This window comes from Bacteroides sp. AR29, from assembly GCF_900217715.1.
Lineage (GTDB): Bacteria > Bacteroidota > Bacteroidia > Bacteroidales > Bacteroidaceae > Bacteroides > Bacteroides uniformis.
This window is the reverse complement of sequence record NZ_OBMS01000004.1, coordinates 1-57,671: the sequence shown is the minus strand read 5'-3', so window position 1 is coordinate 57,671 and position 57,671 is coordinate 1. Positions and strand designations below refer to the sequence as shown.

Genomic DNA, 57,671 nt, shown 5'->3' with positions numbered 1-57,671 from the left:
GCACGTTGGCACCAAAGTAGCAGACAAGATGGCCCATGAGGCCCATGAGGCCGCAGAGAAAGCTGACAATCTGAAAAACAAGGTTCACAATTTTGCCGATGCTAAGAAATAAAACAAGCACTTGGAAACTTCTGAAGGGGTGTGTCAAAATTCACCACAGATTACACGGATTAACACAGAATGAGCTTAATCTACTGATAATCAAAGATGCTTATCTGTGCAAATCTGTGTAATCTGTGGTGAATACCAGTTTCGACACACCCTCTTTGCATATCGCCCCATCAGTTCTGCAGACTGCGCCGATTCAAAATATCATTCATATGCTCCAATGCCCATCCTACCAAAGATTCAATATGCGGCATCAGGCTACATCCGGTTTCTGTAAGGTTATACTCCACACGGGGAGGAACTTCCGCATAGACTTTCCTGACAATCAGCCCGTCCGTCTCCAATGAGCGCAATGTAACCGTCAACATCCGCTGGGAAATATCCCCTATGGTTTTCTGTATATCGCAAAAGCGCATCGTTCCATTCGCTTTCAGTGTGACCAGCACAAGCATTGTCCATTTGTCTCCCAACCTGCTCAGTACATCCCGTACCGGACAAGCATCCATACGATGAAAATTTTCCATTCCTTTATTTTACCAATCAGTTCAACCTCAGCAATGGCGACTCTATGCTTAGTGTCCGGCATTGCACCACAAAAGTAATAAACTTACTCAAAATAACTATCGTTTCATACAATAATAAAAACATTCTTTATACTCATAAAAGCATCCGTCTCATCCGGATTATTTGTATGTTTGCAACATCATTTCCCATTCATATGTAACTGCAAGACTCTTATGAACGTAAAAATAGAAGAAAGCTGGAGAAAACGCCTGCAAGAGGAGTTTGACAAACCTTATTTTGAGAAGCTGGTAGCATTTGTAAAAAGTGAGTACGGGCATGCCAACGTGCTACCTCCCGGCCATCAGATTTTCCATGTCTTCAACTCTTGCCCGTTCGAAAAAGTGAAAGTCGTCATACTCGGACAAGACCCTTATCCTAATCCCGGTCAGTATTATGGAGTCTGCTTTTCCGTACCGAAAGGAGTAGCCATTCCCGGTTCTCTGACAAACATATTCAAGGAAATACATCAGGACCTGGGAAAGCCCATTCCGACTTCCGGAAATCTGGACCGTTGGGTAGCGCAAGGCGTGTTTCCTATGAATTCCGTCCTCACAGTACGTGCCCACGAAACCGGCTCGCACCGGAACATGGGATGGGAAACCTTCACAGACGCTGTTATCAAGAAACTGAGTGATGAACGGGAGAATCTTGTATTCATGCTTTGGGGAGCGTACGCCAAAGAAAAAGCCGCTTTAATCAATAGCAGCAGACACTTGATTCTGACTACCGTCCATCCGTCCCCACGTTCTGCCGAATACGGATTCTTCGGTTGCAGGCACTTCAGTAAAGCCAACGATTTCTTACGGAGCAGAGGGATACAAGAAATTGACTGGTAACACGCTACAATACTCCGCTGACTCCGCTTCCAAACAAAGCAAAGTCCCCCAGGCACGGGTCATCCGGAAAGGCCTCTGCCAGAGCTTCAGTAATCCGGCGGGCATTCTTCAAAGAAAATGTTTCTGTCTCGGTGAGTCCCAAAGCATAGGCCACACGGCAGACATGCGTGTCCAAAGGCACAATCAGGTCCCTGCAATCAAATCTCTCCCAAATACCAAAATCCACTTCCGGACCTTTCCTTATCATCCAGCGCAAAAACATGTTCAGTTTCTTTTGGGGGCTCTTTGCCGAGACTTCCAAAAATGCACATAACCTTTCCATCGGATTACCGGCATACGTACATAAGGCATCCTCCAGACTGTCAAAAGCAGAATAGGCAGCATGCAAACGCCTGAAATAGGAATGAAAGTCAGCATAAGAAAGCATTCGGTAAAAACTGCTTCTGTCCGTAGCAGGGAAGTCATTCTTCCATCGGCAGGACAACACGTATTGATGAGGTGATACCCCCATCAACCTATGCAACTCATCAGCCTTTTTCAATATCTGCTTACGGTTGCCGAAACTCATGATGGCAGTCAGCAGCCCACTGATTTCAATATCCTGCTTCCGTTCATAGCGATGTGGAAACTGTACGGGGTCGTTCTGAATGAAGCCGGCGCAATGATAGGCCGCCGCCCACTCCCAAAGTTGTCTTTTAATCTCCTCGGTCATCTGCAAGCATTTGTTTTTTCATCTGAAATGCAAAGATATTGCAAATCGAATGCAAAACTTTCATGCTTGCACGAAAAAGTTGTGCCGGGATATAGCTTATCTTATTTAAAGATATTGCATTTATAGCAACATCGGACAAGTAACCTATTTCTTTTCCTCCTATTTTTGCAACATGAAAAAGCCCAATAGAACCATGCAACAGAAAAAGACAACCCAGGAGGAATACCAAAAGTGCGTGAACGCAGTAGTGGATTATATAAATCTGCACCTCGGAGAAGAAATTGACCTGAAATCTTTGGCCAGGATTTCCCATTTCTCTCCCTTCTACTTCCACCGCATCATGAAAGCTTTCCTGGGTGAACCCGTCGGTACGTTCATTGTCCGGACGCGTACCGAAGCCGCTGCCCGGTTGCTTCGTTACTCGGACATGCCGATAGCGGACATAGCCTACCGTATAGGCTACTCTTCGCCCTCGTCACTGTCAAAAGTATTCAAGCAGTTCTATGGCATTTCACCATTAGAGTATCGTAACAATAAAAACTTTGTAATTATGAAACCAGCCATTATTCGTCCGGAACTGGAACTGAAACACGAAATCAAAGAAGTTCCTGCCCGAAATGTAATTTACCTCCGCCTCTTTGGCGACTATAAACTGAACGACTATTGCAGCGCATGGATGCGCCTTTGCCAGTTCATGCAGGAAGAAAAACTGCCTATGGGAGAAGTGATGCCCTACTATATCTATCACGATGACCCCAAAGTGACACCCGCTGAAAAGCTGCGTACCGATGTATGTATGGTCCTACCCTCATTTGCAACGGCCAAAGGAGACATAGGATTTAAACAGCTCGCGGCAGGCCGCTATGCCATATTCCTATACAAAGGTCCATACGAACATCTGCAGGCCGTATACGATACCATCTACGGGAAGTATATCCCCGAAATGGAATGTAGCTTACGGGATGAGTCCAGTGCGGAACGTTACCTGAACAACCCCGCAGATACGGCGCCGGAGGAACTGTTGACAGAGATTTATATTCCGGTAGAGTAGGCAAACCGTTCTGCCGGAGCTATCAGACTTTCTCCCCGGAAGAGTTTAGGAGCCGGACAGCGAACAAGTATTCGTTCCTCCATGGAGTAAAAATCGTTCCACCATGGTGGAACGATTTTTACTCCGCGGTGGAATGATTTTTACCTCATGATGGAACGAATAAATATCAGGCAAGCCGGTCGATACTATATTAGATACCCATATCTATACTGTATTGTAAAAAAGGGACACTCCCTTGTCTGTATGCTTGTTTTTATTCATTAATTTTGCACGACGCAATGCGAATCAAGCAATTGACGCAAACAGATAATTTTAAAATCTCCATTAAAATCAAGATAAAAAATGCAAAATGTTTCCATAAAAGGGTTTATATATGCGGCTCTCTCCTCTGCCACCTTCGGGCTGGCTCCTTTCTTCACCATTTCATTACTCCTTGCGGGCTTCTCCTCTTTCGAAGTATTGGCCTACCGATGGGGAATAGCTTCACTTACCTTGGTCGTTTTCGGCATTATGCTGGGCGAGACATTCCGCATCAGCAGGAAAGACTGGGGAACGGTGTTCATCCTCAGCCTGCTCCGGGCAGCTACCTCCTTCAGTCTGGTCATCGCCTATCAGAACATAGCCAGCGGAGTGGCATCCACCATTCATTTCATGTATCCGCTGGCCGTGGCACTGGCCATGATGGGCTTTTTCGGAGAAAAGAGGTCATTCGCCATTCTGTTTGCCGTGTTGGTGTCACTAAGCGGAGCTGGACTTTTGTCATCCGGCAAAATAGACTTTGAAGGAGGAAACACGACCATCGGGCTGATTGCTGCCGGCCTGTCCGTATTCTTTTATGGAGGATATATCGTAGGAGTAAGGAAGAGCCGTGCCGTGCAGATTCCCTCCACTGCATTGACATGCTACGTAATGGGGTTGGGAGCCTTGTTCTTTATTATAGGAGGATGTCTGACCGGAGGCATCCGGCTGGCCAATGATACCTACACATGGCTGAATATTCTCGGACTGGCGCTGCCGGCAACAGCTATATCCAACATCACCCTGGTAAAAGCCATTAAATACATAGGGCCTACACTGACTTCCATTTTCGGGGCCTTGGAACCTCTGACAGCCGTAGTTATCGGTTGCCTGATATTCAATGAAAGCTTCACACCGGCCAGCGCCATCGGCATGGCGCTGATAATAACGGCCGTTACAGTCGTGGTGGTACACGAAAAGAAAAAGGAGAGTGAGAGTTGATTGTCCTTATTTCGCCTTTTTATAATCCGTGATGAAACCCTCCATCATCCACTTGGCCAAGGCCTGGCGGTTCGAACTGATTACAAAACGGCGCTGGTCAAAAGTGTTCTGGATATTTCCCAATTCCACGAATACGGAAGCGGGAGAAGTATTGGCTAACACATAAAGATTGCGTGCGCTGACAGTTCCGGTAAACCCACGGTTGGGCTGGTGCTTGTCATATTTCGATTCGAAAGTTTTCTTCATGGTCTTAGCCAGACGCTTGCTGTCGGGCTTGCTTTTAGAGTGGTAAAAGAACACATCGGTCTGATGGCTCTTACTGCGACTGTCCACATGAAGAAAAATGGCACGGCAATATTTATAGTTCTTGCGGTCCTTCTTGTAAAACTCATTGATTTTGGCGCAACGTTGCCGGAGACGTGCCACTTGGTTCAAGGGTATGGGAGCTCCCATGCACGTCTCACGTTTGCTGTTGGAAAGGTACTTGTCATCACGGATTCCGTCTTTAGCATCCTGGATAATGATACGGACTTCCGCCCCCTCTTGCATCAAGTTACGGGCAAGGCGCAAAGCCACATCATACGCATACTCATCTTCATGCAGTTCTATTTTGCCGATTCTGCCGATAGCTCCGGGGTCGGGGCCTCCATGCCCGCTCACTACATAAAAACAAGCGCCCTGCAAACGGTTGGATGTCACTTTTACACTGGCAAGCGCTTTCCCGAACAAAGGTTCATTGATTGTCTTCTTCCCATTGCCAACCGGCTTTGATAATGGGGGCAGTACATACTTCACTCCCAGCCGCAATTCCTCCTTCCCTTTAAGAAGTTTCTTGTTCAGCTCCAAAAACTCCTTATAATAGGCTCTCCCCGGGCGCTTGTTACGTTCCAGGAAAACAGAGATTCCTTCTCCACGTCTCGGACTATCCCGCTCTTCCTGAGCCGAAGCATTAAAAGCAAACAAAGTACAAAAGAGGATGGTCAGTAAACAAAATATGCGTTTCATATTCCAATTATTCATCATTTATTCGGTTCGCTACAAATTTCCAGCCGCTAATTTATAGCATTTTACCATACTTAAGCACAAAATTATAATTTTTTCCCTACTTTTGCGACAACTTACGCGATAATAGATAAGAAACTTTTAAAACAGATAACATTATGGCAAAGCAATTCAAGCCGGAGACGCTGTGCGTACAAGCCGGATGGACTCCTAAAAAGGGCGAGCCCCGTGTACTCCCCATCTATCAAAGTACAACTTTCAAATATGATACCAGCGAACAGATGGCACGCTTGTTCGACCTTGAAGACAGCGGCTATTTCTATACCCGCCTGCAGAACCCTACGAACGATGCAGTAGCCGCCAAGATTGCCGCCCTCGAAGGTGGTGTGGCCGCTATGCTGACATCCAGCGGACAAGCAGCCAACTTCTATGCCATTTTCAATATCTGCCAGGCAGGAGACCATTTTGTTTGCTCCTCTACCATCTATGGCGGAACATTCAACCTCTTCGGAGTAACTTTGAAGAAATTGGGCATCGACGTCACTTTCGTCAACCCGGATGCCAGCGAGGAAGAAATTTCCGCTGCTTTCCGCCCCAATACCAAGGCCCTATTCGGCGAAACCATCTCCAACCCTACGCTCGAAGTGCTCGATATAGAGAAGTTTGCCCGCATTGCCCACAGCCACGGCGTGCCCTTGATTGTGGACAACACCTTCCCTACCCCCATCAACTGCCGTCCGTTTGAGTGGGGTGCCGACATCGTAGTACACTCTACCACCAAATACATGGACGGACATGCCACCAGCGTAGGTGGAGCCATTGTAGACAGCGGCAACTTCGATTGGGATGCACACGCCGACAAATTCCCCGGACTGTGCACCCCGGACGAGTCTTACCACGGACTGACTTATACGAAAGCCTTCGGCAAAATGGCTTACATCACCAAGGCTACAGCCCAACTGATGCGCGACCTGGGCAGCATCCAGTCTCCACAAAACGCATTCCTGCTGAACCTGGGTCTGGAAACACTGCACCTGCGTATGCCCCAACATTGCAAGAATGCACAAGCGGTAGCCGAGTATCTTGCCCAGAACGACAAAGTGGCTTGGGTGAATTATTGTGGTCTGCCGGGCGACAAATACTACGAGCAGGCACAGAAGTACATGCCGAACGGCTCTTGCGGCGTTGTCACCTTCGGCTTGAAGGGCGGACGGGAAGAGTCTATCAAGTTTATGGATTCACTGAAACTGGCGGCCATTGTGACTCATGTGGCCGATGCACGTACTTGCGTGCTACACCCAGCCAGCCATACACACCGCCAGTTGACAGACGAGCAACTGATGGAGGCAGGTGTACGCCCCGACCTGATTCGCTTCTCGGTAGGTATAGAGAATGCAGAGGATATTATTGCCGACATCGAACAAGCGCTGAACGCCTAAAGGAATAAACAAAAGGGAGTGCATTTTCGGACAATGCACTCCCTTTTCATTTCAATATTCTCTATTACTCAACATTCAATATAATCGTCAAACTTTCCTTGCCTTGGTAGAAGGTCTTTGCTTTCACTACCAGGGAACCACACTTCACCGGTTCTTTCCATAAGGTTGACTGGGCAGTAGGTTCCGAACCATCAGTTGTGTAACGTACTTCAGCACCATCAATGGCCACATTAGCATACAGATTTCCATCTTTTACCAATAATCCCGGCTGAGGCAAGCGGAAGTTAATCCCATTCTTTGCCCAATAAGGCATTTCACTCTTGCTGATTTTCTCATAATAAAGTGCCAAAGCCTGATTGAAAGCCTGCTCCTCCCGTATATCGGATAAATTTTCCCATGCCGGATGGGCATTCCAGCCACGTTCTGCCAGCCCTAATATTTTTGGGAAAAGAAGATATTCCACGCCATCAAAACTACGGATAGTTTCGGCGAACAATTGCCCTTGTACACCCATAATATGCTTCTTGCCTATCTCTGTCAAAGCAGTCTTCCCCTTTTCCGCATTATTCAAATCAATGGGATTGCCTGCCATATCCACACGCAGCGAACGATAAATGCTGAAAGGAAGCATAGAGAAAGAGACAGACTCATCCACATAACCTCCCCAATCGAGTCCACGCTCGTCCGGATGACCATTGTAAGCCATATCCATATAGAAATTGCCCACGTTGCAAAGGATGACCGGGTAACCGTTATTGGCTGTCTGATAAACCACTTCATCAGAGCCCGGTACAGTATTCCAGCAATACACACCGGCAGCCTGGCCCCTCAACTGTTGATGAGCCTCTTCGGTATGCCCCAAAGCAACTTCCTGCCAACCACTGAATTTCAGTCCGTTCTTCTGCATCACATCCGCCATTTGCGTAATGAAATACTCCGACAAATCATGAGCTTTCGTCATGCCTTTTTCCTTCATCAGTTCCTGGCATTTCGGAGAGCCCATCCACACGCCGCGAGGCACTTCGTCACCACCCAAATGCACTGTGTACAGTGAAAGACCGGCTTCCTGATACATCGCATTAAGTTCCTGAATCACCTTCTCCATAAAACGGTAAGTAGAAGGCAAGGCGACATTCATCACATTGTCCGTATAATATTGTACAGAAACATAACGTGAAGTATCTTCCGGTTCACTCAACATATATTCTGTAGCTTTCCCCGGATCAGTTTCAAAATATTTGTTATAGCGTGCCTTCATGGAGACAATGGCAGCGCGGGCATGCCCCGGAGATTCTATTTCCGGAACAATGCGGACATGTCTTTCGGCAGCATACTTCAGCAAATCAATAAATTCCTCGCGGCTATAATATCCATTGCCTACAGTCTTTGCATCAGGGTCATAGCCACCGTCATAACATGGGTAGAGGCACTGGCTTTCGTCAGTGGTATGCCCGCGACGGCTACCCACAGCAGTCAGTTCCTCCAAACCGGGAATCTCCAAACGCCAGGCTTCATCATCACAAAAATGGAAATGCAGGACATTCAATTTATAAGATGCAAAAATATCCACCAGTTTCTTCAAGTTCTCCGGAGCGGTGAAATTACGGGCAATATCTATCATTTGTCCACGATATGCCAAGTCCGGATAATCCCGGATGGAGACTGCCTCCAGCAAATAAGGTGTCTGCTTGTCCTTCAACATTGACAAAAGTGTCTGTGTACCATTAAAAATGCCATGAGGAGTGGCAGCACTGATTTTTATCAGGTTGTCACCTATATTGATAGTATAATATTCATCATTTACGGCCTCCTTCCTATCAAGCAGTTCTTCCAGCACAATCTTCACGGAAGCATTTCCGACAACTTCCAAACCATACAAACCAGTCAGTTTCTCTTTCAGCAACTTGGCTTCACCGGCAAAGTTCTCCGGAAATGCCAAAGCTACCTTACCTTCCAATACGACATTATCGCCTTCAATGGCTACCGCTTTCTTTACAGACGGAAGAATGTCTGACTGCACCAAAGCAGGAGCACCAGCCAAGCGAAGATTGGATTCATAAATCTTAGTCGCATCCGGATAGCCGCTCATTGACTCGGGAGAAGGAAGCGGCAGCGCCTTCAAAGCCACGGGCAACGGACTGCCCTCTTTACCATCCACAGTCTCCACCCAATAAGTTCCTTCCGGTACATGGGAGTTCCGGTCCAGCTTGTAAGTGCAAAGGAAAGTAATCCGCATGGAATCACCGGGAGCCAGCGAAGCAAATTCGTCTGTCGGATACATTTTGAAAAAATTACCGTTCACTACCTCTACCTTCACTTCAGAGGCTCCTTCCTGCTTCACCCCTCGGGGAAGCTGTGAATAGTAAATCGTCCAGTTCTTTTTTAGAGGTTTTTGAGAGATATTCTTGAGAATAAAGGTATTCTCATAATATCCGGGTTCGATGTCACTTGCACCCATTTCCCAGGTCAGAGCAACCGGTGCCTTAGGTTCATTACTCGTTTTACATCCAGCAAATAGTGCCATTACACAAAATAATAATCCTGCCAGAGGAAGTTTCAAAATTCTCATGCAACTCATGTGTTAAGTTAATAAATGAGGGTAATTTCTAAAATCTGATGCCAAAAATAAGCATTTTAAGCTAATTAACTGATAAAAGTAATAGATTTTATTGACAGCGAGCTACAATTTAGAACTTTTATACCTACATTTGCAGCCAAATTATAACCAATTTAACTATTCTACCATGGCTAAAATAACCAAAGAAGCAGCCTTGCTCTACCATTCGCAAGGCAAACCGGGTAAGATTGAAGTAGTACCCACCAAGCCTTACAGTACACAAACCGATCTTTCTCTCGCCTACTCTCCGGGCGTTGCAGAACCGTGCCTCGAAATTGAGAAAAACCCGCAAGATGCATATAAATATACAGCAAAAGGCAATCTGGTAGCTGTCATCTCCAACGGAACCGCCGTGCTCGGCCTGGGCGATATTGGCGCCCTCAGCGGCAAACCCGTCATGGAGGGTAAAGGTCTGTTGTTCAAAATTTATGCAGGTATCGACGTATTCGACATCGAAGTAAATGAAAAAGACCCCGACAAGTTCATCGAAGCTGTCAAGGCTATTGCCCCAACATTCGGAGGTATCAACTTGGAAGACATCAAAGCACCCGAATGTTTCGAAATAGAACGCCGCCTGAAAGAGGAATTGGACATCCCCGTGATGCACGACGACCAGCACGGCACCGCCATCATCTCCAGCGCAGGATTGCTGAACGCCCTGGAAGTGGCAGGCAAGAAGATAGAGGAAGTGAAAATCGTCGTAAACGGTGCCGGGGCTTCCGCCACCTCATGCACCAAACTGTATGAAGCGCTCGGCGCACGCCGTGAAAATATCCTAATGCTGGACAGTAAGGGAGTCATCACCAGCGACCGCGAGAATCTGACCGAGCAGAAACGTTACTTTGCCACCGACCGTCGCGATGTACATACTCTGGCAGAAGCCATCAAAGGCGCCGATGTATTCCTCGGACTGTCAAAAGGTAATGTGTTGACCCAGGACATGGTTCGCAGCATGGCAGACCATCCCATCGTGTTTGCCCTTGCCAACCCTACTCCGGAAATCTCTTACGAAGACGCCATGGCGGCACGTCCGGACGTACTGATGTCTACCGGTCGTTCCGACTATCCTAACCAGATTAATAATGTAATCGGTTTCCCCTACATCTTCCGCGGTGCCCTCGACACGCAGGCAAAAGCCATCAACGAAGCCATGAAAATTGCTGCCGTACACGCCATTGCCAACCTTGCCAAGCAGCCCGTGCCCGATGTTGTGAATGAAGCATACCATGTAAACAACTTCACCTTCGGTCCCGAATACTTCATCCCGAAACCGGTTGACCCGCGCCTCATCACCGAAGTGTCCTGCGCTGTGGCCAAAGCCGCCATGGAAAGCGGTGTAGCCCGCAAAGACATCGAAGACTGGGATGCCTACCGCCTGCAACTGCGCGAGCTGATGGGTTACGAAAGCAAACTGACCCGCCAACTCTACGACACCGCCCGCCGCAACCCGCAACGTGTGGTATTTGCCGAAGGCATCCACCCCAATATGCTGAAAGCTGCTGTGGAAGCCAAGGCTGAAGGTATCTGTCATCCTATTATATTGGGCAACGACGAAGCTATCGAGAAGCTGGCAAAAGAACTAGACCTTAGCCTTGAAGGTATTGAGATAGTAAATCTGCGTCATCCGGATGAAGCGCCGCGCCGTGAACGCTATGCCCGCATTCTATCCGAAAAACGTGCCCGCGAAGGCGTCACTTACGAAGAAGCCAATGACAAAATGTTCGAACGTAACTACTTTGGTATGATGATGGTGGAAACGGGTGAAGCAGACGCTTTCATCACAGGTCTTTACACCAAATACAGCAATACCATCAAGGTTGCCAAGGAAGTCATCGGCATCCGTCCGGAATACAAGCATTTCGGCACCATGCATATCCTGAACTCCAAAAAAGGTACATACTTCCTGGCCGATACGCTGATTAACCGTCATCCCAATGCCGAAACGCTAATCGATATTGCCAAGCTGTCGGAATATACCGTCCGCTTCTTCAATCATACACCGGTAATGGCCATGTTGAGTTACTCCAACTTCGGTGCGGATAAGGAAGGTAGCCCGGTAAGTGTACACGAAGCAGTGGATTATATGCAACAAAACTATCCTGACCTTGCCATTGACGGAGAAATGCAGGTGAATTTCGCCATGAACCGCGAAATGCGTGATGCCAAGTACCCGTTTACACGCCTGAAAGGAAAAGACGTAAACACACTGATTTTCCCGAACTTGAGTTCTGCAAACTCTGCTTACAAACTGTTGCAGGCCATGGATACAGATGCCGAACTGATTGGTCCTATCCAAATGGGATTGAACAAGCCTATCCACTTTACCGATTTTGAAAGCTCTGTGCGCGATATCGTTAACATCACTGCAGTAGCAGTTATCGATGCTATCGTAGACAAAAAGAAGGCAGTCAAATGAGACGACCGTTATCAAAATTCCAAATAGTTTGCATTGTGCTGCTTTGGGCAGCACTTTGCTACATTGTTTTGATATCTGTCGAACGAATTGACGGTCCAATTATCCTAACGCTTGCCATTTCGGCGGCTTTAGTGTTTATTCCCGTCATAAAGTCTCTAAAAAGAGGATAAATAATATCTTTTTATTCCATTTTGCGGTATAAAACAATAAAATTGTTGTTTTATACCGCATTTTCTTTATAAAATGTTTGCCCGTTTCATTTTTATGTGTACTTTTGCAACCGCAATGAGAGGAAAAGGAAACAAACCGAAAATCGAATTGTTTTAGGTAACATATAGTAGCAACCAATAAAAGAAATAGATTATGAATGCAGCTAAGGTATTAGAAGACCTGAAAAGACGGTTCCCCAACGAACCGGAGTATCATCAAGCAGTAGAAGAAGTTCTTTCTACGATTGAAGAAGAGTATAACAAGCATCCGGAGTTTGACAAAGCCAATCTGATTGAACGTCTTTGCATCCCCGATCGCGTTTACCAATTCCGTGTTACTTGGGTAGACGATAAAGGTAACGTACAAACCAACATGGGCTATCGTGTGCAGCACAACAACGCTATCGGCCCATATAAAGGCGGTGTTCGTTTCCACTCTTCTGTAAACCTGAGCATCCTGAAATTCCTTGCTTTCGAGCAGACATTTAAAAACTCATTGACAACTCTGCCTATGGGTGGCGGTAAAGGCGGTTCGGACTTCTCTCCGCGCGGCAAGTCGAATGCTGAGGTTATGCGTTTCGTTCAGGCTTTCATGCTGGAGTTGTGGCGTCATATCGGTCCTGAAACAGACGTACCTGCCGGTGATATCGGTGTAGGTGGTCGCGAAGTAGGTTTCATGTTCGGTATGTATAAGAAGCTGGCTCATGAATTTACGGGTACTTTCACCGGTAAGGGCCGTGAGTTCGGCGGTTCGCTGATTCGTCCGGAAGCTACCGGCTACGGTAACATCTACTTCTTGATGGAAATGTTGAAGACTAAGGGTACTGACCTGAAAGGCAAAACTTGTCTGATTTCCGGTTCCGGTAACGTAGCTCAATATACGGCCGAGAAAGTATTGGAATTGGGTGGCAAGGTATTGACCATGTCTGATTCTGACGGTTATGTATACGATCCGGACGGCATTGACCGCGAAAAGTTGGATTACATCATGGAGCTGAAAAACCTCTATCGTGGACGTATCCGCGAATATGCTGAACAATATCCGGGTGTGAAATATGTGGAAGGAGCCAAGCCTTGGGGCGAAAAGGCTGATATCGCTTTGCCTTCTGCCACTCAGAATGAATTGAATGGCGACCATGCCCGTCAGTTGATAGCTAATGGGGTAATGGCAGTATCCGAAGGCGCCAACATGCCCTCTACACCGGAAGCCATCAAGGTATTTCAGGATGCAAAGATTCTGTATGCTCCGGGTAAGGCAGCCAATGCTGGCGGTGTATCAGTATCTGGTCTCGAAATGACTCAGAACGCCATCAAGTTGAGCTGGAGTGCAGAGGAAGTGGACGAGAAACTGAAGAGCATCATGAAGAACATTCACGAAGCTTGCGTGCAATATGGTACAGAAGCCGACGGCTATGTAAATTACGTGAAGGGTGCCAATGTGGCCGGATTTATGAAGGTGGCGAAGGCTATGATGGCACAAGGAATTGTGTAAGGACTAAAGCCATAGTACAACTATAACAGAAGAAAGGTGAGAAGCTCAAAGCTTTTCACCTTTTTTCTGTTTAGATAATATAGAAGAAACAAAAATTTGTCTCTTTTCCAATCCATTGTCACATAAATCAGATACTTTTGCAGAAGTTAATGAAAGAAGACCATCATCATTGAATAAAATCAAACGATTATGAATACAATAGAAATCCCCGTACTGCTGTTGACCGGTTATCTGGGTAGTGGCAAAACGACGTTGGTAAATCACATTCTTTCTAATAAACGTGGCATTAAGTTTGCCGTTATCGTCAATGACATAGGCGAAGTGAACATTGATGCAGACCTTATACAGAAAGGTGGCGTGGTGGGAAAGAAAGACGACAGCCTGGTAGCTCTGCAGAATGGCTGTATCTGCTGTACGCTGAAGACAGACTTGATAGAGCAGATGTTCGAAATCATGAAGATGCAACGCTTCGACTACATCGTGATTGAAGCGAGTGGCATCTGTGAACCGGAGCCTATTGCCCAAACACTCTGCTCCATTCCTCATATGGGAGGAGCGTATACTAAATACGGTATTTGCCGCTTAGACTGCATTACCACCGTGGTGGACGCCTTACGTCTGCAAAGTGAATTTTCTTGCGGAGATGATTTGACACGCAAAGGCATTGATGAGGAAGATATAGAAAACCTCATCATTCAGCAGATTGAGTTCTGCAATATTATCCTGCTGAACAAAGCAGCAGAAGTACAGCCCGAGGAATTAAAACGTATCAGGCAGATTATCCACACCTTGCAACCCGGTGCCCAAATTATAGAGTGCAACTATGCAGATGTAGACCTGGATAAGATTATCCATACCCACCTCTTTAACTTTGAACGTGCCGCAACTTCCGCCGGATGGATTCGTGGCATAGAGCAACAAGTAAGCGAAGAGGAGGAAAAAGAGGCGCATTACCATCATGAAGAGGGTCATCATCACCACCATCATGAAGGAGGTGAAGTAGAAGAATACGGTATTGGCACATTTGTCTACTACCGCCGTCCTGCATTCGACATTCATAAGTTCGACCACTATGTCGCTACCAAATGGCCCCGCAGCGTTATCCGCGCCAAGGGTGTCTGCTACTTCAGCCACAACCGCGACATGTCCTTCCTCTTTGAACAAGCAGGTATACAGAAGAAAATAACTGAAGCCGGACAATGGTATGCCACCGCCCCCGAAGAAGACATGATAGAACTGATGCGCCAAGAACCGGGATTGCTAAGAGACTGGGACGAGCAATACGGCGACCGCATGCTGAAGATAGTATTCATCGGACAAAATATGGATAAAGAGCAAATCATCCGCGACTTGGACAAATGCCTTGAATAACTTCCTAAAAAAGTGCTCCCCGTCATTCCGATCTTAAGAACAACGGGGAGCATCGTCCCACGCGCGTAACTCTATTTTAAGAATCAGGAACCATATCAATTCTCCGTAAAACGGAACATTTTGAAATACACCTTCTGCTCTGTGTCGGATACATTCACCAACCTCATCTTCGCAACACTCAACTCCTTGAGAGATGCCTTCACCTGCGTTCTGTATCCCGGCTTCAAATCCACCGCCTGCCAGTTTGTGCCATCCGAAGTTACTTCCAATTTAAACTTCGAATCAGTAACCTCCGCATCTCCCAAATCGATAAGCACCGAACTCAACTGGCGGGCATAATCCATCGAAATGGTCAGCACACCGCCTGCCTGCCAGTTGATGACTTCATTGGACGGAATAATTGTATTCACCTTTCCCTTCTGCTGAATAGGAAGCGAAGCCAACTGATTCACGTCGCTCTTCAACGTGTAGGGAGAATAAACAGCCTTTGTATCAAGCCCGGCATGGAACGCTGCATTATAGCCCGTTGTCGCCGCTTCGAACAAAGCATTGAAAGTAGGCATCAGATGCAGGCTGCCGCTCTTTATGCCCGCTTTATATTGGGCATCCGTCTCACCCATCAGCACCAGCAGGGCGCGGGCGTGTTCGTAGCTACCTATAAATGCATCCTTCTGCTGGCGCAGGCGTATCATGTTCAGCACCTCCGCACCATACTCTCCCACTTGTTTGAACTGAATGAGCCAAGGCCTTATTTCAGTTATCAATGGACGATTCTCATTTCCCGACGCAAGCAATCCATCAGCGGCAACGATTATCTTCCGGCATTCCTCAGCTACCTGCCGATAGGCATCTTCATCTATCTCGTTTTTCTCTTGATAGGCTTTCAACAAGGCAGAGAGAGCAGGCTGAATGGCAACGGACTCTTCACGACGGAAGCGATGTCCATTCTGTCCCGGGTCGGAATTATGAGCAGCGAAGATTTCCAAATATTCGGCATGAAGTGGCATAAGGTCTCTGACTGCATGTTTCCAAGAAGTTTCACTATCATAATTCTCCATATTCCAAGTATAATCAGCTACACTGTACAGAGAGATTTTGGAAGCCTCGGCATGTTCCATCGGATTGGAAACAAAAGCAGACATATCATCTTTTATATCAAGCCCGTTTCCATAAACCGGCCCTAGCAGCAAATGGTCTTGTACATAATCCGAAACGGGGAAATTCCACCAAATGTACGCCTTACGTTTCAGCAGCGGATTGACGAAGTCCAGCGTAGACTTATCTATAGTAGCAACTACCATATCACCGGTCCACATCACCTTGATACCCTCGTTCAACTTATCACCAAGCGTAGTGAGATAGCCCCCCTCCACATCAGTCCATGACTTGTTATACTCCGTGGGACACAGTATCAACGGCGCAACATCCCGCTTGACTTTTACAAAATGGTCATCAATATAGTTCAACAGTTCAGCCTGCTTGTCCGCCTTTGTCCCTTCACCCGAAATATCATCAAAGAAAACGGCAAAACCACGCACACCCAACTGGTACATGCTTTCGAACTTCTGCAACAATAACGAGCGGTCTTCTTCATTCCAGCGAATATCCTGACCCGGATGAATGGCCCAATAGAAAATAACATTGTTCTCCTTCGCCCTATTCACCAATACTTTCAACTCTTCTCCTTCTCGAGCAGGATAAGGCTTGCGCCAGTTGGGAGTCCGGTGATAAGGATCGTCTTTCGGTCCATAGATATAGACATTCATTTTGTTCCGACCATAAAAATCAAGCTGGCGTATACGCGCCTCCTGACTCCAAGGAGCACCGTAAAACCCTTCCACCACACCCCGATAGGGAACATCGGGATAGTCCGTCACTTCAGCCAAAGGCAGCTTGTCTAAAGCAAGCAACTGCGCAAGAGTCTGTACACCATAGTACGCTCCCCGTTCGTCAGCACCGGCTATGACGATGCAGTCTTTTTCTATTTTCAGGAAATAACCTTCGGATTTGCGTGGAATCCGATGTTGGTATTTCTTAATAATCTTATCTCCTTTCACTCCTATATATACACGGAAAGAAGCGCCAAGCACCTCTTCCGGCATCAATGAACGGAGTAAAGGCAACGCAGGTCCGTCCTGCACGGAATTGCCGGAAAGGATCTGGTATTGTCGGGGAATATCAACAGAATCTTTTTGCGTAATATATTCTTGGGGAGTAGGTTGCAAATGAAACTCTTGCGCACAAAGCGTCGCTGTCGTCAGCATACCGAATGCTCCCAGTAACAGTAGTTCTTTTCTCATAAGCGGATTATTAAATTAAGGAATATCTATGTATTAAGAAAACTCTTCCATGCATTCAAGGTTGATACGTTCAAAAATAAGAAATAAATATGAAAACACGTACAAATACAGACATTTATTTCAGTTTAAAGATTCATTCTGCATCCGTTTGAGTTCATCGCACACTGCCGGATGCAGGAAGTAGCGTACGTCTTTCCCCTCCTCCATGGCCCGACGGATAAAAGTGGAGCTGATTTCAAATATCGGAGAAGAAACTGTCCGCACATTTTGAGGTAAAGAGGCGGCCTCTACCGGATAGCCGGGGCGAGGATAGACCAGAAGATGATTTTCGGCAAGAATACGTTCCGACTTGTACCAACGGTGGAACAGCCTCCAGTTGTCCGAACCAATGACAAGATGGAAAGTGTGTTGAGGATAAGTTCGTTTCAGCGCATCCAACGTATGAACTGTATAAGAAGGCCGAGGCAGATGGAATTCAAAATCGGAAGCGCGAAATTTGGGATAACCCTCAGTGGCTAGCTGCACCAGCTTCAAACGTAACTTGTCATCCATCAGTTCGTTTTCTTCCTTCAGCGGATTGTGGGGGGTGACCATAAACCACACTTCGTCCAGGTCCCCGTATTCGCAAAGATAGTTGGCGAGGGCCAAATGTCCGATGTGTATCGGGTTGAACGAGCCGCTGAAGATTCCTATATTCATTTATTCTTATTCATATACAACCTTACAAAGGACGTCTTTGCAACGCACGCCAGGCAGCCCAAGCATTGAAAATCGTCACTACAGAGATAAGAAACATTGAAATACTGGAACGAGGCTCGCCATGCTGTATATACAATACACCCACAACAAGGGAGCAGACGAACAAAACGCTATTAATAATCAACAAAGCCTTGTTCAGCTTCGGGCTGTTCTTCCTCCTCGGTGCCAACTGGTTGTACACTCCTCCACGTTGTTTCATTCGTTCAAGAATTGAGAGATTACTTTCAATGCTTCCGCTTTGGCTGTCTCCAGGTCATCGTTCACAATCACGGTATCGAACTTCGGTGCAAAGCCCAGTTCGTATTCGGCTTTCGCCACGCGGCTCTCTATCACTTCGGGAGCATCTGTTCCGCGCCCCACCAAGCGTTTGCGCAATTCCTCCACTGAAGGTGGCTGAATGAAAACAGACAAAGCACGCTCACCATAGAATTTCTTGATATTGCAACCACCCACTACATCCACATCGAACACTACATTCTGTCCGGCAGCCAATTGCTTTTCCACCTGCTCCTTCAGTGTTCCGTAAAAACGGTCCTGATATACCTCTTCATACTCCAGGAATTCATCATTGGCTATGCGACGACGGAACTCGTCAGGAGTCAGAAAGAAGTACTCCACTCCATCTTTCTCCGTTCCGCGGGGCGGACGGCTGGTCGCTGAGATGGAAAATGCCAAGTTCAGATTTTGAGTCAGCAGATAGTTGATAATCGTTGACTTGCCGGAGCCCGAAGGGGCTGAAAATATGATAAGTTTTGCCATCGAATTATTTACGATTTGACGATTTACTATTTGATACTACATGACGTTCAATACTTGTTCCTTGATTTGCTCCAATTCATCTTTCATCTGAACGACAATCTTCTGCATCTCCGCATGATTGGACTTACTGCCCAAGGTATTGATTTCGCGTCCCATCTCCTGGGCGATGAACCCTAACTTCTTGCCTTGTCCGGTTCCGGTTTCCAGCGTATTGATAAAATATTTCAGATGATTGCCAAGACGCTGTTTCTCTTCGTTCACATCCAGTTTTTCGATGTAGTAGATGAGTTCCTGCTCCAGACGGTTCTTGTCATAATCCACGCTCAAGGTCTTTTCCAGTGCATCGGTAATACGCTCCTTCACTTTGGCCACACGCTCTTTCTCGTAGGGAGCGATAGTCTCCAACAAATGGGAGATATTGGCGATCTTCTCACGGAACTTCTTTTCAAGGGCAGCTCCTTCCTGCTTACGGAAGTCCACCAGCGCACCGACAGCCTTTTCCACAGCCGAATAGACCACAGTCCATTCCTCCTCACTCAGTTCCTGCGTATCATTCTTCGTCATCACATCCGGCATACGGAGTAACGTGGCAAACCAGTCCGTCGCATCCGGCACAGGTATTCCTAGATTTTCTGATATAGCACAAATCTGCTTGTAATATCCCTCAACCAATGTCTGGTTGATGGGAGTGGCGCTTTCCGCACTCTCTTTCTTTTCTATCCAAAGGCTGAAATCCACCTTTCCGCGCTCCAGTTTCCGTGATATTTCATTACGGATTTCCATCTCCTTCTCACGATAAAGCGGAGCAATGCGGGCAGATAGGTCCATTGCCTTACTATTGAGCGACTTTATTTCAACGTTGATTTTCTTATCAGGCAGTTCGACGGTTGCTTTGCCGTAGCCTGTCATAGATTGTATCATAATGTTATAGTTTTGCGCAAAATTACACGATTATTTTAATTAGTGAAAATAATCACGTAAATTTGCCACAATAAAATCAAGAATAAAAGTTATGTCATGTATCTTGCATATTGAAACGTCCACTTCTGCCTGCTCCGTAGCCGTGAGCGAGGATGGACAGAACGTTTTCAAGAAAGAGGACCTGAATGGCCCTTCACACGCCGTTTCATTGGGAATCTTTGTGGACGAGGCGCTATCCTTTGCCGATAGCCATGCCATGCCGTTGGATGCAGTCGCCGTGAGCTGCGGCCCTGGTTCGTATACCGGGTTGCGTATCGGCGTGTCGATGGCAAAAGGTGTCTGCTATGGACGTAACCTGCCACTTATCGGGCTGGAAACCCTGAAAGTCCAGTGTGTACCGGTATTGCTCTACCACGATGAGTTACCCGACGACGCATTACTCTGCCCGATGATTGACGCCCGCCGTATGGAAGTCTATGCTGCCATCTACGACCGTGCCTTGAAATCGGTGCGCGACATTGCAGCCGATATTGTGGACGAAAACTCCTACCTGGAATTTTTAGAGCAACATCCCGTCTATTTCTTCGGTGACGGTGCAGCCAAATGCAAAGAGAAAATCACGCATCCCAATGCACACTTCATCGACGGCATCCGCCCGCTTGCCGGCATGATGTTCCCGTTGGCAGAAAAGGCAATAGCCGAACAAGATTTCAAGGATGTGGCCTATTTCGAACCCTTCTATTTGAAGGAATTCGTAGCCGGCACGCCAAAGAAACTTATTTAGGGTTTAGCGATTAGGGATTAGGGATGAATACCATGCGGTATCACTACGTAGCCCATTAATCACTAATCACTAACCACTAATCGCTAAACCCTAATCACTAATCGTTGAACATTAATCACTAATTAAAGATGCAATATAACACTCAACAAAAACGGATGCCCCTACCCGAATATGGTCGTAGCATCCAGAATATGGTAGACCACGCGCTGACAATCGAAGACCGTGCAGAACGCCAGCGTTGCGCAAACACAATCATCAACATCATGGGAAACATGTTTCCCCATCTGCGCGATGTGCCCGACTTCAAACATAAGCTATGGGACCACCTTGCCATCATGGCCAACTTCCAATTGGATATAGATTATCCGTACGAAATTATCCGCAAGGACAATCTGAATACCAAGCCGGAGAGCATCCCCTACCCCAGTACCAAAATCCGCTACCGCCACTATGGCCGTACACTGGAAGTACTGATAAAGAAAGCCATCGAATTTCCGGAAGGAGAAGAGAAGCAGAACTTGATAGCGCTCATTTGTAACCACATGAAGAAAGACTACATGGCATGGAACAAAGATACCGTCGATGACCGTAAGATTTCAGATGACCTCACCGAACTCTCTGACGGAAAACTGCAAATGACAGACAGTATCGTCCGTCTCATGGCCGAACGTATTGACCAGAACTACCGTCCGAAAGTGAACAACCAGAATAACCGGAACAACAACCGGAACAATAAACGGAAATACTAAAATTGAATGATTAGTGGTTAGTGATTAATGCCATGCGGCATCACCATGCAGACCACTAATCACCAACCCCTAATCACTAATTTCATGGCATCATTTGTAATCGAAGGAGGACACAGACTTTCCGGTGACATTTACCCCCAAGGAGCAAAAAACGAGGTGTTGCAAATTATCTGCGCCACATTGCTCACTGCCGAAGAGGTGACTGTGCACAATATCCCGGACATACTGGACGTCAACAACCTTATCCAATTGATGCGGGATATGGGAGTCAGCGTATCTAAAAAAGGCATTGACACTTACAGCTTTCAAGCTGCCAACATTGATTTCGCCTATCTGGAAAGTGACGCGTTCCTGAAAAAATGTTCCAGCCTGCGCGGTTCCGTCATGCTGGTGGGGCCGATGGTGGCACGTTTCGGCAAGGCCATGATTTCCAAGCCGGGCGGAGACAAGATAGGACGCCGCCGTCTGGATACACACTTTATCGGTATCCAGAATTTAGGAGCCGACTTTGTCTATAATGAGGAGCGTGGCATCTACGAAATCTCAGCCAAACAACTGCATGGCAGTTATATGCTACTCGACGAGGCATCTGTTACGGGAACTGCCAATATCGTAATGGCAGCCGTCCTTGCCAAAGGCAAGACCACCATCTACAACGCCGCCTGCGAACCCTACGTGCAGCAACTTTGCAGAATGCTGAACCGGATGGGAGCTAAGATAGAAGGCATCGCCTCCAACCTCCTGACTATCGAAGGAGTAGACGAGCTGCACGGAACCGAGCATACCATCCTCCCCGACATGATTGAAGTGGGCAGTTTCATTGGCATGGCAGCCATGACCCGTAGCGAACTGACCATCAAGAATGTCTCCTACGAGAACTTGGGAATTATCCCCGACAGTTTCCGTCGACTCGGCATCAAGATGGAGCAGTGGGAAGACGACATTTACGTGCCCGCACAAGAGACGTACCAGATAGAGTCCTTTATCGACGGCTCCATCATGACCATTGCCGACGCACCCTGGCCCGGACTGACACCAGACTTGCTCAGTGTGCTGCTGGTGGTTGCCACCCAGGCAAAAGGTAGTGTACTCATTCATCAGAAAATGTTCGAAAGCCGTTTGTTCTTTGTGGACAAGCTGATAGATATGGGAGCGCAAATTATCCTCTGCGACCCGCACCGCGCCGTTGTCATCGGTCACGACCACGGCTTTAAACTACGTGGCGGCAACATGACCTCGCCCGATATCCGTGCGGGCATCGCCCTGCTGATAGCTGCCATGAGTGCGGACGGCATCAGCCGCATCCACAACATAGAGCAGATAGACCGTGGGTATCAGAACATCGAAGGGCGACTGAATGCGCTCGGAGCAAGAATAACAAGAATAGAATAAGATGATAAAGAGAGAAGAAGTATATAAGATAGGTATATTCAACAAGCCCCACGGCATTCACGGAGAACTATCGTTCACTTTTACGGATGACATCTTCGACCGGGTGGAAGCCGAATACCTAATCTGCCTGCTGGATGGTATACTGGTGCCTTTCTTCTTGGAAGAATACCGTTTCCGCTCCGACACCACCGCCCTTGTCAAACTGGAAGGCGTGGACACAGCAGAACGCGCCCGCATGTTCACTAATATTGAGGTCTACTTCCCCGTAAAACATGCAGAAGAGGCAGGACCAGGTGAACTGAGTTGGGACTTCTTCGTCGGTTTTCGTATGGAGGAAGTACATCACGGCACGCTGGGAGAAGTGACGGACGTGGACACATCGACCATCAACACACTGTTTGTGGTAGATTATCAGGGAGAAGAACTGCTGGTGCCGGCACAAGAAGAGTTTATCATAGACATTGACCAGAAGCACAAGGTCATCACCGTAGACCTGCCGGAAGGTTTGATAGCTTTGGACAAAACAGAAGAGGTATGAAAAAGAAACGAAGAAAAGCATTTTGGAGTAACATCAAGTTCAAGTACAGACTGACGATTACGAACGAGAATACCCTTGAGGATATCATCACGTTGCGCGTATCCAAGCTGAACGGACTGTCCGTATTGCTCTCCGTGCTGTTCGTATTGTTTCTCATCGCCTCCCTGATCGTAGCCTTCACCCCGCTGCGCAACTACCTGCCGGGATATATGAACAGTGAAATCCGTGCCCAGGTAGTGGAGAATGCCTTGCGCGTAGATTCCCTCCAGCAACTGGTGAACAGACAGAACCTCTATATCATGAATATCCAGGACATCTTCCAGGGCAAGATAAAGGCAGATACCATACATTCCATCGACTCGTTGACCCACCTGCGCGAAGATTCGCTCATGGAACGTACACAACGGGAAGCCGAATTCCGCAAACAGTACGAGGAGACAGAAAAGTACAACCTGACGAGCATCACCGCTCGCCCCGAAATAGACGGACTGATTTTCTACCGCCCCACACGCGGCATGATTTCATCTCCCTTCAATGCCGAAACAAAACACTTCGGCACGGACATTGCCGCCAATCCGGGCGAAAGCGTATTGGCCACCTTAGACGGTACCGTCATACTGAGTACCTACACTGCCGAGACGGGTTATCTGATAGAAATACAGCACAACCAGGACTTCGTGTCAGTCTACAAGCATTGCGGCTCTCTGCTGAAACGGGAAGGCGATGCGGTGAAAGGGGGTGAAGCCATCGCACTGGTAGGAAACACCGGCGAGCTGTCCACCGGTCCCCACCTTCACTTCGAGCTGTGGCATAAGGGCAGGGCCGTAAATCCCGAGCTTTACATCGTATTTTAGTCTCCAAATAGTAAATTGTAAATAGCATAATAGTAAATGAAACAGATTGCCATACTCGGTTCTACCGGTTCCATCGGTACACAAGCGTTGCAGGTCATCGAAGAACATCCCGACCAGTACGAAGCATACGTATTGACCGCCAATAACCGCGTAGAGGAACTCATAGCCCAGGCACGCAGATTCAAGCCTGAGGCAGTGGTAATAGCCAACGAATCGAAATACACGCAACTGAAAGAAGCGCTTGCCGACCTACCTATCAAGGTATATGCCGGCGCAGATGCCCTCTGCCAGATTGTGACCGAAAATCCCATTGATATGGTATTGACCGCCATGGTGGGATATGCAGGGCTGAAGCCCACCATGAATGCCATCCGAGCCCGTAAGCCGATAGCCCTTGCCAACAAAGAGACGCTGGTGGTGGCGGGAGAGCTCATCAATGACCTGGCACGCTTCAGCGGTGTCCCCATCCTACCCGTCGACTCCGAGCACTCCGCCGTTTTCCAGTGCCTGGCCGGTGAGATAGGCAACCAAATAGAAAAAGTGATACTGACTGCCTCCGGAGGTCCGTTCCGCACCTGCACTATGGAGCAACTAACAACCGTCACCAAAGCGCAAGCACTGAAACACCCCAACTGGGACATGGGCGCCAAAATCACGATAGACTCTGCTTCCATGATGAACAAAGGGTTCGAGGTAATCGAAGCCAAATGGCTGTTCGGTGTACGTCCCGACCAGATAGAAGTCGTGGTACACCCGCAATCCGTCATCCACTCCATGGTACAGTTTGAGGACGGTGCCGTGAAAGCACAACTGGGAATGCCGGACATGCGCCTGCCCATCCAATATGCCTTCTCCTATCCCGACCGGTTGAAAGCCTCTTTCCCGCGCCTGGACTTCAAGCTGTGTACGGAACTGACGTTCGAGCAACCGGACACCACCCGTTTCCGTAACCTCGCCCTGGCCTACGAAGCGCTGCATCATGCAGGCAATATGCCTTGCATTGTCAATGCCGCCAATGAAGTGGTGGTAGCCGCCTTCCTGCAGGACAAAATTTCGTTCCTTGGCATGAGTGAAGTAATAGAAAAGACCATGTCGCGTGTATCCTACTTACAGAAGCCCACCTATGAAGACTATGTGGCTACAGATGCCGAAGCCCGGCGGATAGCAGAAGAGCTGATTTGATAGATACACCGGAATGAAAAGAATTATAAAAAACATCTACTCATTTGATACGTTAAATAAGAAAACGTACCTTTGCGAAAATTATAAAAATCGTAAAACAGCAAATAATTAGATGGAAACATTCTTGATTCGTGCCCTGCAACTCATTATGAGCCTCTCGTTGCTCGTTATTGTTCATGAGGGGGGGCACTTCCTTTTTGCGCGTCTGTTCAAGACGCGGGTAGAAAAGTTCTGCTTATTCTTTGACCCTTGGTTCACATTATTCAAGTTCAAGCCCAGACACAGTGACACGGAATATGGTATCGGGTGGCTACCCTTAGGTGGTTATGTAAAAATAGCAGGTATGATAGACGAATCTATGGATACCGAACAGATGAAGCAACCCATGCAGCCATGGGAGTTCCGTGCCAAGCCGGCATGGCAGCGCCTGCTAATTATGGTAGGCGGTGTATTGTTCAACTTCCTGCTCGCATTGTTCATCTATTCCATGATACTTTTTACTTGGGGCGACGAATATATACCAGTACAAAAAGCCCCATTGGGTATGGATTTTAACGAAACAGCCAAAGCCATAGGCTTCCGCGACGGCGATATCCTAATATCTGCCGACGGGGTACCGTTCGAACGCTATGATGGCGACCTGCTGACCAGTATTGTCGATGCTCGCCAAGTAAGCGTATTGCGTGATGGGGAAGCTGCTTCAGTCTACATCCCCGAAGACATGATGAACCGCTTGCTGGCAGACAGCGTGCGTTTCGCCAGTTTCCGTTTCCCTTATGTAGTCGACAGCCTGATTGTAGGATACCCTGCCGCTTCCGCCGGTCTGCAAGTAGGTGACAGCATCACCCACTTGGATGGAAAGTCAATAGCCTACTACGACTTCAAAGAAGAGATGCTGAAGCGCAAGAAAGCCAATGCATCCCATGAGGTAACCTTGACATACGTCCGTAACGGTGTGACAGACACCTTGAGCATGATGACCAATGCCGACTATGAAATAGGCGTAGCAGCACGTACGGCAACCGACAAGCTGCTGCCCGTTGTCCGTAAGGAATACAGTTTCCTTTCCTCTTTCCCTGCCGGCGTATCTTTGGGGGTAAAGACTCTGAAAGGCTACGTAGGCCAGATGAAATATCTCTTCTCCAAGGAAGGAGCCAAGCAACTCGGAGGTTTCGGAACCATCGGCAGTATTTTCCCCGCCACGTGGGACTGGCACCAGTTCTGGTACATGACGGCATTCCTCTCCATCATCCTTGCCTTTATGAATATTCTGCCCATCCCCGCACTGGACGGCGGACACGTGTTATTCCTCATTTACGAAATCATTGCACGCCGCAAGCCCAGCGACAAGTTTATGGAACGTGCGCAGATGGTGGGCATGTTCCTCTTGTTCGGTTTGCTGATTTGGGCAAACTTCAATGATATACTGAGGTATTTCTTTTAAAGAACAAGACATAAAAAAACGCATCATCCATTCGCGGTAGAACGGATGATGCGTTTGCATCAAACAGATGATGTATTCGGGGCAAGCAGACGATGCGTTTGAACCAAACACATCATCTGTTTTTTCTGTGTCTTATACCAAATGGCCGATCCACTCTTCGCGGTCGCCCGGAAGCAGGTCTATTACCGGAACTTCAACCATTGTATAGCAACCAGGCTGCTGACGCATAGCGGCACGCGCCACACATACCAGCACTTGTGCCGTGAGGGCAGGATTGTTGATACGCATGTTGAACTCAAATAGCTGGTTCTGCGTCTTGCCAGACACACCTTTACGGGTCAGGTTTACCCCATGACCCATATCGAGCAGTGCATCCACACTCGGAACCAATTTTACATGTGTTTCGTCATTCACAAAGTACGGGTCGGCTTTGATGGCTGCAGTCACCTTGTCAAATTCGTAGCCATCCTTCAACTCGATGTACACCATACGACGGTGAATGCCGGTTCCTGTAGGAATAGTCATGGAAAGGGCGGCTTTCACACCTTCGATGGCCTTTACAGCCACGGTATGTCCCATGCTCATGCCCGGACCAAAATTAGTATAGGTAATGCCTTTCGGAGCAATGGCTTCCAGCATGGTGCGGACAATGGAGTCACTACCCGGGTCCCAGCCGGCAGAAATGATGGATACCGTATTATGCTTTTTAGCCTCTGCATCCAGTGTGCGGCGCAAGGCAGTGATACCCGTATGGATATCGAAACTGTCCACAGTATGAATGCCTAAAGCAAGGATCTCCTTTGCATACTCTTCCACTTTGCGGGTAGGCGTACAAAGGATAGCAACATCCACGCCTTTCAGTTCCTTGATATTCTTCACAACGGGATATGCACTCAGTTCCGCAGGACAGTTTTCAGCTCCGGCACGGCGTACTACACCGGCAATTTCGAAATCGGGAGCTGCTTGCAGGGCTTCGAGCACATAATGCCCGATATTACCATAGCCAACGATGGCTGCTCTTACTTTTTTCATTCTTTTTATGAATTTATTTATCAGTTTTCTACTTTATCGGCACAAAAGTAAGCATTTTAATTTATTATATCGGCAGAACTCCCTGCTGTTTCACACAGTTTTTCTTTTTTTAGTGAGTGAAAGTCCAATAATAATTCATACATTCGCAGATGATATGTACGCAAGGCGCATTTTGGGCCGACAAGTAAAAGAATTATGATAGAATACATCAGAGGCGGAATTGCCGAACTAAGTCCGGCAACCGCAATAATAGACTGCAACGGACTGGGATACGGCGTCAATATTTCATTGAACACGTATGCCGCCATCCAGGGCAAGAAAGAATGCAAACTATATATATACGAAGCTATCCGTGAAGACGCCTATGTCCTCTACGGGTTCGCTGACAAGCAGGAACGCGAACTATTCCTGTTGCTCATCTCCGTTTCAGGCATCGGCGGAAATACAGCTCGCATGATTCTCTCGGCACTCTCGCCATCCGAACTGATAAATGTCATCAGCACGGAAAACGCCACTCTACTGAAAACAGTCAAGGGTATCGGGCTGAAAACAGCCCAACGGATAATTGTGGATTTAAAAGACAAAATCAAGACCGGCAGCGTTGTAGCCGGCAACGCAGGGACCATAGGTACACTGGTATCGGCAGCCAACGCACAAGTACAAGAAGAAGCCGTAGCCGCCCTTACCATGCTGGGCTTTGCACAAGCCCCCTCACAAAAAGTAGTGCTTGCCATTTTGAAGGAAGAACCAAGCGCACCGGTGGAACAAGTCATCAAATTGGCATTAAAAAGACTATAATATTTATCTAAAACAAACAAATCATGACAACAATCAACATGCAATATTGGTTGGGGGCCAATGAACGCACCCACGTACTGCCAACGGACAAATGGTACCTCGACTTTGCCACAAGCATCCTGCCCCTCGTCAAGACCTCTCCCTTGTTCAACAAGGAAGACCTGCGTACCCAAATTGACGCAGCCATCTCCCTCGGCATGTACTTTCAAGATGCCATTGCCCAAAGCGGAGGCTGGAAACTTTTCTCCGAAGCCTTTCAAGGAGTATACGGAACTTACCTGCCGTTCTATCCACTGGGTGACGATTATACGCCCGATGAAATAAATCAGGAAGACATTGCATTCGTACTGTGGACATTGAAATCACAATTCAGTATTTTTGACAAGGAATACACCTTGTTCAGTCCTTATGACAAAGACCTGCTTGCATTAAGCCAAAGCGCCTATGAACTGATGGATGCACGTTTCGAAGAAGCTCCCATCAGCGAGGGAGAATCTTCCTTCCTTTGGGTAATGGGACTTGATTTACTGGATATGCCCATTACTCCGCTGCCGGAAGTCACTCCGGAAACCAAACTGAGTAAAGATGCCGCCCGCTGTCTGGAATACAGCCAGGGGAAACCGCTGCTATACTTCACCGATTACAAGGAGCTTTGCACTTTCTTTGTCGATGTCTTGGGATGGGAAAACAAACGGTCCGCACTATTGCCCGACCTGGAATACCAAAAAGAGTTCGTGATTTATGCCAACGCCAAAGGTATGCTCGTAGCCCACAACGTGGCCGCCTATTTCTGTGAAGAACATAACCCGATGTACGATGCCAAACGCGCTGCTGCAGAGGGTTACAAGATGTTCTGCCAACCCGGAGAGTGTCCGTTCGACCTGCTGAAATACGGAATGACCAAAGGAATTCTACCCGATGTGGAACTTCCCTTCCTGAAAGGAAAAGAAACACTGCATCAATATTGGGACTTTATAGCCCGCTACTACTTATGTGAATATTATGAAGGCGAGTAACCATTCCGGCATAAAGCCCAAACGAAGCAACAAGGCCAAGCCAACCGGAAAACGGATTGGTAAATCCAAACCTTCGAAAGCGAATAATCAGCTTAACAGAAGGGTGAAATAATGGAAAATGGATAATGGAAAAACAAACAGTGCAGCGTATTTATTGAAACCGCATGGCAATTTTCCATTATCCATTATCCATTATCAATTTTCAAAGTTCCACAATCTCTTCCTTACACAACGTCAGTTTCTCCACTCCTTCCGCTGTTACAACCCAAGAGTTTTCGATACCAACGGGACCAATGCCCGGCAAAACAATTTTCGGCTCCAATGCAAAGACCATACCCGGCTCCAACTCCTGCTTCATACGCGGAGCCAATACCGGCATTTCATTGATTTCCAAACCGATGCCATGACCGATAAACTTGGCCTTTTGAGTGGCTCCCATAAAGTTGTCGGCAAAGCCTGCTTTGGTGACAATATCGATAGCGAGATTGTAAAGGTCCTCACAAACAGCACCCGGTTTCGCTTTTTCTACAACAGCCTCTTGTATGTCCAGGCAAACTTGATGGGCAACATATGCCTTTTCCGGCAGCTTTCCGATAGAGAATACACGGCTCATGTCTCCCATATAGCCATAGAAGTTACCCCCCATATCAACCATAAAGCTCTGACCGGGCTGCAACAGTGCACCGTTCACACTGATAGGCAGTGACGGGTCAAGTCCCTCGCCTCCCAAAGCAAAATCATAGGGGGCAGGCGCAGTGGCATTGTCTCCTGCCAGCAGACTTCCCATAAAAATCTCCATACTTTGTCCGAAGGTACGAAAAATACCCAGACAACCTTCCAGACGCATCAGGCGCTCTATTTCGATGGATAACTGGCGGTCTGTCATTCCTGGTCTATAAACCGAGGGTATTTGTTCGTAAGCTTTAGCATGTGCAATGCCGGAACGACGGAACATCTCAATCTCTATTTCAGTCTTGACACTTCGGGCCTTCCGGATAAGTGCCGTACCACAAGGAAGCACCTCCGTTTCAGGGAAACACGCAGCCAAACGGTTATATTCCGTAAAAGACAACTCATCCCCCTCCAGCATCAACCTCGCAGGTATGGGCAAACCACATTCCTTTAGTAAGTCAGGCAGTTGTTCCGGTTTACGGATAGGATGAATATGTTCCCCTTCAATATTGTTAGGACGTTTGATGAATAAACGGGCGGGAGCATTCAACGGCAGATACAAGTAACCGCTGACGACACGTCCGTACGTATAGATTAAGTTTACATTGCAAGCGATAAGAGCGGCATCAATCTCTTGTTGAGCCATGAGAGAGCGTATTTTATCACGTCTCAGTTTCAATTCAGGTAGTAACATCTCTTTGTCATTTATGGTTTCTCGGATACAAAGATACAACTTTTTTAATTGAGAATAAAAAAAGTACTGCCCGATACCTTCACAGGCGTAGGGCAGCACAAACCACAAATACAAATACAACTAAACAAAGTTTCTCTCTTAGATAATTCCCTGACCCATCATGGCATGAGCCACCTTCATGAAACCGGCGATATTCGCTCCCTTCACGTAGTTGATGTAGCCATCGGGTTCTGTCCCATATTTTACGCATTGAGCATGAATTCCGTGCATGATGGCGTGGAGTTTTTCATCCACTTCGGCTGCACTCCAGCTGAGGTGCATGGCGTTCTGCGACATTTCCAGTCCGCTGGTAGCCACACCACCTGCATTGACAGCCTTGCCCGGTGCATACATAATCTTATTTTCAATGAAAAGATCGATAGCTTCGGGCGTACATCCCATATTGGAGATTTCTCCTACACATGTCACCTTGTTGTCAATGAGATGTTGTGCATCTTCGCCGTTCAGCTCGTTCTGGGTAGCGCAAGGCAGAGCGATGTCCGCTTTCACTTCCCACGGGCGTTTGCCTGCCACGAAAGTAGAGCCGGGGAATTCGTCGGCATACGGTGCTACGATATCGTTGCCCGATGACCGGAGTTCCAGCATATAATCTATCTTTTCGCCACTGATACCGTTCGGGTCGTAAATGTAACCGTCGGGACCGGAGATGGTAACCACCTTGGCACCCAATTCGGTAGCCTTGGTAGCAGCACCCCAAGCCACATTTCCAAAACCGGAGATAGCCACGGTCTTGCCCTTGATGTCAATGCCTTTTGTCTGTAACATTTGGTTTACGAAATACAAGCCACCAAATCCTGTTGCTTCAGGACGAATCAGCGAACCGCCAAATTCCAATCCTTTACCGGTAAATGTGCCCGTAAATTCGCGAGTCAACTTCTTATACATACCGAACATATAGCCCACTTCGCGACCGCCTACACCGATATCACCGGCAGGAACATCCATATCCGGACCGAGGTGACGCCACAATTCCAGCATGAAGGCCTGACAGAAACGCATGATTTCAGCATCGCTCTTTCCGCGCGGAGAGAAGTCGGAACCACCCTTACCGCCACCCATAGGCAATGTAGTCAAGGCATTCTTGAAAGTCTGCTCAAATCCCAGGAATTTGAGGATAGAAAGATTTACGGAAGCATGGAAACGAATACCGCCTTTGTACGGGCCAATGGCATTGTTGAACTGCACACGATAACCGAGGTTCGTCTGAACTTCACCTTTATCATCCACCCACGTTACGCGGAAAGTAAAGATACGGTCAGGTTCAACCAGACGTTCTATAATTTTCGCTTTCTCGAACTCGGGATGTTGGTTATAGATATCTTCGATGGAAAGAAGAACTTCCTTTACGGCTTGAAGATACTCAGACTCGCCGGGGTGCTTTGCCTCTAAAGAGGTCATGATACGTTCGATATTCATAATATTACGTTTTAAAGGTTATTACCTTGTTGACTTTACGCTATTCAAACAAAATGTCAATGAATAACACCGCAAATATAGGAAAACTTTTCAAAACAGCTAAATTTTACGGTTATATTTTGATTAAAGAATGATAAAATGTCAAATCTCCGGCATTCTCTATTCATACCTAAATGGTCTATTCTTTTCCTATTCTGTCAACAATTCGCCATAACGGCATAAATATAGAAAAATTATAATAAAGAAAATAAGAAATGACGAATAATTTACGAAAAAAGACACAATCCTCACGGACTATGCCTTTCCAATTGCTAACTTTAATTCTTAAATGCTTGTATTAAATCCGCAACATAATAATTACTATGTACGGACAAGCTTCATAATTTCTTCAATCCTTTTACCTCTTCTTTTGTTGCTTCTCGAACACTGATAGCCACCCCTCCACTACTTGCCAAAGGTTGACGCAGCACACTCTTTGACGTTACTATGCCACGACGGATGTCATAGCTCTGCGGATTATCTTTCCAGTCTGCATCCCGACCATCTGCATAAACGGTAACAATATATTTCCTTCCTTCGGGTAAGAAAGAGAAAGGAATAGTTGCCGTACGAGGATGTTCGTCGGTAATAGCACCTACATACCACTCTTGTTTTCCTTTGGCTTGACGAGCCACTGTGATATAATCACCCGGTTCGGCTTCCAAATACCAAGAATTGCTCCAATCCACCGCTACATCCTTAATAAATTGAAACGCATCGGGAAAACGGCGATAATTATCCGGCAGGTCTGCTGCCATCTGTAACGGAGAGGGCATCGTTACATATAGAGCCAATTGTTTTACCAATGTAGTACCCGCCTGACCTTTAGGTTTCGAACTATTATAATACGAAAGTTTTGTCTGGAAAATACCAGGAGTGTAATCCATCGGACCACCCTTCAACCGAGTAAACGGCAAGATACAAGTATGATCCGGATCATTGCCCCCCATAGATTCAAACTCACCACCACGGGCAGATTCTTGCGCTACCCAGTTGGGCCAGGTCCGACACAAGCCGGTGGGACGAACAGCCTCGTGACTATCTACCATAATCTTATAATCAGCAGCACGCTTCACCACATGTATATAATGATTGTTCATCCATTGTGAGGAATGATATTCACTACGGGGAATGATTGAGCCCACATATCCTGTCTTTACAGAATTATAGCCATTATCTACCATAAATTGAAAGGCTACATCCAGCTGCCGCTCATAATCGGCAGCATTAGCAGCCGTCTCATGATGCATGATAATCTTTACCCCCTTTGATTTGGCATAGGCATGTAGTACCGCAACATCAAAGTCCGGATAAGGTTTGTCAAAAAGGAACTGACGATCCTTACGATAGGATGCCCAATCTTCCCAACCTTCATTCCAACCCTCAACCAATACCGCATCAATACCATTCTCCGCCGCAAAGTCTATGTACTCTTTCACATGTTCAGTATTGGCCGGATGATGTCCATTAGGAGTTAACTTTGAATAGTCGGTTATGCCGGGTTTAGCCTTATAATAGTCGCTATATGCCCATGTACCTCCTCCACCAGTAAACATCTCCCACCAGACACCGATAAATTTCTGTGGCTTAATCCAAGAAGTATCTTCCAGCTTACAAGGTTCATTCAGATTAAGAATCAACTGAGAAGCAAGGATGCTACGTGCATCGTCACTAACCATAATTGTACGCCACGGGGTATGCAACGGTAATTGCAGATATCCTTTCTTTCCTAATTTATCGGGAGTAAGATGAGCAGAAAAGTTAAACTCTTTATCATCCACATTCAGCAACATGGCAGAATAATCTACCAAGGCAGCTTCATGAATATTGATATAAAGTCCTTCGGTAGTCTTTATCATAAGGGGTGTTTGTACTGTGAATGAAGTCGCTTTAGCTTCATATCCTTTTTTACGTAGATTACGTTCCATAGCTTCGCGCACTTCGGAAATGGCCGCAGTAGTATAGGCAAACTCATTCGTATCATAATCACCGGGAATGCAATAGAGTGTATGATTACCGGTCAGATTGAATTCCGTCAGTTCGTCTTTTACCGTCAGATAATTCATGGTTTTCTGCTCCGGCAACTCATAACGGAATCCGAGTCCATCGTCAAACAATCGAAAACGTACAATCATCGTACGGTCGTGCTTTGCCGGTTGTGAGAAAGTGACAGTAAGTTCATTGTAATGGTTACGGACTTTTTCATACTCTCCCCATACAGGCATCCAAGTTTCATCAAAAGTAGAATTTGTTGCATCAAGAATCCGGAAGCCATTTGACAAATCCGCTTCTTCCATAAGTATTCCCAAGGCAGAAGGTTCTACAACCGGCTCTCCTTTGTAATATAAGCTATAGACCGGCCCCCCCTCGGAATCAAGCACAACATTGAGTTTCAGATTCCCATTGGGAGATAACAATTCGTGTGCCATCGCCACACAAGCAATTCCCAGAAATACAACTGTTAATAATACATGTTTCATATACATCCGTTATTGTTGATATATAAAATATTGATAAGGCTCCATCGTCATTACTGTAGGCAACTCCACATCCACACCGGCAATCACATCGGTCATGGTCTTGCCAGCATGCTCCATAGGTACTTTCACTTGTACAGACTCATTGGCGGTATTCACCATGACCAACATGCCATGACTGCCTGCTGCCCGATAAAATGAAGCGACATCTCCGGTAGTATAAACTTCCAGTTCACCACCACGTACACTGCTCGTAGCTTTATAGGCTCTGATGATTTCTGCCATCTCTTGCGCAAAGACTTCATTGGACTTCAAGTCTATAACTCCGTAATTGAAAAAGTTAAGTGACCGCGGATAGGCTACTTCCTGCGAACTATAAATAAGAGGTATCCCCTCGAGCATAGTCGTTAATACAAAAGCAGACATGGCACCACGCTCACCGCCATAACATTCTATCGGTGATGCCTCACTTGCCTGGTCATGATTAGTAGAATAGCGTAACCGTAACGTACCCTTCGGCATTCCCTCCAATTCGGAAGTATTCATAGCATAAAGGTCAGTAAGTGAGCATTTACCGGCATAATAGTCTTTCAGTTTACTATGGAAGTTCCAGCCGTAGAGCAGATTGAAACCATTGTTCATTAAAGACGTTTTTCCGCCTTCGGCAAGCATCAGCAAATTATTGTCAAGTGTACGGAGCTCGGCGATTGCTTTCTTCCAGAAAGCATCTGGTACCCCCTCGGCATAATCACAACGGTATCCATCAATACCAATTTCTGTTACCCAATACTTCATGGCATCAATCATGGTTTGCTGCATGGTTTCGTTGTCAAAATTCAAGTCAGCAACATCCGCCCAAGGCTGTTCTTGAGGTTGTACCACATTGCCATTTGCATCCTGTGTATACCAATCCGGATGCTCAGTCACCCAAGCATTGTCCCACGAAGTATGGTTGGCAACCCAGTCAAGAATCACTTTCATTCCTTTGGCATGGGCAGCATCTACCAGTTCTTTCAAGTCTTTTTTTGTTCCGTAACGTGTATTCAGCTTTTTATAATCCTTTATACAATAAGGTGAATTCACACTTTTCAGTACTCCCGGCTCATTTACAGGCATCAGCCAAAGCACGGTAGTCCCCAGGCTTTGAATACGGTCAAGCTCTGCTTTGATGGCAGAGAACGCATTTTCTTCGGCAAAAATGCGGGGATTTGCCTCATAAATCACCATATCCGAAGCCATGTATTCTTCCTGTGGGACGGGAATCGGTTCCATGTCACTCTGACTATCACTACACCCCATACAAGAATGTAGCATCGTAAAGAGCAGTGTCGCAATTATTACTTTTTTCATATTTCTACTTTTTATCTATACTTATACTCATTGGCGGAACTGATATCTGCAAAAGGAGCATCCAAACTCTCCAGTAATGGGCATTGGCAGAAAAGATACTAAGCCTTAATACTAAAAATCCCGGAAGCCAATACTAAAAAACAAAAGAGCTAAGAGATAACTTCTTCCCAAGGCTTGGTTTTTCTATCCCAAGACTTGGGATAGAAAAACCAAGCCTTGGGACATATATCCGCAAGATTGAAAAGAGATATCCTATCCCCAATCTCATTCCACCAATAGGTCATTTAACATCTTCATTACTATACAAAACTCATTTCAAGAAATTATTCTGATTAGAAACAAAAGCCGCTTCAGATTCCGGTTCAGAGTCTCCGTCCGGATTGTTAGGGTCAATCTCCTCACCAGCTATGTCCGTAATACGGAAATAATAATCTCGATCAAGCGTCACTGCTGCGAGGTCAAATTGTGAGCCTCCATTGTTATTATTCATTATCAGATTGTAAGTCAATCCCTTATTTGCTTCACCTGTATCGTAATAATTATACGTGACACCTTTTATCTCAACACTACCGGTTGGTAATATTCCTGGCCAACTGCCAAAGAGTTCCGGTATATCATTTCCCCACGCATATATGGTTGTTTCTGCCCATCCGGACTGGTCTTCAATAAAAATGGTATAACCATCATGGATGACCACTGCATCCGGATCTATTTCCGTCCAACCGCTTTCTGTGATTTCCAAATATATGTCACGGTCAAGAGTAAAGTTCTGTGGTCCATCAAATTGTGAACCTACTCCATTATCGTTAAATATCAAATTGTAAACCAATCCCTTATTTGCTTCACCTGTATCGAAGTATTTATAGGTAATTCCTTTTATCTCAACGCTACCAGTAGGTGAAATACCGGGCCAACCTCCAAAAAGTTCCGGCAAATCATTTCCCCACGCATAAAGTGTCAGTGCATCCCAACCTGTATTGTCCATCACGAACACAGCATAACCGTCGTGGGTCACTTCACTTGGGTCTTCCGGCTCCTCAAAATAAGCATTCCAGCGGGTTACCGTTATATCAGTGCGAGTACCTACCTTAGCCGAAATTTGATGTAAAGCATCCCCATTCTGCAAAGTACGCTCTATACCTTGTGTCTTAGAAACGAAATAAAAGCCATCGGCAAGTGTCTTTCCATTAACAAAATCTTCCGGATAGAGGTATATGCCCCATTTAACATCATTGTTTGCAGCTTTCTCCATCTGCCACTTAAGGTCTCCGGAAGCAGCATCCTGACCTCCATTGAAATCGCCTGCAATATAAATTATTTCATCGGCACCAGTTCCTTGGGGCATAATCACCTCCAGCAAGATAGCATCGCTACGAAGTTCAAATTGCGGCAACTCATGGTCAAACACAATTTCCTCCTTGTCACAACTACTGATGAAAGCTACAAAAAGCAACAAAAGCCATAGCGGATTACATATATATTTTTTCATTGTTACTATTATTATAGGATGATTAATAATTAGGATTCTGTACCAGTCCCGGATTTACCATAAGGGCAGACTGGGGCAAGGGATACCACTCGTATTTGCGGTCACGTTTAGCCGGATAGCTTAAACCGTCGTCCGTGGCACGGCCAAAGAACCACCATTGCCCTTGCGTAAACTTATCGAAACGACGCAAGTCTGTACGACGACGACGCCCCTCTCCCAAGAATTCAAGTCCCCATTCACTCAACATCCAATCCATATCAAAGGATGTAAAACCAGGACCGGGCTGTTCGAGAGCCGATTTATCTGTAAAATAGCGTGTTTTAACTCTATATACCAGTTCTTTAGCACCTTCCGTATCACCTGCACGCATTTTACATTCAGCAAGAGTATAGACCACTTCACTCAAACGGAATTCCACCTCATCGATGTTTTGGAAATCAATGCCTGCACTCTCCGGATAAACCGGATATCTTACCAAACGGACACCTGAATTCGTTTCACCCCAGCGAGGTGACATGACAGTCTCCAGATTACGTCCTAAATTAAGGAATGTACCCACCTGATCCACATAAACCAAATCCTGACCGTCACGGTCGGCATCTGCTTTCAAAGCCGCACCCTTACCATAGTTGGCTTTAATAGCCCCTTTCAAAAAAATGCCTTGATAGTTTCCTGTTGTTTCATTATACACATAGTTCTGCTTACGGATATCTTTATCGTGGAAACGTTCATAAACTGCTCCTAACTTATCACCGTAGTCGGTAAGAAAGCTCTTAGGATTGTCAGTACCACCATACGGCTGTACATTTCCAGAATTATCCCATGAAGGTGCCAAGCATACACAATTCCATCCGCTCTGGCTGTATGTACCTCCAAAGTAATCCCAACAATTGTAAGGCATGAAAGGCATGTTACGCATCCAACCGGTATTGACCTGACCGACTTCCATCGCCAATGCCATTACAACTTCCGGACATTCTACATTGTTTATCGAATAAATATCGCGATAGTCATCGGTAATGCTGTAAGTACCATAATCGCCATTCAGAATTTTTTGGCAAAGAGTGGCACACTCATTATAACTGTTTTGTTTGATAAACACCTCAGAATTCAGCAACAAGCGCATCTTAATCATACGATTGGCAGCTTGGTTCATGCGGTTGCGAGTCTTTCCAGAACCATCTTCTTTCATAAGATCTGTAACTGACTCATCTAATTCCTGACTGATAAAATCGTAGATAATCTTGCACCCCTTATCAAAATCAGTATCTGCAGAACCAGGGATTTCCGCACCCGAAGAAATGTTCAAGGGAAGTGCTCCACCCCAAATCTCAAAGATATTGTAGTATGCCCAAGCACGCAGGGTACGTACTTCGGCAATATAACTATTCAAAGCATCCTCAGTCATGCGTATAGATGCGGGGCTGATTGCCTGCAAATCTGTAATAAGCGTATTGCAAAGCCCAATAGTGGTCCACGCATTCTCCCAAGTTTGGCGAATAATGGTTGATTCTGACGTCCAGGTATGTGAAGACAAAGCAAACTTCAATGCCTCATCCCATCCCCAAAGTCCACCGTTCCAACTGCGCCATGCCACCTGGTCGGCAGAAAACTCCTGCAAATACCAGAAGTATTCCAAATAACTATATGCAGCTTTCGAATAGATGGCTGCCACTGCCCCCTGAACACTCGTCTCATCTTGATAATAAATTCCGGCATCCACACGATCGAACACTTCCTCGTCCAAATTAGTACAAGAGAAAAGTGAACATGACATAATCATCGCCAATAACCAACGACATTTTATATATTTCATATCTTTCATATTTTTAATAATTTGTTTCTCATTTATTTGAAGCGAAGAGTCACACCTAAACTCAATTGAGTTGCTGTAGGATAAGCACTATTACTATCTACTCCCGGCTGGATACCATTCACGTCTATAATTGAAGGGTCATTACCAGAATATCCGGTCAAGGTAAACAGATTCTTGGCAGACAGATATATGCGCATATTATCCAGTAACTTACGGTTCTTAGGAGTAAAATTATATCCCAAGGTTACATTTACCAGTTTTATGAAGCTACCATCCTCCAGGAAATAGGAAGATATTACTCCACCACCGGTACGGATATTCTTATCTTCCAGATACGCAGAGCGAAGAACATTATCTGTACCACATCCCTGAAGCCCCATACCATATTTACGCATATTGAATACATCAAAACCGAATGTACCGCGGAAGAATACACTCAAATCAAAATTTCTCCAAGTCAGGTTGTTACTCCAAGACAAGAAGTGCTTGGGAGCACCATTGCCAATATAACGTTTATACTTGGCATCAGCCTGAGAAATCGGTATTTGCTCATCTTTATCATTCAAAATAAGCATATTGCCATTTTCGTCAACACCTGCATATTCATAACCGTAGAACTGCCCTATCTCTCCCCCTTCCTGCACACGGAAGAAATATTCGCTGGAACCAGTTCCCGGTTTTAAGTAAAGGTCGAGATAAGATGCCTTGTAAATATCGTTAGAAAGTTTGGTCAACTTAGTCTTTCCATAAGAATAATTGATTCCGCTCGTCCACTTCACTGCTGTTTTAGTAAGGATGTCACCATCCAAAGATACTTCTATACCGGTATTTTTCGTTGTTCCAACGTTAACCAAAATAGTGGAATAGACAAAAGGCGGTTGAGGTGCCGTGTACGTATAAAGCAAGTCTTTAGAACTACGGTCAAAATACTCCACTGAACCACGTAAACGATTCCATAGAACAAAATCAACACCCAGATTAATCGCAACGCTCTTTTCCCAAGCCAAATCCGGATTAGCATTACTAGAGGGAGCATAGCCCGTTACCCAACGCCCGTCAAAGAGATAACTACCATTGGTATTGTAAGTAGAAAGTGATTTATAAGCATCAAAATCCGAACGACCGGTAATTCCGAAAGAAACACGCGGTTTCAAACTGGTCAACACTTTCCGGGTATTCTTCATAAAGCCCATCTCCATCATTTCCCAAGCCAAAGAAGCTGCTGGGAAGTACCCCCACTTTTGGTTAGCACCAAATTTGGAAGAGCCTTCATAGCGCAACGAAGCCGATGCAAAAAGCATATCCTTCCAATTATAGTTCAACCGACCAAAGAAGCCAATAAGTGTCGATTCAGAGCGACCGCTATATAAACTTGCCAAACCATCCTTCAGATAAGAGCCACTGCCCAAATCCCAATATTTCGTATTATCAAAAGAGAAGTCGTTGTTACTACCACCAATCTGTTCCCAGATAGACTTCTCATAAGTATAGCCCACTACAGCCTTAATATTGTGGTCGCCCAAGTTCAGTGCATAATTTCCCAACCACTCCAATCGATTGGTGTACCATTTCTGATACTTCATTTCCGCACGTCCTTTATAACCATTCCAATAGGACTCCGAACCGGCAGACGAAGCATAATATTGTTGCTTCATGTCATTGTAATGCAATGAGTAACTTAATGTTGTATTCAACAAATGCTTTTCTGTCTGCAAAATATTCAGTTTAGCCTCAGCCGTACCCAACAAATACATACGCTGGCCGTTGTTATCTCTCAAAGCAAGCTCCGCAACCGGATTGGTTGCACCCGTAGGAGAAGTAGGCTGATAATACGAACCGTCTGCATTATATACCGGCATTGTAGGATTCATTGTGAGTGCCCTATCGAAGAAACCATCATTTCCCCAGGTTTCATTTACACGACGTGCACTCAACGAACCGTTGAATTGTAAGCGATTCTCCAGTACACGCTGTTCCATAGAAAAACGACCTCCAAATTCTTCACGACCACTCACGATGTCAAGTCCATTGGCACTTTTGTAATTGAAGGAAGCACCATAGAAACCATTCTTTGTGCTACCATCAATAGATATATATTGGTTTGTGTCGTATGCTACATCACGAGTAATCAGTCCATACCAGTCAGTGTCGGCTCCATAGTCTGTACCTCGTCTCGAACGACGGAATTCATCAGCCGACAGAATATCCGGAGAGGGCTTGGCTACATTAAAAGCGATGTAACTGTCATATGTGACTACCGTTTTTCCAGCTTCACCCGAGCCACGTTTCGTTGTAACTAAAATCACACCATTAGCACCTCGCGTTCCGTAAATAGCAGCTGAACCCGCATCTTTCAATACCGTAATAGATTCAATATCCTGTGCAGCGATGTTACGGATATCGCCACCTGCCACACCATCTATGACAATCAAAGGACTATTACTTGCAGAAACAGATGTTGCACCACGTACTTGTAATGAAGAACTGGAGTTAGGATTGGCAGCTGCCTGCGTATTGACATTCAAGCCCGCGACTTTTCCCGATACCATTTCCATCGGGTTATTCATAGCCCCCAAATTAAAATTTTTCTTATCCACTTGTACAATGGAACTGGAAACTTCTTTTTTACTCAATGAACCGTAACCCACTACTACAACTTCTTCCAACACCTGCTGGTCATCATGCAAGACAACATCAATCTTGTTTCTACCGGATACGTTCAGTTCCTGCGTTTGGTAACCTACATAAGAAAAAATAAGTATTGCATCAGGATTGACATTCAATAACACATAGTTACCGTCAATGTCAGTTATCACCCCCGAAGTTGTACCCTTTACCAATACACTTGCACCGATAAGACCTTCACCCGTTGCATCGGTCACCTTTCCTTGTACCTGAAGTTGTTGCGCAACAGCAACACCAGTCATCATAAGAAAACCCAGTAAAAGGATCATGCGCTTTTTAAGGCATCTCTTTAGACTTTTCTTTTTCATCTTATTAGAAATTAGTTAAACAATAAATAGATTGATGCAAATGTATTATCAAAACAAACGCACGATTTGGGCTGAGATAAAAATCTAAAGTCCTGCAACAGGCAATCAACTATAATACAACGCATTACAAAAATGCTATTGCTACTAATTTCTAAATCATTTCTAAACTTTTTAAGGCAGAAGAAAGCCTCAAAAGGAGGATAAAATCAAAAAGAAGTTATTTTCATCACTCGTTCTTCAAAGTCCTCTTTACAAAGAGACTTGTTTTTTAGCTTGGAACGATAAGTATAGATGGTAGTTATGGAATAACGCAAAAATTCTGCAATACGCGCACTGTCTGTAATACCTAAACGAATCAGTGCAAATATGCGCAGTTCGGTAACAAGCAATTCTTCATTTTTAGGATGCAATTGTTCTTCAACTGGCAACAAACGATTAAATTCTTCTACAAAGTTAGGGAATATCTTAAGAAAAGATACATCGAAATTGTGATAGAACTCTTTCAACTCTTGATTTATGAAACGGTCGGACTTCAATGTACGATATAACTCCTCAAGTTTACCGGCAGCAGCCTGCTTGTTCAATATGCGGCGATATTCTTCCATTTTACTTATATAAGAGGAACTTAAACTGAGGAAACGTCCCAAATACTCTTCCTTAATATGATTGGCTTCCGTAAGAGTCTGATTAGTATGCAATAATCGTTCATTAGCCTCATGTTGAGACTTGTTCAGCTTCTTCAATTCACTATTCAATATACTCAATTGGGAATTGGCAGCAACAACTTTTTTACGGGCATAAGACAATTTTTTCATTTGCCATAGCACACACAGTACTGTCAATAGAAGGAAAACAGAAAGGATACATATGCCTGTAATAAACATTCTCTGCCGCTGTTGCTGTATTTCCTTTTCTTGCTGATAAGCACGATCTATGAGCGGAAGCATCTTGGAATTCTGCGAACTACGCAACCGAGTAGTATAATAATTAGCATCTTCCATACTAATCTTGATATAGTGATTAGCACGTTCCAAATCGCCCATTCCATAAAGTAATTCCGCTAATGCGCACAAAGAATAATTTTCTTTCACCACTGCCCTAATGTCAGCAATGGCACTGCTAATACGTGCTTCCATTTCTTTCTGCTTGTTCCCCACGACATGATAAGCAAAAGCCAGAATTGAAGTAGCTACTGCATACTCACGCGTATTGGATTTCAACCGAGGTAAAAAATTCTTCAATAAACATATAGCCTCCTGACTTTTTCCCTGGTCAATGAGCTGAGGTGCATGCACGACTACATATCTATAAGTATCTTCCGGTACTAGGCTGATTATAGAATCCCTATACAAATTTGCTATCCGAAGATAATTGTTCACGTAGTTCCGATCAGTGGCGTACTCTGCCTGATAGAGATATAGGTTTTCAAAACATACATAATAGTCCACTATATTTTCACCCTCCAACGTGTTACGAGGAAGCGATTTCAGCAATTCCATTGCTTCAACAAAAAAGCCCGAAGTATTTAGAATATGTACTTTATTTAATATAGAACTATTTATCCATTGCCTATTATTTAGCCGTGTGGCAATAAGAATATTTTCATTTATATAATGTAATGCAGAATCACTAATATAAGAATTATATTCGGCAAAAAGACGATTTTGTATCAGATAACGCTCCATGTCAGTAAGCCTCCCTTGCTTCAACTCATCCTTTATCAAAGAAATATACCGTTCTTTTTCTTCCTCGTATTGTCTACGCATCACGATAGTCTTATCCAGAACAGACAAAAGGCTATCTATTGCAGATGCATACATACCAAGCGAACATGGCAACAGCATTATTATTAAAATCAAGATACGCATCATAGGTTAACATTGTGACATAACTTCGCAAAGTTACAATTTTCTTCTGTTATGAAAATACGATTTTAGTATTTTCTTTGGCATTATAAGTCGTACATCATAGGGATTATACATCTACCGAAATTCATATTTCCTCTACTTCGGATAGCTTTTAAAGCTTTTATGGCAGTTTTCAAACCTCCTTCTGCCTAATAATGGCTAACATTGCAACCGAAACCAAAGGTTGACGTCAACATGAGAAAGACATTATTATTTTTATACCTTTTATCTCTCGGCAGTATTGCCGCATACGGTCAGACACGTCTGACCCAAGACCCCAAACTGGAACGACAACTCCACGAAAGCGGACTGATACATCAACCCCTCCCCCTGGATATTGAAAACTCTTTCGAAACCAACGGATGGAAAAAGGAGGTCTTGCAAAGCGCTCCTCTCACCCGCTCGGCAGGTACAGAGGGATGGAGTCATTCCGGCGCAGGAAGCATGTCCTTCAGTACGGAAAAGACCGTTTCCGGCAAAGGCAGCATCAAACTGCAATTCCCCACATTCACCGGGAAAAGGGCGACCGGCTCTCCTTCCGACCCAGACTATGCCACCTACGGAAACAGCAGTGTTACCTATCATCTAGACGGCGCCAATCTGGAGAAGTACAACCGCATCGTATTCTCCATCTATCCCGATTGCGACGGCGCGCGCATCGTCAACATGAACCTCACGTTTCGCAATGCAGATACTCCTGCCAAGAAAGGATATAATCAGCCTTCGGGTTCACACCTCATTAACCTTATTAATAAGGAGTGGAACCAATGCTTCCTCGAAATAGACGAGTATCAGCGCGACAAGGTGATATCCATCACCTTCAGCACAGCCCTCAAAGGCAAAGACCGGACTACAGGAGATTCAGCTATCTACTACCTGGACAATCTACAACTGCAAACGGTGAAAGCCCCTGAGAAAGTCAGCGGATGGATACCTGCCGATGGAAAAATCTCCTACTCGACAACCGGCTATGCCGTCAACCACCCCAAAACCGCCCTCATCAACACAAACCTCACCATAGACGCCGGAAAGCGCTTCCAACTGCTTACCCCAACCGGAGAAATAGCTTACGAAGGAGACATCCGAAAAGAGAAAACCACTCTCGGAGAATTTGGCCTTATTGATTTCACCTCCTTCAATAATCCCGGAGAGTATCAGCTGAAGGTCGGAACATCGCTAACTCCCACCTTCCGGATTGGAGAAAGACTTTGGGAAGATTCACAATGGAAAGTGCTGAACTTCATCTTCTGCCAGCGCTGTGGACATCCGGTTCCCGGCAAGCATTCCACCTGCCACGTAGACCTCATGTCCCGACATGACGGACGCAGCATCTCCTACTCCGGCGGATGGCACGATGCAGGAGACTTGTCCCAGCAAACCTTGCAGACGGGAGACGTGACCTTTGCTCTGCTCGAAGCCTATAATAAACAAAGAAATATCAACCCAGCCCTCGCCGCCCGCCTGCGTGAAGAGGCGGAATGGGGAGTAGAGTTCATCCTAAAGAACCGCTACGGCGATGGTTACCGCGCCAGCAGCATGGGATTGCTTATCTGGCAAGACGGTGTGTTCAATACATTGGACGACATATCTTCCGTACGTGTACAGAACATGGCATTTGACAACTTTCTCTATGCCGGATACGAAGCTTACGCCTCCATGACGCTGGACAACGACCCGATGCTGCAGGAATACCTATTGCGCGTGGCCGAAGAAGATTTCGCTTTTGCTATGGAGAAGTTCAAAAAAGATGGCTTCGACCAGTTCGTCCAGCCTTACGAACACAGTTACAACACTTCGAAAAGTCAGTATATGGCTACCATCTCCTGGTCGGCAAGCCAATTATACAAGCTGACCGGAAAACCTTCTTATGCGGACATCGCCGCCGAATACATCCGCTACACCCTCGACTGCCAGCGCACGGAACCGCTGAAAGACAAAGACGGGACACGCGGATTCTTCTACCGGGACAAATCCCGCAAATCCATCGTACATTACATACACCAGTCGCGCGAGCAGGTCTATATGCAGGCCATGGTGATGCTTTGCGAAACCCAGAAGGAGCACCCCGATTATCCTAAATGGGTGAATTCCATACAACTATATGGAGAGTATCTGAAAGGAATGATGAAGTATACCCATCCCTACGGTATGATTCCAAGCGGTGTTTACCATGCAGAGGAATATAAGGATACCACCAACTTCTACGCCCTCCATCTGTTTCCCCCTGCCAATGCCAAGGAACTGTACACGGAACAGATTAAACGAGGAGTACAACTGGACAAAGAGCACTACATGAAACGTTTCCCCGTGTGGTTCAACATTTTCAACGGCAATACCGCCATCCATCTTTCCAACGGAAAGTCCGCCGCCATCTGCGGAAACTTCCTGAAGGACAAGGAACTGCTCAACATCGGTCTGGAACAGTTGTACTGGACCGTAGGCAAGAATCCTTTCGGACAATCCTTGATTTATGGAGAAGGACACAACTATCCGCAACTGAATACCTTCTCTTCGGGAGAAATGACAGGAGAGATGCCCGTTGGTATCCGTACCCTGGGTAACGACGATGTCCCCTATTGGCCGCAAACCAACAATGCCTGTTATAAAGAGGTATGGATTACCTCGGCAGGCAAATGGCTGTCTCTGATTGCGGAATATTAGATAATGGAGAATTAATAACTTATAAATTATAAATTACAAATTATGAAACATCTGTTTATTTTATTGTTTACGGCTTGCACCCTGCTGACGTACGCACAAGTCCCCGAAGGTTATCCGGCAAACTATGCCAAAGCTCCTCGCTTCAAGGCCTTGGTTTATTACACCCAACATGCGGAAGAAGCACACGTACAATTTGCAGAACAAGCAACCACTTTCTTCAAGAAGCTCAATTACGGTGACGGCTTTGTTCTGGATATTACTACCGATTTTTCAAAATACCCATACGAGAAACTGAAAGAATACAATGTCATTATCATGCTTAACACATCCCCCAACACCAAGGCCGAACGCGATGCTTTTGAGCAATACATGGAAAACGGAGGCGGTTGGGTAGGTTTCCACGCAGCAGCCTACAACGACAAAAACACGCATTGGCCCTGGTTCGTTAAGTTTCTTGGTGGTGGGGTGTTCTATTGCAACAACTGGCCTCCCCAGCCGGTATTGGTCGAAGTCGACAACGAAGAACATCCCGTTACCAAGAATCTGCCTGCATCATTCGTGGCTCCCGCCAGCGAATGGTACCAATGGACTCCCAGCCCCCGCCAGAACAAGGACGTAGAGGTACTCTTGTCCCTATCTCCCAAGAACTATCCACTGGGTATCAAGGATGTAGTGAATTTTGGCGACTTCCCCATCGTATGGTCCAACAAGAATTACAGAATGATTTACCTAAATATGGGACATGGTGACGAAGAGTTTATCGACGGTACACAGAACCTGCTATTGGTTAATGCTTTCCGCTGGGTAGTGAGCAAAGACAAGAACGGTGACCCGTTCCTCAAATGAAACAACTCCCATAACAGTAATCAAAAGAATAAAATAGGATAGTATTCTTCAAATCTTCTCCAAAATACAACACTTTTATGCCGAAACAGATACTTTTCGAAGGAAAAGGTATCTGTTTCGGTTGTTTCATATAGATACCCTTGCTGGTCCCGACAAGTTGGAATGATAGTTTCCTATAGTCGAAACCAAGAGTTTTAACCTTTGAAACGAATGGTTTTATCGAAAGAAACTTTTGGTTTTTCTTGTTGAAACCAATAGTCTTACTTGTCAAAACTTTTCGTATTTAGTCTTGAAACTAAAAGTTTCATGCTGAGAACTAAGATTATAACTATTTCAACGACCCACGAAACAAGTATGCATACCATCTTTTACAAAAATTGGAAAGCGTGATGGATGGTTGTAATGTTTTTTATCTATCACAGGTATCCATCACACTTTAATTAACTTATAATCAAAAGAATAATCTCTTCGCGTGACAGCATGACAGATGTTTTGCCGAAATAAACTTTAGTGAGAGATACCGCCACTGCCTACACATAAAAATCCCCAGTATTCCAAAAGGAAATACCGGGGACTCTTCAGAAAGAAAACCGATCTAAACTTATAACCAGCCAGGGTTCTGTGTCAAGCCACCTTTAGCCCTATCCATTTCCGACTGGTCAATCGGGAAGTACCTGAACTTCTCCGTCCAACCTTTGTTACCTAAAATCTCTGTTCCTTTATCGAAACGCAGAATGTCAAACCAACGCTGCATTTCATCCATAAACTCATACCCACGCTCTTCAAAAAGAATATCCAACAACTCCTGCTTGCTCTTTCCCGCCAAGTTGATACGATGCTCTTTGTCTTTGAAAGCGCGGTCTCTGACCTGGTCGAACCAGCCTTGCGCATCGGCACTGGCAGTTCCGTTGATGCGTACATCAAGCTCCACAGCCAGCAGCAAAACATCGGCATAACGGTAAATACGCCAAGAGTTATAATAGTTATCCGTAGGGTTCACCGTAGACGTCGTCTCCTTTCTCGGATGAATCTTATAGTGCCCCAGGCCTTCGTAATTTTCCTGCTGGTCACTGACTTGGAAAGCACTTCCTGCCGGCAGTTCACCTTTGGCCACCATTTCTGCCACTTTCTTAGCCTCGTCCGCATAGACAATGACTGTTCCTTCTCGGCGCGTATCACCTTCCTTAAACATGTTGTAAACAGTACTCGGCATGGTGTTCTGTCCATAACCTTCGCCTAATCCACCCTGCTCGGCACTTCTCGGGTCAACAATGTTACGACCGCCCAAAGAACGTGCAAGCCCAAACCCTTCACCGGAGTTATTGCCGGCATAACATACCTCAAAGATAGATTCCGCACACCATTCTCCGTCTTTCACCCATAAGCTTTGATAATCAGGGTTCAACTGGTATCTTCCACTGGTGATTATTTCTTTCATGTCATTCAATGCCACCTGATATTTAGTCTCATCACGATGGAACAAAATAATTTTAGCACGAAGCAGCTTGGCAGCATCCCGGCAAACGCGTCCCTGCTGTGTAGCACTGCGCTGGGGCAGATACTTAGTCACTTCGTCATCCAAGTCACCCATCATAAACTCATAAATTTCTTCACGGGTTCCTTTGGCAACGCTATACATTTCACTGGCTGCCAGATAATGTTTGATAAGCGGGAATTGCTCATACCCCATAAACAGATGGTAATAGAAAATGGCACGGTAAAAGCGCGCTTCGGCAGAAATGGAATTGACAAAGTCTGCACTGAGGTTGCATCCGGCCAATTTGTCAATCAACAGATTGGCAGCAATGACTCCATTGAACAAGCCAAAATCCCACTCATTCCACCAAGAACCATATCCCCATGCACCGAAACAAGAAGTCGCGTCATAGGTAAAAGTATCCCATTTCGTCTTGTAAGACCCCTCACCGATACCACCGCCGGTTTCGGACTCATCACCCAGCAAAGAAGAGTAAGACCAAACCTCCGGCATACGGGTCTGCATTTCATTCATCACGGCATACAAGCCCTTCATCATATCGTCTTCCGTCTTATAGAATTCGGTTTCCGACACCTGAGTTCTCGGATTCACTTCCAGAAAATCTGAACAAGCTGTGGTCGACAAAGCCATCGCACCCAAAGCCAATACCTTTAATATCTTATTCATTGTATCTAATTTTTAGGTTAATCAAAATGTAATATTCGCACCGATAGTATAAGTACGTGCTTGCGGATATGTTCCCCCGTCAAATCCATCACGTGTTCCCACTTCAGGATCATAACCGCTATAATTGGTGATTGTAAACAGATTCTCGCCCTGCACAAAGAAACGCAGCCCCTTGATGCCGACACGCTGCAACATCTGTCCGGGCAGACTGTAACCTATCTGCAACACTTTCAAACGCATATACGATCCATCTTCTACAAAGAAGTTTGAAACCTGATAGTTATTGTTGTCACCATCTATGATACGTGGTACCCAATTGGAAGTTCCTTCACCGTGCCAACGGTTCAACCAGGATTTGTCGTAGTTACCAAAAGTCACATTGGAACGTCTGTACAGTTTATAAATGTCGTTTCCGATACTTCCCTGGAAGAATGCACTGAAATCAACTCCTTTCCAATCGGCAGAAAGAGTGAATCCATATGTCCAGTCAGGGTTCGGCTTGCCTATCATGGTACGGTCATCACCATTCAACCCATTTTCACCATCCAAATCTTTAAAACGAATATCTCCAGGCTTGGCATTCGGCTGTATCAGCTGAGTCTTTCCGTTAGAATCTACGTAGGTATAGCTATCTATCTCCTGCTGATTCTGGAAAATACCATCATGCAAGTAACCGTAGAAGAAGCCGTACGGACGCCCGTTCTCTCTCCAACTGACCTGGCCGCCCATACCACCGCCGATATTATTGAGACCGACACGGTCGGGGCCCTGGTCTGTTACGGTATTCTTCACATAAGAAGCATTTCCATTGATACCCAGATTCACTTCACCCACCTTAAAGCGATAGGACGCTTCGAACTCGATACCTTCGTTCTTCACTGTACCCGAATTGACCGTCATACTGCCATAACTGGTATAAAGAGGAATCGGCATGGAAAGCAGCATGTCCTTCGTCTTCTTCACGAAATAGTCGGCAGAGAATGTCAATGCACTGTTGAAGAAACGCAAGTCAATACCCAAGTCGGTCTGTTCGGAGGTCTCCCATTTCAAATCGGCATTGGCATAGCCACTGGGCAGCATGCCCGTATATACCTTTCCATTTATGACTGCATTCTTACCCTGACTCATCATACTTGTATAGGCAAAGGAGCCAATACGTTCGTTACCATTCTGTCCCCAGCTTAGACGTATCTTGGCAAAATCCAACCAGGAAGGTCTGTTCTCCATGAACTTCTCCCGAGTCAACACCCAACCCAAAGAAACCGAAGGGAATGTAGCATACTGGTGGTCACGACTGAAGTTTGACGAACCGTCCCGTCTCACTACCGCTTCGAACAAATACTTTTCATCATAATTATAATTGATACGTCCGAATACGGATGCAATGCGGTGGTCTTCCGCCCCACCCCATACTTTGGACTGCTCTTCGGGTGCTGTGGCCGTGTCTATATATCCCTTGTCTATATCCACCACCAGCAGATTATAATCTTCCGCTTCCAAATTGGAGTAATGGTAGGAAGACATACTCGTACCGAACAGTGCACCTATATTATGACGGCCGAAAGACTTTGTATACGACAGTACATTTTCCCACTGCCAATAGGAAGACTCCCTTTTCTTATCCTCTACCTTGGAAGTGGCATTCTTACTGGTAGCATTCAGCTCGTAGACTGGAGTCACATTCTTAATGGAATTGAACACCCATTCCGCACCATAGGTAGTCTTGAACTTCAAACCCGGTAACAAGTCCACATCAAGGTTAAAGTTCGCACCGAAATTCTGAGGCATAGTCCTCTGGTTATGACTGACCTGCATGGCTGCCAGCGGATTGGTTATTTCACGCATCTCGATGATATTGTATGCCAGGCCGTTGGGAGCAATGACATGATTTGGATAAGTTACGGCATATTGCTCCAGTATAGCAGGGTCGGTCTGATAAACCGGTTCGGTAGGAGGCAACATATTCATGGAAGTAATCAAGCCTGCTGCTTCACTATTGCCAATAGTATTACCAGTCTGGATTGACTTGGAATAGCTTGCAATTGCACCAAAACTAATCTTATTCAACCAATTTCGTGATTTCGTGTCCAGTAATACATTATTGTAATTCAAGCGTACATTGTAGCGTTCATAATCAGCATGTCCTTTAGCATAAATACCTTCTTGCTTTACATAACCGAAAGAAGCATAATAGGTAGAGTTGTCCGTACCGCCACTCAACGAAACCTTGTGGTTCATAATAGGAGCATTCTTGTTCTGCAGTTCCTTTTGCCAGTCGGTATTGACGCTGGAAACAGTCGGGAAATAAGGATCCTTACCTGCATTGGCAGCCATTTCATTCATCAACATCTGATAATCCGCACTACCCAGCAAATCCACCTTCTTGGAAGGATTCTGAATACCGTACGTAAATTCATAGTTCAAAGTAGCCTTTCCTTTAGTACCCTTCTTCGTAGTAATCAGTACAACACCGTTAGCACCACGGGCTCCGTAAATAGCGGCGGAAGCTGCGTCTTTCAGCACTTCAATAGACTCAATATCAGAAGGATTCAAATGACTGATACCACTTTCAGACGGCATGCCGTCTACTATATAAAGCGGATCGGAGTTGTTGACCGTACCGGTACCCCGAATACGAATCTTTGATTCCGCACCGGGCTGACCTGAATTAGAGATAATCTGTACACCGGAAACTTTACCTTTCAAGGCATTCTGAATATTTGTAGGATTACCTTTATCCAACTCTTCACTGGTAACACGGCTCACAGCAGACGAAAGTACACTCTTCTTTTGTACACCATAGCCTACTACAACTACCTCGTCCAGCAACTCAGAAGAATCAGTAAAACGGACTTTCAGATTTGTATCTGCAGCAGTCAGTTTATACTCAATAGGCTCATAACCGATAAAGGTGAAGACCAACACATCACCCACAGAAGCTTTCAGACTGAAATTCCCATCAATATCCGTCACAGTACCCACAGCCGGATTACTTTTCATACTGACATTAGCACCCGGAACCGTTTCTCCGGAAGGGTCATAAACGACACCCTGCACATTAATTTGTTGTGCGAAGAGCTGCAAAGTGCAACTGAGAATGCAAAGCAGCAAAAGGACTCTTTTTCTTTTCATGATAATAGTATTAGTTTATAAAATAGGAAGTTATTCATATTGTATTGATACAAATTCCAATACTTCGATAAGCGAAATTACGTACTAAACAAGAAATGGAAGTTGAATATTTCTCATAAGGAGTTCATTTACTAACACATCCATAAAAAACGTTTTATTTTAAACTTAAAGTGATAAAGTTTAAACCCATAAAAAAACGGATACGTTTCTGTAACGTACCCGTTTTCTTCCAAATCCATTGATTATAAAAAGTATTACCTTTCTAAAGTCCAGTTAATGGCATTTCTGAACATGGTCGTAAACCCTTCCGTTTCGTACAACTTACTACTATGCCCTATCTGGAAATAAACATTGCGTGCCTTTTTGCTTTCATTGACCCAAACCACCGGATGATCGCCCATCTTGATGTCCGATGCAGGCGTGTAGCTCGATTCGTCTACATTGGCTAATACATGTACATTAGGGCGCGGACTCTTGTCATAAGTATACCACTCGTCATCGGGCACCACGAAAGAGGCCGGAACATCCTTCATTACCGGATGCTGTTTATCTTCCACAATCAGCGTACCGTCGGCCAGCGGAGCTATGTAGTTCTTGAAACGTACACCACCCATGAAATCAGAGAACCATTGCCACATGGGATAACCGTCAAACTCGCCCAGCAAAGTAGCATGATGGAAACCGATCCAGCCGCCACGGCCTTCTTCTATATACTTGACGAATGCATCTTCCGCTTCCTTCGGCCAAGTATAAGGCGGGAAATCCAATTGAATAACCAAGCTGAACTGCGACAAGTAAGCCTCCGTTATGTTCCTGGCATTGTTTATCTCGGTAATACTGAAATTCCCCTTTACACCTTCGGCCGCCAACCACTTCAAGCCGGCATCTGTAAATCCTCCGTGCTGTCCACCACGTTCCGTCAACACCAGTACCTTCGCCTTGTGCGGCTTGCCCAATAGGTTTTCTGCTACCGTACGGCGCAAATCACCCTGCTCATTGTCTCCGCTATAATCCCAATACATGCCTCCCAGCAAATCTTTATCCAGAATATACTGACACTTGATGGCAAGTGAACGGGGATTCTCAAAACCAAATACCAACGTATCATTCTTATCGGCCAGATAAGGCACTTGAGCCACCTCATCCCACTTTTCAGTATATTGGGTATCCGTATTCCCTACCTTATTATAGTCTTGGAAGCTGGGATAACCGTCACCTCCACGACCATAGAAGGGCATACCCATCACCAGCTTGGAAGGCGGTACGCCCGCTTTCAAGTGTGCAGTAACGGCACCGTCCGAAGTAATGTCACCGCTATGTCCTGACGGATAAAGCGCCGAATGGTGCTTGGGAGCAGAAGCCATGTCATAAGCCATGATATTCACAAAATCGACGGAAGGCAAGATAGCCTTGAAGTCAATGTAACGGGCAGAAGCTACGGTGGCAAGTGTCAGTTCCTTTTCATTGCCGATGGCAGCTCTGATATCCTGCATCAGAAGTGTAAAATTCTCCGTATCGTCCGGTGACGAGGATATATTTGCCATAGAGCTGGTGGGATATTCCCAATCGATGTCAATGCCATCCAAAGCGAACTCCTTCACCACACGGTCACAGTCCGCGGCAAAAGCACGGCGATATTCATCATTGGCAGCCATCTCACTGAAACGTCCGCTTCCCCAGCCGCCGATGGAAAGCAGCACTTTCAGCTCCGGCTTCTGTTTCCTCAAATCAACAATCTGTCTCAAACGTTCCTCATTATCAATCTTGACACCGTTAAAGCTCTCGTTTACATGACCGAACGCATAGTTGATATGCGTCATGTACTGCGGGTCGGGCATCACCTCACTCCACGAAGTGACATAAGCAACCACAACCTTTGAATCGCGGGAAGCCGCAACGACCTCTTCTCCCGACTTAACGCTACCGCATGAAACCAATACGCCCAAAGCGGCAGCCATCATCATTCTAATTTTTTTCATAAGTACTATCTTTAATTACAAATTATCGCAGGTCTGACGGACCCGTGAACCTATCAATGCATAATACAGCATAAACGCTTCTCCAAAAAGAACGATGAGCCATGACCATCTCCAGCCTCCAAGAACATCGGCAAGCACTCCTTGCAACAAGGGCAATATGGCACCGCCTACCACTCCAATCATGAACACACCCGAAGCCACCGAAGTGTATTTTCCCAAATGGGCAACGGACAAAGTAAAGATAGCTCCCCACATGATGGAATGGAACAGACCTACTGCCGTGAGCAGCCACGGATTATTCAGAAGAATGGCCAGTAGGGCGAGTAGTCCTGCCGATACCGTAGTAACCGTCAACTGCACGCGGGGAGAAATCCTGCTCAGGCTACTCCCCACCAGGCGGCCCACAAGCATACCACCCCAATAGAGCGTAGCCATCAGTGCCGGAGAAGCATAATCCATCTCGATGGCGTACAGATTGATATTGGCCCCGATACAGACTTCCACTCCTACATAAAAGAAGATAGCCACCACGCCCAATGTCAGATGACGGAAGGACCATACACTTTTTTCCAGCTTTTCTCCCTTCTCTACCCTGGTTCCTTGGATATCGGGCAAAGACAATTTCATCAACAACAATACAATCAAAGAAATAACAGCCATCAATGCCAGGAACGGAACCATCAGCTGGTCAATCTGAATGTCCTCCATAGACAGACCACCGAACACGACACCGGTCACGAAATAAGGAGCAAGCGTAGTTCCCACAGAATTGGCGGAACCGCCTATAGCCAAACGCTGAATGGACTGGGTACCCTTGACATGGCAAGCCGTCAGATAAGGATTTATAACCACTTGCAGAATGGTAGCCGAAGCCCCTACCACGAAAGAACCCAGTAAGAAAATCAAGAACCCTCCAGGGATAACATTATTTCCTGCATGCCAATTCGCTTCAGGAAAGTGTACTGTGAAATAGGAAGAGGCAAAGAACAAACCAAGCCCCACAATCATCACCAGCAATCCACGCATCAATGTTCCTTTATATCCGTATTTACTAATCCACGACGAGCCTACCCCTCCACAAACCGGATAAGCAAGGAACCAGGAGAAAGTAATCAAAGTAGCAAAAGTATTTTTCAACCCGCCCACTTCCGAAAGAAAAGTTTCTTTCAGAGGACCCTGAAACTGAGTATTGGCAGTCGTAAGGAAACCTACAATAAAGAACAAGAACACCATCGTGATGAATGGCCCCATATAGTTTATTTGTTTTTCTTGTTGTGTCATAGTATTTTGATTATTAATTCAAATAATTAGTTATCAGCCGCCTGCAAGGCGACTTAGCAGTTAAGCATGCTTGCCGCCGCCTCATCCAGCAGAAATTCACAGTTGGGATGAAGCTGAAGGATGGAAGCAGGAACATCTGTTGTCACAGGCCCTTCAAGCATCCGCTTGACAATATCCGCTTTATTAGTCCCTTTGGCAACCAGTACAATCCGGCGTGCCTGCATAATGTTCTTTATTCCCAAAGTAGCCCCTCCCAACTCTTTATCGGGAGGAGTACCCGTTTCTCTACGGATGCGTTCTTCCAGTTCCACATTCATCCGGGTCACCCATGCTTCACCGCCAAAGGGAGATTCCGGCTGGTTGAATCCCAGATGTCCGTTCTCACCCAACCCTAAAATCAGCAAATCAATGCCGCCACGGTTCGCAATTTCCTGCTGGAAATCCCTGCATGACTGTTCAAAATCACCAGAAATGGTAGGCAGCATCAAAAAATTCTCTTCCTTGATGCCCAATGTATCCATCAACTCCGTTTTCAGCATCGTGTAGCATGCTCCGGCATATTCGCGCGGCACATTCGTTACCTCATCCAATCCGAAGAAAGTAACGGTATCCACCTTAAACGGATATTTAGTATAGATTTCTCCCACCAACCGATGAAGATTGCCGGTAGTACGTCCCGTCGAAAGTCCTATCACACTCTCCGGTTCATTCAACATCTGCCCGATGATGCGCCATGCAGCCGTGCAGTCAAACTCCTTTTCATTCTTTGTTATTGTTATTTTCATATTCTTAGAAGCTGTTTTGAAATGATTAAATTATTTATATTTATCTGTTAATCAGTTGGTTAATTGAAATAATTTTCGTAACTTTATGGTTGCAAAACAAATAGTTATGAGCAATTATTCAACTAACCTAACTGAAAAACAGTGGCAAGTTATCAAAAATATTGTAGAACCACAAGAAAGAACTAGAAAAAAGTGTCTCAGAGAAATTCTGAACGCCATATTCTATATCAGCAAAAGTGGCTGTCAATGGCGAATGTTGCCTTCCGACTTCGCCCCTTGGCAAACTGTTTACTACTATTTCCGCAAGTGGAAACTCGAAGGGGTTT

At 45.7% G+C, this 57,671-nt stretch carries 43 protein-coding genes (1 of these 43 running past the window's edge); 20 read left to right on the top strand and 23 right to left on the bottom strand.

What is annotated here, in order from left to right; all coding sequences use genetic code 11:
• Nucleotides 1-112: the final stretch of a YtxH domain-containing protein gene (locus CSD97_RS03090; protein ID WP_035449063.1), read on the top strand. 182 nt of this gene lie to the left of the window's left edge; the window shows 112 of its 294 coding nt (coding positions 183-294); its start codon lies off the left edge, out of view; it ends in the stop codon at nt 110-112.
• Nucleotides 113-281: 169 nt separating this feature from the next.
• Here the strand turns inward: CSD97_RS03090 and CSD97_RS03085 are convergent, their stop codons facing one another.
• Nucleotides 282-632, bottom strand: a complete 351-nt coding sequence (locus CSD97_RS03085; protein WP_009038044.1) for a helix-turn-helix domain-containing protein — start codon at nt 630-632, stop codon at nt 282-284.
• 213 nt (nt 633-845) lie between these two features.
• On the opposite strand from CSD97_RS03085, the gene ung reads away from it, so the two are divergent.
• Entirely contained in the window at nt 846-1,508 is a 663-nt protein-coding gene (gene ung, locus CSD97_RS03080) for a uracil-DNA glycosylase (protein WP_057097525.1), read from the top strand.
• Nucleotides 1,509-1,512: 4 nt separating this feature from the next.
• Here ung and CSD97_RS03075 read toward each other — a convergent pair whose 3' ends face one another.
• The gene (locus CSD97_RS03075; RefSeq protein ID WP_022401173.1) at nt 1,513-2,220 is read right to left on the bottom strand and encodes a TIGR02757 family protein; all 708 of its coding nucleotides are present in this window, start codon (nt 2,218-2,220) and stop codon (nt 1,513-1,515) included.
• Between the two features lie 193 nt (nt 2,221-2,413).
• Here CSD97_RS03075 and CSD97_RS03065 point away from each other — a divergent pair, with 193 nt between their 5' ends.
• Both CSD97_RS03065 and CSD97_RS03060 read left to right on the top strand, forming a co-directional pair.
• Nucleotides 2,414-3,271 (top strand): AraC family transcriptional regulator, encoded by an 858-nt coding sequence (locus tag CSD97_RS03065; protein ID WP_098031955.1) that lies wholly within the window; start codon nt 2,414-2,416, stop codon nt 3,269-3,271.
• A 342-nt stretch (nt 3,272-3,613) separates the two neighbouring features.
• Nucleotides 3,614-4,510 carry a DMT family transporter gene (locus CSD97_RS03060; RefSeq protein ID WP_098031954.1) on the top strand — a complete coding sequence of 299 codons (897 nt, stop codon included), beginning with the start codon at nt 3,614-3,616 and terminating at the stop codon, nt 4,508-4,510.
• 6 nt (nt 4,511-4,516) lie between these two features.
• On the opposite strand, the gene CSD97_RS03055 is transcribed toward CSD97_RS03060, so the two are convergent.
• Nucleotides 4,517-5,533 carry an N-acetylmuramoyl-L-alanine amidase gene (locus tag CSD97_RS03055; RefSeq protein ID WP_008665171.1) on the bottom strand — a complete coding sequence of 339 codons (1,017 nt, stop codon included), beginning with the start codon at nt 5,531-5,533 and terminating at the stop codon, nt 4,517-4,519.
• Between the two features lie 137 nt (nt 5,534-5,670).
• Here CSD97_RS03055 and CSD97_RS03050 point away from each other — a divergent pair, with 137 nt between their 5' ends.
• A complete protein-coding gene (locus CSD97_RS03050) occupies nt 5,671-6,951 on the top strand; it encodes an O-acetylhomoserine aminocarboxypropyltransferase/cysteine synthase family protein (protein WP_005826957.1) in 1,281 nt (426 codons plus the stop codon).
• Between the two features lie 64 nt (nt 6,952-7,015).
• Here CSD97_RS03050 and CSD97_RS03045 read toward each other — a convergent pair whose 3' ends face one another.
• On the bottom strand, nt 7,016-9,520 hold the full coding sequence (locus CSD97_RS03045; RefSeq protein ID WP_016272953.1) for a family 20 glycosylhydrolase: 2,505 nt from the start codon (nt 9,518-9,520) through the stop codon (nt 7,016-7,018).
• A 175-nt stretch (nt 9,521-9,695) separates the two neighbouring features.
• Here CSD97_RS03045 and CSD97_RS03040 point away from each other — a divergent pair, with 175 nt between their 5' ends.
• The 3 genes from CSD97_RS03040 to CSD97_RS03020 all read left to right on the top strand — a co-directional run bounded on the left by CSD97_RS03040 (nt 9,696) and on the right by CSD97_RS03020 (nt 15,056).
• Nucleotides 9,696-11,984: an NADP-dependent malic enzyme gene (locus tag CSD97_RS03040; protein ID WP_098031953.1), complete on the top strand. Its 2,289-nt coding sequence runs from the start codon at nt 9,696-9,698 to the stop codon at nt 11,982-11,984.
• A 363-nt stretch (nt 11,985-12,347) separates the two neighbouring features.
• Entirely contained in the window at nt 12,348-13,685 is a 1,338-nt protein-coding gene (locus CSD97_RS03025; RefSeq protein ID WP_098031952.1) for an NADP-specific glutamate dehydrogenase, read from the top strand.
• 189 nt (nt 13,686-13,874) lie between these two features.
• Nucleotides 13,875-15,056, top strand: coding sequence for a GTP-binding protein (locus CSD97_RS03020; protein ID WP_005826968.1), 1,182 nt, complete (start codon nt 13,875-13,877; stop codon nt 15,054-15,056).
• Nucleotides 15,057-15,151: 95 nt separating this feature from the next.
• Here the strand turns inward: CSD97_RS03020 and CSD97_RS03015 are convergent, their stop codons facing one another.
• From CSD97_RS03015 to CSD97_RS02995, 5 genes are all read right to left on the bottom strand, one after another.
• Nucleotides 15,152-17,356: a beta-N-acetylglucosaminidase gene (locus CSD97_RS03015; RefSeq protein ID WP_005833016.1), complete on the bottom strand. Its 2,205-nt coding sequence runs from the start codon at nt 17,354-17,356 to the stop codon at nt 15,152-15,154.
• 120 nt (nt 17,357-17,476) lie between these two features.
• Complete coding sequence (gene nadD, locus CSD97_RS03010; RefSeq protein WP_005833017.1) at nt 17,477-18,055, bottom strand: nicotinate (nicotinamide) nucleotide adenylyltransferase; 579 nt, start codon at nt 18,053-18,055, stop codon at nt 17,477-17,479.
• Nucleotides 18,056-18,077: 22 nt separating this feature from the next.
• Nucleotides 18,078-18,314 carry a hypothetical protein gene (locus tag CSD97_RS03005; protein WP_005833018.1) on the bottom strand — a complete coding sequence of 79 codons (237 nt, stop codon included), beginning with the start codon at nt 18,312-18,314 and terminating at the stop codon, nt 18,078-18,080.
• Nucleotides 18,311-18,874: a guanylate kinase gene (gmk, locus tag CSD97_RS03000; protein ID WP_005826973.1), complete on the bottom strand. Its 564-nt coding sequence runs from the start codon at nt 18,872-18,874 to the stop codon at nt 18,311-18,313. Before gmk ends, CSD97_RS03005 begins: the two co-directional genes overlap by 4 nt.
• A gap of 36 nt (nt 18,875-18,910) precedes the next feature.
• Nucleotides 18,911-19,795, bottom strand: a complete 885-nt coding sequence (locus CSD97_RS02995; RefSeq protein WP_098031951.1) for a YicC/YloC family endoribonuclease — start codon at nt 19,793-19,795, stop codon at nt 18,911-18,913.
• Between the two features lie 91 nt (nt 19,796-19,886).
• Between CSD97_RS02995 and tsaB the strand changes: the two genes are divergently transcribed.
• The 7 genes from tsaB (at nt 19,887) to rseP (ending at nt 26,738) form a co-directional block, all read left to right on the top strand.
• The gene (gene tsaB, locus CSD97_RS02990) at nt 19,887-20,579 is read left to right on the top strand and encodes a tRNA (adenosine(37)-N6)-threonylcarbamoyltransferase complex dimerization subunit type 1 TsaB (protein WP_005833019.1); all 693 of its coding nucleotides are present in this window, start codon (nt 19,887-19,889) and stop codon (nt 20,577-20,579) included.
• A 128-nt stretch (nt 20,580-20,707) separates the two neighbouring features.
• Nucleotides 20,708-21,328, top strand: coding sequence for a DUF4290 domain-containing protein (locus CSD97_RS02985; protein WP_005826977.1), 621 nt, complete (start codon nt 20,708-20,710; stop codon nt 21,326-21,328).
• Nucleotides 21,329-21,412: 84 nt separating this feature from the next.
• Nucleotides 21,413-22,720 carry a UDP-N-acetylglucosamine 1-carboxyvinyltransferase gene (gene murA / locus CSD97_RS02980; RefSeq protein WP_005833020.1) on the top strand — a complete coding sequence of 436 codons (1,308 nt, stop codon included), beginning with the start codon at nt 21,413-21,415 and terminating at the stop codon, nt 22,718-22,720.
• Nucleotide 22,721: 1 nt separating this feature from the next.
• Nucleotides 22,722-23,258, top strand: a complete 537-nt coding sequence (gene rimM / locus CSD97_RS02975; protein WP_005833021.1) for a ribosome maturation factor RimM — start codon at nt 22,722-22,724, stop codon at nt 23,256-23,258.
• Nucleotides 23,255-24,112, top strand: a complete 858-nt coding sequence (locus CSD97_RS02970; protein ID WP_005826982.1) for a M23 family metallopeptidase — start codon at nt 23,255-23,257, stop codon at nt 24,110-24,112. The genes rimM and CSD97_RS02970 overlap by 4 nt, the downstream gene beginning before the upstream one ends.
• 36 nt (nt 24,113-24,148) lie before the next feature.
• Entirely contained in the window at nt 24,149-25,294 is a 1,146-nt protein-coding gene (locus CSD97_RS02965) for a 1-deoxy-D-xylulose-5-phosphate reductoisomerase (RefSeq protein WP_055288339.1), read from the top strand.
• 112 nt (nt 25,295-25,406) lie between these two features.
• Nucleotides 25,407-26,738, top strand: coding sequence for an RIP metalloprotease RseP (gene rseP / locus CSD97_RS02960; RefSeq protein ID WP_098031950.1), 1,332 nt, complete (start codon nt 25,407-25,409; stop codon nt 26,736-26,738).
• Nucleotides 26,739-26,870: 132 nt separating this feature from the next.
• On the opposite strand, the gene CSD97_RS02955 is transcribed toward rseP, so the two are convergent.
• Nucleotides 26,871-27,770 (bottom strand): diaminopimelate dehydrogenase, encoded by a 900-nt coding sequence (locus CSD97_RS02955; protein WP_005826990.1) that lies wholly within the window; start codon nt 27,768-27,770, stop codon nt 26,871-26,873.
• A gap of 195 nt (nt 27,771-27,965) precedes the next feature.
• Between CSD97_RS02955 and ruvA the strand changes: the two genes are divergently transcribed.
• Entirely contained in the window at nt 27,966-28,568 is a 603-nt protein-coding gene (gene ruvA / locus CSD97_RS02945; protein WP_005833022.1) for a Holliday junction branch migration protein RuvA, read from the top strand.
• Between the two features lie 23 nt (nt 28,569-28,591).
• Complete coding sequence (locus tag CSD97_RS02940; RefSeq protein ID WP_005826997.1) at nt 28,592-29,584, top strand: DUF3843 family protein; 993 nt, start codon at nt 28,592-28,594, stop codon at nt 29,582-29,584.
• 202 nt (nt 29,585-29,786) lie between these two features.
• On the opposite strand, the gene CSD97_RS02935 is transcribed toward CSD97_RS02940, so the two are convergent.
• The 8 genes from CSD97_RS02935 to CSD97_RS02900 form a co-directional block, all read right to left on the bottom strand.
• Nucleotides 29,787-30,950: a Xaa-Pro peptidase family protein gene (locus CSD97_RS02935; protein ID WP_005827001.1), complete on the bottom strand. Its 1,164-nt coding sequence runs from the start codon at nt 30,948-30,950 to the stop codon at nt 29,787-29,789.
• A 138-nt stretch (nt 30,951-31,088) separates the two neighbouring features.
• Nucleotides 31,089-32,426: an NADP-specific glutamate dehydrogenase gene (gdhA, locus tag CSD97_RS02930; protein WP_098031949.1), complete on the bottom strand. Its 1,338-nt coding sequence runs from the start codon at nt 32,424-32,426 to the stop codon at nt 31,089-31,091.
• A gap of 377 nt (nt 32,427-32,803) precedes the next feature.
• Entirely contained in the window at nt 32,804-34,951 is a 2,148-nt protein-coding gene (locus CSD97_RS02925) for a glycoside hydrolase family 97 protein (protein WP_016272962.1), read from the bottom strand.
• 3 nt (nt 34,952-34,954) lie between these two features.
• On the bottom strand, nt 34,955-36,292 hold the full coding sequence (locus CSD97_RS02920) for an alpha-amylase family glycosyl hydrolase (protein ID WP_009037998.1): 1,338 nt from the start codon (nt 36,290-36,292) through the stop codon (nt 34,955-34,957).
• Between the two features lie 310 nt (nt 36,293-36,602).
• On the bottom strand, nt 36,603-37,781 hold the full coding sequence (locus CSD97_RS02915; protein ID WP_005833032.1) for a hypothetical protein: 1,179 nt from the start codon (nt 37,779-37,781) through the stop codon (nt 36,603-36,605).
• A 22-nt stretch (nt 37,782-37,803) separates the two neighbouring features.
• Nucleotides 37,804-39,597: a RagB/SusD family nutrient uptake outer membrane protein gene (locus CSD97_RS02910; protein ID WP_005833034.1), complete on the bottom strand. Its 1,794-nt coding sequence runs from the start codon at nt 39,595-39,597 to the stop codon at nt 37,804-37,806.
• A gap of 32 nt (nt 39,598-39,629) precedes the next feature.
• Nucleotides 39,630-42,590: a SusC/RagA family TonB-linked outer membrane protein gene (locus tag CSD97_RS02905; protein ID WP_098031948.1), complete on the bottom strand. Its 2,961-nt coding sequence runs from the start codon at nt 42,588-42,590 to the stop codon at nt 39,630-39,632.
• 206 nt (nt 42,591-42,796) lie between these two features.
• The gene (locus CSD97_RS02900; RefSeq protein WP_098031947.1) at nt 42,797-44,461 is read right to left on the bottom strand and encodes a DUF6377 domain-containing protein; all 1,665 of its coding nucleotides are present in this window, start codon (nt 44,459-44,461) and stop codon (nt 42,797-42,799) included.
• 231 nt (nt 44,462-44,692) lie between these two features.
• On the opposite strand from CSD97_RS02900, the gene CSD97_RS02895 reads away from it, so the two are divergent.
• Both CSD97_RS02895 and CSD97_RS02890 read left to right on the top strand, forming a co-directional pair.
• Nucleotides 44,693-47,158 carry a glycoside hydrolase family 9 protein gene (locus CSD97_RS02895; RefSeq protein ID WP_098031946.1) on the top strand — a complete coding sequence of 822 codons (2,466 nt, stop codon included), beginning with the start codon at nt 44,693-44,695 and terminating at the stop codon, nt 47,156-47,158.
• Nucleotides 47,159-47,200: 42 nt separating this feature from the next.
• Nucleotides 47,201-48,004: a ThuA domain-containing protein gene (locus tag CSD97_RS02890; protein ID WP_098031945.1), complete on the top strand. Its 804-nt coding sequence runs from the start codon at nt 47,201-47,203 to the stop codon at nt 48,002-48,004.
• A gap of 601 nt (nt 48,005-48,605) precedes the next feature.
• On the opposite strand, the gene CSD97_RS02880 is transcribed toward CSD97_RS02890, so the two are convergent.
• From CSD97_RS02880 to CSD97_RS02860, 5 genes are all read right to left on the bottom strand, one after another.
• Nucleotides 48,606-50,168, bottom strand: a complete 1,563-nt coding sequence (locus CSD97_RS02880; protein WP_098031944.1) for a RagB/SusD family nutrient uptake outer membrane protein — start codon at nt 50,166-50,168, stop codon at nt 48,606-48,608.
• 21 nt (nt 50,169-50,189) lie between these two features.
• The gene (locus CSD97_RS02875) at nt 50,190-53,300 is read right to left on the bottom strand and encodes a TonB-dependent receptor (RefSeq protein WP_098031943.1); all 3,111 of its coding nucleotides are present in this window, start codon (nt 53,298-53,300) and stop codon (nt 50,190-50,192) included.
• A 254-nt stretch (nt 53,301-53,554) separates the two neighbouring features.
• Nucleotides 53,555-55,279, bottom strand: coding sequence for a glycosyl hydrolase family 18 protein (locus tag CSD97_RS02870; protein ID WP_098031942.1), 1,725 nt, complete (start codon nt 55,277-55,279; stop codon nt 53,555-53,557).
• 15 nt (nt 55,280-55,294) lie between these two features.
• Nucleotides 55,295-56,560 carry an MFS transporter gene (locus tag CSD97_RS02865; protein ID WP_008665144.1) on the bottom strand — a complete coding sequence of 422 codons (1,266 nt, stop codon included), beginning with the start codon at nt 56,558-56,560 and terminating at the stop codon, nt 55,295-55,297.
• 53 nt (nt 56,561-56,613) lie between these two features.
• Complete coding sequence (locus CSD97_RS02860) at nt 56,614-57,345, bottom strand: glucosamine-6-phosphate deaminase (RefSeq protein ID WP_005833056.1); 732 nt, start codon at nt 57,343-57,345, stop codon at nt 56,614-56,616.
• Between the two features lie 85 nt (nt 57,346-57,430).
• Between CSD97_RS02860 and CSD97_RS02855 the strand changes: the two genes are divergently transcribed.
• A partial coding sequence (locus CSD97_RS02855) for a transposase (RefSeq protein ID WP_244284012.1) occupies nt 57,431-57,671 on the top strand: 241 nt, incomplete at its 3' end.

What these genes read in the sequence shown, in the direction of transcription:
- CSD97_RS03085 (WP_009038044.1), bottom strand. Translation starts at nt 632, where the DNA reads ATGGAAAATTTTCATCGTATGGATGCTTGTCCGGTACGGGATGTACTG.
- ung (WP_057097525.1), top strand. Translation starts at nt 846, where the DNA reads ATGAACGTAAAAATAGAAGAAAGCTGGAGAAAACGCCTGCAAGAGGAG.
- CSD97_RS03075 (WP_022401173.1), bottom strand. Translation starts at nt 2,220, where the DNA reads ATGACCGAGGAGATTAAAAGACAACTTTGGGAGTGGGCGGCGGCCTAT.
- CSD97_RS03065 (WP_098031955.1), top strand. Translation starts at nt 2,414, where the DNA reads ATGCAACAGAAAAAGACAACCCAGGAGGAATACCAAAAGTGCGTGAAC.
- CSD97_RS03060 (WP_098031954.1), top strand. Translation starts at nt 3,614, where the DNA reads ATGCAAAATGTTTCCATAAAAGGGTTTATATATGCGGCTCTCTCCTCT.
- CSD97_RS03055 (WP_008665171.1), bottom strand. Translation starts at nt 5,533, where the DNA reads ATGATGAATAATTGGAATATGAAACGCATATTTTGTTTACTGACCATC.
- CSD97_RS03050 (WP_005826957.1), top strand. Translation starts at nt 5,671, where the DNA reads ATGGCAAAGCAATTCAAGCCGGAGACGCTGTGCGTACAAGCCGGATGG.
- CSD97_RS03045 (WP_016272953.1), bottom strand. Translation starts at nt 9,520, where the DNA reads ATGAGAATTTTGAAACTTCCTCTGGCAGGATTATTATTTTGTGTAATG.
- CSD97_RS03040 (WP_098031953.1), top strand. Translation starts at nt 9,696, where the DNA reads ATGGCTAAAATAACCAAAGAAGCAGCCTTGCTCTACCATTCGCAAGGC.
- CSD97_RS03025 (WP_098031952.1), top strand. Translation starts at nt 12,348, where the DNA reads ATGAATGCAGCTAAGGTATTAGAAGACCTGAAAAGACGGTTCCCCAAC.
- CSD97_RS03020 (WP_005826968.1), top strand. Translation starts at nt 13,875, where the DNA reads ATGAATACAATAGAAATCCCCGTACTGCTGTTGACCGGTTATCTGGGT.
- CSD97_RS03015 (WP_005833016.1), bottom strand. Translation starts at nt 17,356, where the DNA reads ATGAGAAAAGAACTACTGTTACTGGGAGCATTCGGTATGCTGACGACA.
- nadD (WP_005833017.1), bottom strand. Translation starts at nt 18,055, where the DNA reads ATGAATATAGGAATCTTCAGCGGCTCGTTCAACCCGATACACATCGGA.
- CSD97_RS03005 (WP_005833018.1), bottom strand. Translation starts at nt 18,314, where the DNA reads ATGAAACAACGTGGAGGAGTGTACAACCAGTTGGCACCGAGGAGGAAG.
- gmk (WP_005826973.1), bottom strand. Translation starts at nt 18,874, where the DNA reads ATGGCAAAACTTATCATATTTTCAGCCCCTTCGGGCTCCGGCAAGTCA.
- CSD97_RS02995 (WP_098031951.1), bottom strand. Translation starts at nt 19,795, where the DNA reads ATGATACAATCTATGACAGGCTACGGCAAAGCAACCGTCGAACTGCCT.
- tsaB (WP_005833019.1), top strand. Translation starts at nt 19,887, where the DNA reads ATGTCATGTATCTTGCATATTGAAACGTCCACTTCTGCCTGCTCCGTA.
- CSD97_RS02985 (WP_005826977.1), top strand. Translation starts at nt 20,708, where the DNA reads ATGCAATATAACACTCAACAAAAACGGATGCCCCTACCCGAATATGGT.
- murA (WP_005833020.1), top strand. Translation starts at nt 21,413, where the DNA reads ATGGCATCATTTGTAATCGAAGGAGGACACAGACTTTCCGGTGACATT.
- rimM (WP_005833021.1), top strand. Translation starts at nt 22,722, where the DNA reads ATGATAAAGAGAGAAGAAGTATATAAGATAGGTATATTCAACAAGCCC.
- CSD97_RS02970 (WP_005826982.1), top strand. Translation starts at nt 23,255, where the DNA reads ATGAAAAAGAAACGAAGAAAAGCATTTTGGAGTAACATCAAGTTCAAG.
- CSD97_RS02965 (WP_055288339.1), top strand. Translation starts at nt 24,149, where the DNA reads ATGAAACAGATTGCCATACTCGGTTCTACCGGTTCCATCGGTACACAA.
- rseP (WP_098031950.1), top strand. Translation starts at nt 25,407, where the DNA reads ATGGAAACATTCTTGATTCGTGCCCTGCAACTCATTATGAGCCTCTCG.
- CSD97_RS02955 (WP_005826990.1), bottom strand. Translation starts at nt 27,770, where the DNA reads ATGAAAAAAGTAAGAGCAGCCATCGTTGGCTATGGTAATATCGGGCAT.
- ruvA (WP_005833022.1), top strand. Translation starts at nt 27,966, where the DNA reads ATGATAGAATACATCAGAGGCGGAATTGCCGAACTAAGTCCGGCAACC.
- CSD97_RS02940 (WP_005826997.1), top strand. Translation starts at nt 28,592, where the DNA reads ATGACAACAATCAACATGCAATATTGGTTGGGGGCCAATGAACGCACC.
- CSD97_RS02935 (WP_005827001.1), bottom strand. Translation starts at nt 30,950, where the DNA reads ATGTTACTACCTGAATTGAAACTGAGACGTGATAAAATACGCTCTCTC.
- gdhA (WP_098031949.1), bottom strand. Translation starts at nt 32,426, where the DNA reads ATGAATATCGAACGTATCATGACCTCTTTAGAGGCAAAGCACCCCGGC.
- CSD97_RS02925 (WP_016272962.1), bottom strand. Translation starts at nt 34,951, where the DNA reads ATGTATATGAAACATGTATTATTAACAGTTGTATTTCTGGGAATTGCT.
- CSD97_RS02920 (WP_009037998.1), bottom strand. Translation starts at nt 36,292, where the DNA reads ATGAAAAAAGTAATAATTGCGACACTGCTCTTTACGATGCTACATTCT.
- CSD97_RS02915 (WP_005833032.1), bottom strand. Translation starts at nt 37,781, where the DNA reads ATGAAAAAATATATATGTAATCCGCTATGGCTTTTGTTGCTTTTTGTA.
- CSD97_RS02910 (WP_005833034.1), bottom strand. Translation starts at nt 39,597, where the DNA reads ATGAAATATATAAAATGTCGTTGGTTATTGGCGATGATTATGTCATGT.
- CSD97_RS02905 (WP_098031948.1), bottom strand. Translation starts at nt 42,590, where the DNA reads ATGAAAAAGAAAAGTCTAAAGAGATGCCTTAAAAAGCGCATGATCCTT.
- CSD97_RS02900 (WP_098031947.1), bottom strand. Translation starts at nt 44,461, where the DNA reads ATGATGCGTATCTTGATTTTAATAATAATGCTGTTGCCATGTTCGCTT.
- CSD97_RS02895 (WP_098031946.1), top strand. Translation starts at nt 44,693, where the DNA reads ATGAGAAAGACATTATTATTTTTATACCTTTTATCTCTCGGCAGTATT.
- CSD97_RS02890 (WP_098031945.1), top strand. Translation starts at nt 47,201, where the DNA reads ATGAAACATCTGTTTATTTTATTGTTTACGGCTTGCACCCTGCTGACG.
- CSD97_RS02880 (WP_098031944.1), bottom strand. Translation starts at nt 50,168, where the DNA reads ATGAATAAGATATTAAAGGTATTGGCTTTGGGTGCGATGGCTTTGTCG.
- CSD97_RS02875 (WP_098031943.1), bottom strand. Translation starts at nt 53,300, where the DNA reads ATGAAAAGAAAAAGAGTCCTTTTGCTGCTTTGCATTCTCAGTTGCACT.
- CSD97_RS02870 (WP_098031942.1), bottom strand. Translation starts at nt 55,279, where the DNA reads ATGAAAAAAATTAGAATGATGATGGCTGCCGCTTTGGGCGTATTGGTT.
- CSD97_RS02865 (WP_008665144.1), bottom strand. Translation starts at nt 56,560, where the DNA reads ATGACACAACAAGAAAAACAAATAAACTATATGGGGCCATTCATCACG.
- CSD97_RS02860 (WP_005833056.1), bottom strand. Translation starts at nt 57,345, where the DNA reads ATGAAAATAACAATAACAAAGAATGAAAAGGAGTTTGACTGCACGGCT.